Here is a 56345-nt window from a genome sequence, read left to right as displayed (position 1 = left end):
GGTCTGGTCGATCCGAATTCAACCTCCGGCAACAACGTGCCGCGCTTCGAGCTGGACAAGATGGGCATCTCGGATGCCGACACCTATTTCAGCAAGGTCGTATTCACCGGCAGCCACGAAAATGCGCTGCTGGCGCTGTCGCAGGGCACGGTAGATGTCGCCGCCAACCAGTGGACCAACGACAACGACTCGACGTTGCAGCAGATGCTGACCAAGGGCATGCTGAAGAATGCCGACGGCACGCCGATGAAGAAGGAAGATTTCCGCATCATCCACAAGTCGGCCCCGATCATCAACGGCCCCTATGCCTATAGCTCCGACCTGCCGGAAGAGCTGAAGGTCGCCATCGCCAAGGCCTTCGTCGATGCACCGACCAAGGACAAGGCGGCTTTTGATCGCCTGTCGGACGGCCAGAAGAAGGGCTTCCACGCCGCGACCACCAAGGATTGGGACGCGACCATCGACCTGATCAAGTTCGTGGACGCGCTTCGCAAGAAGAAGGCGTCCTGATCGCCAGACGATTGAAGGGAGCCGGATCAGAAATGGTCCGGCTCCTTTTCTGTGTTTGATCCCAGATAGGCCCGCACATCATGTCCGCCGCCGTTTCCATCCTTCCGGCTCCGCAGCTCGCTGCGCTGAACGACGCCTATCGCAAGGCGGTGGCACGCCGGCGGTTGCGCACGCTGTTCGTTGTGGTGGCTTGCTTTGCAGCGCTGTTCGTCGCGGCGCTGGGCGCCGAGGTTAATCTCAGGACCTTCATCGAGAAGATCGGCAACTTCGGCAGCTATTTCGATCGCATCTTCACGCTTGAGGCCGGCACTCGCGTCTGGACCGACGTCAATGAATGGTTCTGGGGTTGGAAGAAGTGGCTGTCGCTGCTCGGCGAGACCGTGCTGATCAGCTATGTCGGTACGCTGATCGGTGCCGTGCTGGCCTTCGGGCTCAATTTTCTCGCGGCCGAGAACACTGCGCCCTCAGTGCCGCTGCGCTTTGCCGTGCGCCGCTTCATGGAATTCTGCCGGACTGTGCCGGATATCGTGTTCGCGCTGATCTTCGTCATCGCCTTTGGCCTCGGCCCGATGGCCGGCGTGTTGGCCATTGCGATCCACTGCGTTGGGGCGCTCGGCAAGCTCTATGGCGAGATCGTCGAGAATATCGACATGAAGCCGGTGGAAGGCATTCGCTCGACCGGAGCGGGCTGGATCGACTGCATGCGCTTTGCGGTGCTGCCGCAGGTCGCGGCCGGATTTGCGAGCTACACGCTGCTGCGCTTCGAGATCAATGTGCGTGGTGCCTCCGTGATGGGCTTCGTCGGCGCCGGCGGCATCGGCCAGGAACTCGTCGTTGCTGTCAGAAAGTTCTATTATTCCGACGTCAGTGCGATCCTGCTGATGATCATCGTCACGGTCTTCATCATCGACATCGGCACGGGCTGGCTGCGCGGCCGTCTGTTCGGCAAGGAAGCCAGATCATGAACAGGCAGCCTGACATCAATACCCCCGCATTGCGCGGGCGCTATCCCGATGTCTTCAACCGCCCGATGGCCTCGCGCGCTGGCGTGCCCGCCATCCTGGTCGCGGCGCTGGCGCTTTTCATCTTCGGGCTCAATGAACTCGATTTCTCGCCGGCGCGGATGTGGACCGGCCTGCGCGAACTCGGCTGGATCACCATGATGATGATCCCGCCGGATCCCGGCTCGTCGCTGCCTGCCTATCTGCAGGCGATGGGCGAGACGCTGTCGATCGCCTTGCTAGGCACGACTTTGGCCGCGGTGTTCGCGCTGCCGGTCAGCCTGCTCGCGGCACGCAATGTCATTCCGTCGGCCTGGCTACGCTTTCCGGTCAGGCGGTTTCTGGATTCGATCCGCGGCGTCGATACGCTGATCTGGGCGCTGGTCTGGATCAATGTCGTCGGTCTCGGCCCGTTTGCCGGCGTGCTGGCGATCGCGATTTCGGATTTCGGCGCGTTCGGAAAATTGTTCTCGGAAGCTATCGAAGCCGCCGACAAGAAGCAGGTCGAGGGCATCCGCGCTTCCGGTGGCAGCGCGCTGCACGAGATTCGTTTCGGCCTGATGCCGCAGGTGCTGCCGGTGATTGCCGGTCAGGTGCTGTATTTCATCGAGTCCAACACCCGCTCCGCCACCATCATCGGCATCGTTGGCGCTGGCGGCATCGGTCTTCAGCTCGCCGAGCAGATCCGCGTGCTGGAATGGCAGAAGGTCTCGTTTCTGATCCTGATGATCCTGGTCGCGGTGGCGGCAATCGACTGGATTTCCAGCCGACTGCGCTTTGCCATCATCGGCCGCCGCGCGGTGGCGTGATCACGCCGCCGCCTTGTGCCGTTCCTGTTCGGCCTTGAACAGTTCGAACTCTTCAGTGACCGCGCGGACAATGCTCGGGCGTTCGCGCAGGCGCTTGTGATAGGCCTTGATCGCCGGCCAATTGTTCAGATCGATCTCCGGCAACACCATCGTCCAGTTCAGCACCGTGACAAGATAGGCGTCGGCGACGCTGAACCTGTCGAGCAGGAAGTCGCGTCCGGTGAGATGGTTTTCGAGATAGGTCAGCCGCGACAACCCGCTTTGTAGTGCATAGGCCTTCATCTCCGGGGGGGCCTTCTTGGCCAGCAGCGGGACGAACAGCCCCTTGTGCAATTCCGTGCCGATGAAGCAGAGCCACTGCTGCAGCCGGCTGCGGTCGATGCCCGAACCCGCGGCGATGGGGGAGTGTGGAAACCAGTCGGCGACATGCTGCAGGATCGCAGCATTCTCGGTGAGGATGACGCCATCGTCGGTGCGCAGCGTCGGCACCAGACCGAGCGGATTCACGTCGCGGAAATCCGAACCGTCGTTGCGCACCTCCTTGTTCAGTGGATCGACCTCGAAGAACCGGGCATCGGCGCCGGCTTCGGCCTCATACAGCGCGATGCGAGTGGCCATCGAACAGGCCATCGGGGAGAAATACAGATCCATGGAAGCCTCCTTGAGATGGCGGACTGTTACGACCTGTCCGCCGGTTGATTTTCGTACCGTCTCGCATAATATAAATCTGGTCAAGGAATTTAATGCGAAATGGTACAAAAAAAGAAAAAGCCCGTCGTCGCGGCGAAGCCGGAGGTGGCCACCGAGCCGAAGCGCCGCGGCCGGCCACGCGCCTATGAGCCCGATGTGGCGATCGGGCAGGCGCTGGCGCTGTTTCGCAAAGGCGGTTATGCGGCGACGTCGCTCGACGATCTCAGCGAAGTGACCGGCATGAACCGGCCGTCGCTCTACGGCGCCTTCGGCGACAAGCGCGCGCTCTATATCAAGAGCTACCAGCGCTATCGCGACGACTACACCGTCCGGGTCATCGAGATATTCAAGGCCGATATCGACATCCGGGAGCGGCTGCGCCGGTTCTTCGATGCGGCACTCGACATCTACACCACAGGCGATACCGCGCCGCGCGGCTGTTTTGCTGTCATGACGGTGGCGTCCGACGCTATCGCCGATCAGGAAATCGGCGCGATGATGCGCGAAAATTTTGTCGAGCTCGATGACGCCTTTGGCTGGTGTTTCAAGACCGCCGTCGCGCGCGGCGAATTGCCGGAGACGATCGATGTTCCCACGCTGTCGCAGATGGCGTCTGCGATACTGAATATGCTCTCGATCCGGTCCCGTGCCGGTGTTCCGCGCGCAGAGCTGGAGGCGTTCCTGCAGAAGGCGGTCGGCCTGTTATGCCGGTCCTCCGCGTGACGTGTTCCACGTCGTCGCGCTCCCAACAATAATTTCCGCTAACCTGTCGGGATCGCACGATGCCGACCGTCTTTCATCCAAGGAGACCCCATGCTTTACGCCATCCTCTGCTACCATGATGAAGCCGTTGTCGGCGGCTGGTCGAAGGACGAAGACGACGCCGTGATGGCGAAGCTTGCCGTTGTGCACGGCAAGCTCGCGCAGCAGGGCCGGCTCGGTCCCGTTGCGCGACTGCTGCCGACCACCGCGGCGACAACGCTGCGCAAGGACGAGCCGCCGGTGGTGCTGGACGGCCCCTTCGCCGAAACCAAGGAACAGTTGCTCGGCTTCTATGTGGTCGAGGCAGAAAATCTCGACGGCGCGCTGGAGATTGCGCAGGACCTCGGCCGCGCCAATCCCGGCGGCGCCTATGAAATTCGCCCGATCGGCGTCTTCCACGGAGCGTTCCAGCCATGACCGATGTCGCCTGGATCGATGCGGCGCTGACCTCGGCGCGTCCCCAGGCGCTCGGTGCGTTGCTGCGCTATTTCCGTAACCTCGACACCGCGGAGGAGGCGTTCCAGAACGCCTGCCTGCGCGCGCTGAAGACCTGGCCGCAAAATGGCCCGCCGCGCGATGCCGCCGCCTGGCTGATCATGGTCGGTCGCAATGTGGCTATCGACGATATCCGCCGCGGCGCGAAGCAGCAGCCGCTGCCGGAGGACGACCACGCGATATCCGATCTGGACGATGCCGAGAGCGAGCTCGCCGAGCGTCTCGATGGATCGCATTATCGCGACGATATCCTGCGGCTGTTGTTCATCTGCTGCCATCCGCAGCTCCCGGCGACGCAGCAGATCGCGCTCGCACTACGCATCGTCTCGGGCCTGACAGTGAAGCAGATCGCCCGCGCGTTCCTCGTCTCGGATGCCGCGATGGAACAGCGCATCACGCGCGCCAAGGCGGCAGTGGCCAAGGCCAATGTGCCGTTCGAGACGCCCGGCGCGCCGGAACGCAGCGAGCGTCTCGCTGCCGTGGCCGCCATGCTCTATCTGATCTTCAACGAGGGTTATTCGGCGTCAGGCGAGAGCATCGATCTGCGCGCGCCATTATGCGAGGAGGCGATCCGCCTGGGACGGCTGCTGCTCAAGCTGTTTCCGGCCGAACCGGAGATCATGGGCCTCGCAGCGCTCATGCTGCTGCAATATGCCCGTTCGGCGGCGCGCTTCGATGCCAATGGCGCGCTCGTGTTGCTCGACGATCAGGACCGTACGCTGTGGAACGGCAAGATGATCGCCGAAGGCCTGGCGTTGATCGACAAGGCGATGCGGCATCGCCGCACCGGCGCCTATCAGATCCAGGCTGCCATTGCCGCGTTGCATGCCCGCGCGGCCAAGCCGGAAGACACCGACTGGGCGCAGATCGAGTTGCTTTATGGCTCGCTGGAAATCCTGCAGCCGTCGCCGGTGATCACGCTCAACCGCTCGGTGGCGGTCTCGAAAGTGCGCGGTCCCGAAGCGGCGTTGGAGATGATCGCGCCGCTGGCCGCGAAACTTTCAAATTACTTCCACTTTTTCGGCGTGCAAGGCGCATATCTGATGCAACTCGGCCGCAACGATGAAGCGCGAGAGAGCTTCAACCGCGCCATCGCTTTGGCTAATACCTCGACGGAGGCGGATCACATCCGGATGCATCTCGACCGGCTGATGCTGGAGAGCAAGCCGCGACCGAAGGTCACGAACAAGGCCAAGAATCAGGCGAAGAACAAGGCGGCTGCTCCAAAATAGTTTTTATGGCGCTGTCGGATGACGCCGATGCCGTTCGTCTTGGAGACAGCGCTCTCTATTCGAACCACAGGACCCATTTCATGCCCGTTTCCCGTACCGCGCTGTGGATCGGCCGCATTCTCAGCGGCCTCGTCATTCTCTTTCTTGTGATGGATGGCGGGATCAAGCTGGTGCCGATCAAGGAGGTTACCGAGACCATGCAGCAGCTCGGCTATAGCGGCAGTATGGCGCAGGCGCGCGGCCTTGGCGTTCTCACGCTGCTCTGCGCATTGTTTTACGCGACCCCGCGCACGTCCGTTTTCGGCGCCATTCTGCTCACCGGGCTGCTCGGTGGCGCGATGGCGACGCATCTGCGCGTCGACAGCCCGCTGTTCACGCATCTGTTGTTTGGCTTTTACATCGGCGTGATGGCATGGGGTGGGCTGTACCTGCGCGATCCCGCCATGCGCGCGATGATCCCGATCCGAAACCAGAGTCTTTAACCGGAGGAAAGAGCGATGCAGGTCAATCCCTATCTTCACTACAACGGCAATTGCGAAGAGGCTCTCAACTTCTATGTGAAGGCAATCGGCGCCAAGATCGACGTCATCATGCATGTGGAAGGCTCGCCTGCGGCGGAACAGATGCCACCGTCGATGGCCAAGAAGGTGCTGCATGGCCAGATCTCGGTCGATGGCGAGGTCATCATGGCTTCCGACGCGCCGCCGGATTATTTCGAGAAGATGCAGGGCATGTCGGTCTGTCTGCAGATCCAGGATCCTGCAGATGGCGCCAAGGTGTTCGCGGCATTGTCCGAGGGCGGCACCATCAAGATGCCGTTCGGCGCCACGTTCTGGTCAAAGGGATTTGGTATGTGTGTCGACAAATTCGGTGCGCCCTGGATGATCAACTGCGCGATGGAGTGATGTGAGGCGTACGCCGCTTTCTTACCTCTCCCCGCACCTGCGCGGGGAGAGGTCGCCGCGTCTTCGCGGCGGGTGAGGGGCGGGACACGATGCCAACCGCTTGATTGGCGTGTAGGGCTCGCTTCCGCTACAAGGCGCCCCGTCAGATCATTGGTGTTGTGAGAGGCTGTGCCTTGCTCCTCATCCCAGCCGGTGTGTCACGATCAGCGATCGAAGATGCGTCGCGGCCACGTTGAACAAGAAAAGAAAATCCCATGTCCGCCTTTACCCGCAACGCCGTCGTGCTCGGCCTGCTCTCCGCTGTCGGTCCCTTCGCCATCGACATGTATCTGCCGGCGCTGCCGGCGATCACCGCCGACCTGCACACCACGACCTCGGCGACGCAGATGACGCTGATTGCGTTCTTCATTGCGTTCGGCCTGTGCCAGATCGCTTATGGCCCGCTGTCCGACGTCTATGGCCGCAAGGCGCCGCTCTATGCGGGTCTGACGCTGTTCATCGCCGGGTCGATTGGTTGCGCGCTGGCGCCGGGTGTGGCGTGGCTGATTGCGTTCCGCTTTATCCAGGGTCTCGGCGCCGCCGCCATGGGCGTGATCCCGCGCGCCATCATTCGCGATCTGCACACCGGCCCTGAGGCGACCAGGCTGATGGCGCTGGTCATGCTGGTATTCTCGGTATCGCCGATCCTCGCGCCGCTCGGCGGCAGCGCGTTGATCGTGCCGTTCGGCTGGCGTGCGGTGTTCGTCGCAACGACCATCGCAGCCGTCATTGCCCTTGTGTTGGTGGCCTCGTTGCTGCCGGAGACGCGCCCCGCGCATGAGCGCATCTCGGGCAGCGTGCGCAATGTGCTCGGCAGCTTCGGCGAGCTTTTGCGCGACTGGCACTTCCTCGGGCTCACCTTCATCGGTGGTCTCGGCATGGCGAGCTTCTTTGCGTTTCTTGCGACATCGTCCTTTGTCTATATCGGGCACTACGGCCTGACGCCGACGCAATACAGCCTGGCTTTCTCGGTCAATGCCATCGGCTTCATTGGCGCCTCGCAATTCGCGGGCTATCTCGGTGGCCGCTTCGGCATGGGCCGCGTGGTGATGGCGGCGGTGTCGGCCTATGCGTTTTTCGCAGTCGTGCTGCTGGCGCTGACACTGGCCGGCTTCACCAGCCTTGCCGTGCTGATTCCGCTGCTGTTCGTCTCCTTCGCCTTCCTCGGTCTAGTGATCCCATCCACCATGGTGCTGTCGCTGGAGAACCACGGCCCCATCGCCGGCATCGCCTCCGCCCTGGGCGGTACGCTGCAGATGGTCAGTGGCGGTGTGATGATCGGCGTGTCCGGGCTGTTCTTCGACGGCACCTCGCTGCCGATGGTCGCGACCATCGCCTGCACGGCGGTTGGTGCGCTTGCCGTCAGTATCGCCACGCTACGCCCGCGCGAACTTTCGCCGCAGCTCGCGGAGTAGTAAAACTGCTAGGCTGCGCGCCGACGGGGTCGAGGTGAGGATGGGACGAATGTCGTTCGGCCTGACATTTGCAGCAGCGATAGGCTCCGGCCTGATGGCCGGGCTGTTCTTCGTATTCTCGGTCACGGTGATGACCGCGCTCGGCAAGTTGCCGGCACCGGCCGGTATTGCCGCGATGCAGTCGATCAACAGCACGATTCTCAGCCCGCCGTTCCTCACCGCTTTCATGGGCACGGTGCTGCTCTGCGTCATCATCGCTGTGATTGCGGTGCTGAACTGGTCGCATCCAGCGTCACCCTATCTCGTCACGGGTGCGCTGCTCTATACCGTCGGTACCTTCCTCGTCACCGTTGTCTTCAACGTGCCGCTGAACGACGCGCTCGCTGCCGCGCCGGCCGACAGCGCCGAGACTGCAAGTCTGTGGACGCGCTATCTGTCGGTCTGGACCGGCTGGAACCACGTGCGCACGGCGGCATCCACCGGCGCGCTGGCCTTTTTTATGCTGGGGCTCCGCGTTCTCTAGTGCAGACCTGCTGCCTCGTCGCCTCAGAACCGATACGTCGCGGTGCTCAGCAGCGTGCGGCCCATGCCGTAGAAGCAGTCGCCGAACGACAGACAGGTGGCGATGTTGCGGGTATCGGCAATGTTGGTGGCGTTGAACTGCAGCCGCCACGGGCCGTTGTCCCAGCGCACCATGGCATCGAACAGCGTGTAGTCCGGCGTGCGCAGCACGTCGATGCCGTCCCAGGATTCGCCGATGTAACGCACGCCGGCGCCGACGGTGACCTCTGGCAGGCCGAGCGAGGCCAGCCGATATTTGCCCCACAGAGACGCCTGCTGCTGCGGCACGCTGGCGACGCGCTTGCCGGCATTGTCGCCGGACTCGATCCGCGCGTCGGTATAGGCATAGGCGCCGATCAGGTCGAGATTGGGTGTGACGCTGGTCAGTACTTCCAGCTCAAGGCCCTTGATCCGCACCTGACCGGTCTGGATCGAGAAGATCGGATTGGACGGGTCGCCGGACAGTCGGTTCTTCTCGGTGGTATCGTAAAATCCGACATTGATCGCCGTGCCGGCGAACGGATTGTACTTGACGCCGACCTCATACTGCTCGCCGCGAACCGGCTTGCAGAACGTGGCGCAGGTGCCGGCGCCGAAAATCGGATTGAACGATTGCGCCCAGGACACATAGGGCGTCACGCCGAACGGCAATTCGTACATCAGCGCGGCGCGGCCGGTGGTGGCCCTGTCGTTCTGGGTGGGCAGTCCCTCGATACTATAGCTGACATAGTCCTGCCGCACGCCGAGCAGTGCGAGCCATGGTCCCAGCCGCATCTGGTCCTGCGCATAGAAGCCGGTCTGGCCCTGCTGTGCCTGCCGATCGTCGGTCAGCGAGGCCGAGAAACTGCTATAGACCGGCGCATACAGGTCGAATGGCCGCGGATCGAGGCCGGTGCCGCTGCGGGTTTTCTCGTGCAGGCCGAGATAGTCGATGCCCACCAGCACCTTGTGCGACACCGCGCCAGTCTGCAGCTTGATTTCGGCATTGCTGTCGGAGGTGAAGGCGTCCTTCGCGGCCTGACGGGCGTAGTAGATCCGCTGCACGGTACGCCGGCCGGCATCCAGGAATGGATTGGTCGGGTTGGAATACAGGTCCGGATACATGATGGCGTAATCGCCGTCGGTGTGGCTGTAGCGGAAGCTCTGCTTGATCTTCAGCACATCGCCGAAGCTCTGCTCGTAGAGGCTGGTGACGCCGCCGGTGGTGATGTTGTAGCGATCGTAATTCGGCTCGCCGGCAAAGCGGTTGACCGGGATGAAGCCGTTCGGGCCAGGCTTCAGCACGCCTTCGATGGGCAGGAAGGCGCTGAACGAGCTGGAACTGTCCTTCTGGTAGTTGCCGAGCACGGTCCAGGAGATGTCGTTGGTCGGACGCCAGGTCAACGACGGCGCCAGCAGGATGCGGTCGTTCGGCACATAGTCGACCTGCGAGTTGGAGTCGCGCAATACGCCGACGAAGCGATACAACCACTCGCCGTCCTTGGTCAGCTTGCCGGTGGAGTCCATCTGCAATTGCTTGCGGTCGAAGGAGCCATACTGCACGCCGATCTCGTTGCGGGATTCGGCCTGCGGGCGCTTCGACACTTCGTTGAGCACGCCGCCGGTGGACGAGCCGCCATACAGCACGGACGATGGTCCGCGCAGCACCTCGATGCGCTCCAGCGCATAGGGATCGCGGCGCCATTCCAGCACCTGGCTGAGCCGCGAGCCCTGCATGCCGTCGAGATAGCGGCTCGGCTCCTGGCCGCGGATCAACGTGTAGTCGCCGCGGGCATCGCCGCCGAACGGATCGGCGGTCACGCCGGGCACATAGCGCAGGGTTTCCTGGACAGATAGGCCGCCCTGGTCGGTGATGCGATCGGCAGTCACGACCGAGATCGACTGCGGCGTCTCGCGCAGTGGCGTGTCGGTCTTGGTGCCGCCCATGCCGCGATTGGCGAGATAGCCCTGCACCGGGCCGGTGGCGGTTTCCGCGCGAACCCAGGGAGCCGCGGTGACGGCCGCAACCGGCGCATTGTTGCGTGCCGCAGCCTGGCGTGTTGCACGCGCGCGAGCGGTCGATGGGCGGGTCGCTCGTGTACGCGCGGCCGGGCGAACGGGTTGATCCACCACCACGGCTGGCAATGCGGTGCTGCCTTGCGGCGATTGAGCCTGCGATGGCGTCGTGATCAGCGCCAGCATCGGCAGCGCCGTCCCGACCAGCCATCCCAGATGTGTGGAAGATTTGAATGTCATTTGCCCGCACCCCATTACCAAGTGATGCAGGCGACTTATCACGCAGCGACGCAGCCGGAAGACGTCCGGGGCGTCATACAATTAGTCTGGAATTAGTATCTCTCTAAGTTGGCAAAGCTGCGCGATCGAATCGGCAGCCGCGCAATCCGGATGATGCTGCACGTCATCCGGGCACGGACCTTCGCTAGCCGTTGATGCCCTCGCGCCGCAGCGTCGGCAGGCCGATGCCGGTGGCGTCGAAACCGCCGTCGACCGCCAGCATCTGGCCGGTGATGTAGCTCGACCGGTCGCTGCACAGGAAGAAGATCGCGTCGGCGAGTTCGTCCTCGCCGCCATAGCGATTGAGCGGGATCGCATCGTGATAATCGGCGCGGATCGCCGGCGTATGCACGGCCTTGGCCATCGCCGTCTCCACCGGGCCTGGCGCCACCGCATTGACGCGGATGCCGAGCAGCGCGAGCTCGACAGCGGACTGCTTGGTGAAGTGAATGATGCCGGCCTTGCTGGTGCCGTAGGCGACGCGCAGCGTGGACGCGCGTAGCGCCGAGATCGAGGCGATGTTGACGATGGCGCCGCCGCCATGCTCGCGCATCAAGGGGGCCGCCGCCTTGGTGCACAGGAACGGGCCGGTGAGGTTCACGGCCATGATGCGTTCCCACTCCTCCAGCGTCGTCTCGAGCAGAGGCTTGAAATTCGCAATGCCGGCATTGTTGACCAGCGCATCGAGCCGGCCGAAGCGGGCCTGCGTGGCGGCAAAGGCCTTGTCGACAGCAGCAGCGTCGGAGACATCCGTATGTAGCGCCAGCGTGTTGTCGGGATCGTTCAGCGCCTTGACGCTGGCATCGAGCAGCTCGCGCTCGATATCCAGCAGCGCGACACGATAGCCCTCGCCAAGAAAGCGCTTGGCCACCGCAAGGCCGATGCCGCGCGCGGCGCCGGTGACGAGTGCAACCTTGCGAATCTGTTCCTTGCCGTCAGCTTTGGTCATGTCCTGCCCTGTCGTCCTTGATCGTTGCAGGGCTGTTTAGAGAACGCAAACGGCCGGGACAAGCCCGGCCGCGAACTGGTTGTGGCAGGTCTGACCACTCAGAACCGGTAGGTCGCTGACCCCAACACTGTGCGCCCGATGCCGTAGAAGCAGTCGCCACGCGCGAGGCAGGTGGCGAGGTGCCGTTTGTCGGTGATGTTGCTGGCGTTGACCTGGAAACGCCAAGGGCCTGTCTCGTATTTGATCATGGCGTCGAACAGCGTGTAGTCCGGCGTGCGGAGCGTATCCGTGCCGTCCCAGGACTGGCCGATATAACGCACGCCGCCGCCGAGGGTGACGTCGCGCAGACCCAGCGACGTCAAGCGATAGGTGCCCCACAGCGATGCCTGGTGATCCGGCACGGTTTCCACATGCTTGCCGACATTGTCGCCGCTTTCAACCTTGGCATCGAGATAGGAGTAGCTGCCAATCAGTCTGAGGTCGGGCGTCACCTGGGTGATGACCTCGAGCTCCACGCCACGGATACGCACCTGTCCGGTCTGGATCGAAGCGATGAAACCATTTGCATCGGGCACGGATCCCGAGGCCAGCCGGTTCTTCTCAACTGTGTCGAAAATAGCGCCATTGATCGCGGTGCCCGGGAATGGATTGTACTTGAAACCGACCTCGTAGATCTCGCCGCGCTGCGCCTTGCAGATCTCGGCGCAGACATTGGCGCCGAAGATCGGATTGAACGACTGCGCGTAGGTGACGTAGGGGTTGAAGCCAACAGGCGTTTCATACATCAGGCCCACGCGGCCCGTTGTGGCCTTGGTGTCTTCGTCGGGGCTGCCTGCGACGCGGTTGCTGACATAGTCCTGTCGAACGCCGACCGTGGCGAGCCAGGGGCCGAGCCGCATCTGGTCCTGCGCGTACAGGCCGAGCTGGCTTTGCCGCACCGCGGGGGTGTCGGACAACACAGGCGCCGTAAGACTGGTGTAGACGGGAGCATAGAGATCGAACGGTGTTGGATCAAAGCCACCGCCTGAACGTGTGCGCTGGTTCAGGTCGCGATAATCGAGGCCGAACAGCATCTTGTGTGAAACAGGTCCGGTCAGCAGCTTGAGCTGGACATTGTTGTCCATGGTCAGGCTGTCCTTGGCCACTTCCTGGCTGGAAATGTAGCGCGCCACCGTTCGGTGCTCGGGATCCAGAAACGGATTCGAGGGATTTGAGTAGGAATCCGGGTAGGCCGTCCGATAGATGCCTTCGACATGCGTGAAGCGCAGGTTCTGGGTGATTTTCACGGCATCGTTGAAGCTGTGTTCGAACAGGCTGCTGAAAGCACCGGTCTCGGTCTGGTATTTGTCGTAGCCGGGATAGCTCGCGAAGCGATTCACCGGAATGAAGCCGTTCGGCCCCGCGAACAGCGTGCCTTCATGCGGCAGGAACGCCGTAGAGCTGCCGCTCGTGTCCTTCTGATAGGTGCCGAGCACAGTCCAGCTGGTGTTGTTGGTCGGCCGCCAGGTCAGCGACGGTGCCAGCACGATGCGGTCGTCCTTGGTGAAGTCGGTCTGCATGTTGCTGTCGCGGAAGACGCCGACGAAGCGATACAACCACTCGCCATCCTTGGTCAGCTTGCCGGTCGTATCGATCTGCACCTGCTTGCGGTTGAAGCTGCCAAATTGAACGCCGATCTCGCTCGCCGCTTCCGCCTGCGGGCGCTTCGAGATCAGGTTGATCAGGCCCGCCGTGGACGTGTCGCCGTACAGTACGGACGCCGGTCCGCGCATCACCTCGATGCGCTCGGCCGTATAGGGATCGGGCCGCCATTCGTTGAACCGATAGGCGTCCGCCGCGCGTGTACCGTCGAGATAGATATTGGGGTCCTGACCGCGGATGCGCGGATAGTCGCCGCGTGAGTCCACACCGTAGGCGTCGGCGAAGACGCCCGGGATATAGCGCAGGGCATCCTGAACACTCGTCGCGCCCTGATCGGCCATGCGATCGGTCGTGACCACCGTGATCGACTGCGGCGTCTCGCGCAGTGGCGTGTCCGTCTTCATGCCAGTGGTGCTCTGCCCGGCGAGGTAGCCCTGGACCGGACCCGTGCCGGATTCGAAAGCTGCAGCAGCCGGAGCGGCGGTCGCGGCCAGCGCCGTCGGGCCCCGCGTTGCAGTTCGACGGCTGGCGGCGGAGCGCGCCGCCTGCGACCGCTGCGGACGTGCCGGCGTGGCGCGCGGTTTGGCCTGCTCGACAACGACGGGCGGAAGCTGGCTCTGCGCCTGCGCCGGAGCTTCGATCGCGAAGGTCATAAGAACTGCGATAGACGCTCCGAAGAGTCGCTGTGAGGTTTGGGAAATGGCCACGCTTACGCTCCTTAGCTAATTTTCAGCTAAGTCGGTAACGCGCGCGTGAAGCGGTGTGAACGGCAAATGGCCATTTCCACAGGTTGCCAGCTTAGTATCGTTCTACTTTTCGATCTCTGAATATGCCCAAGGCCTGTATGGATGGATTTTGGCTCCTCTGTAGCGAAAATGGGCCAGTAGTTGTCGGGATACGCAGAGCCCATTCGTCCTTGGTTGACGTCATTCGCCAGGCTCATGTAGCGGCGATGTATTTCATCCATCCCGACAGGAGGTTCCCTTGTCCCTCACACTGCATTTCCATCCGCTGTCGTCCTATTGCTGGAAGGCGCTGGTCGCGCTGTACGAGAACGACACGCCGTTTACGCCGCATATGGTCAATCTCGGCGACGAAGCTGAGCGCGCGGCGCTGTTGAAACTGTGGCCGATCGGCAAATTCCCCGTGCTGGAAGATGATGAGCGCGGCGCGATCGTGCCGGAGTCCTCCATTGTCATCGAGTTTCTCGACCGGCATTTTCCCGGCCGCACGCGTTTCATCCCCGATGGCGACGCCGGCCTGCAGATGCGGTTACGCGACCGCTTCTATGATCTCTACGTGCACACGCCGACGCAGAAGATCGTCGGCGACCGTCTGGTGCCGGCCGACAAGAAGGATCCGCATGGTGTGGCCATGGCGCGGGCGTTGCTCACCACATCCTACGGCATGATCGACAAGCAGATGGCGACGAACGCGTGGGCGATGGGCGCAGCGTTCACGCTCGCCGACTGCGCCGCGGCTCCGGCGTTGTACTACGCGAACAAGGTGCATCCGTTCGGAGACGCACATCGCAACGTCTCGGCCTATCTTGGCCGGCTGCTGGCGCGTCCATCATTCGCACGGGTGGTGAAGGAGGCGGAGCCCTACGCGCACATGTTTCCGCAGGAGTGATCCATATGAGCGCTGACAAGACCCACGCCATCCGAGACCTGTTTGCAGCCTATCTGCGCAATGACCGCGGGGCCGTCGAAGATGCGTTCACGGACGACTTCACCTTTACGAGCCCGTTCGATGACGGGATCGACAAGGCGACCTATTTCGCCCGCTGCTGGCGTGTTGCCAACTGGATCGCGCAGCATGATCTTGAGCGTATCGCCGTCGATGGCGATACGGCGTTCGTGACCTATCGTTGCGTGGCGAAGGACGGCAAGAGTTTTCGCAACACCGAAGTCTTCGGCTTCGAGGGCGATCTCATCCGGTCGATCGATGTGTATTTCGGCGCGAGTTACAAGAACGGGGTGTTTCAGAAGCAGGTGTCGTAAGGGCGTAATCATACGAGTGCGGACAAGATCCGAACCATCCATTCGGATTCAGCCACTGATAGTCCCTCCACGCGAGAACTTAGCGCTCCGATCAACGAGGAAAACAACAAGATCAGTTTCCTGGACAGCGGTAACATTCATCTCGGCCTGATCCGCGGCAAGCATCAGCGCGGTGTGCGTTCCGACGTCGTGCTGTCCCGCAGATATTCTGCCTTGAAAAACATATAGCCAACGATCAAACCCGGGTTTGGACGGGAGGTCGATGCTTCGACCCGCCGATAGGTGGGTATCGTACAAATAGACGGCCTGACGTACGAAGGTCGGTGCGTCGGATACTTTCGGTCCGGTCAGCAACCGCCATTGATCGTTTCGCTCGATCTCATCGAGTTCGACAAATTGAACGATTGGCTCTTCGTCTGCGGCTTCAGGCCGAACGAAAATCTGCAGCATTTCGATCTGGTCGTCTCCGACAACTCGTTCTTCATGATGAAAACCGCGGCCTGCGTTCATCACCATCAACCGGTCGGGCGATATAAGTTCACTCTTTCCGGCGGAGTCGGTGTGTTGCATGCGGCCTGCGCGCATGTAGCTTATGATCTCGTCATTGCGATGCTCGTGCATCCTCACGACGAGGCCGGGTTGCAGCCGGGCGTGGTCGATAACGCCAAGCCCGCCGAAGCCTGCGTCGTTTGGCTGTCCCAGAGCGATGCCGGGACGGATGCGACGCAACTGGAATGGCCCTTGCGACCGCACCTGATGGCTTTCAGGCGAGACGACACCGATCCCTGCGATAGTTGGTGCTGAGGTCATGTTTTTTCTCCTTATCGCGTTTTCGAGCGAAGTGGATGCCGGTTCGCGTCAAGAAAACGCTTCAAACAAAAAGCTGGAGCTCGGTTCTGCTTCCATCAGAACCAATGAGGCTCCAGCTTCGGCGGGCGCGATGGCGTTACGGATTGATCGGCGGAAGCACTTCGCTGAACAGCAACTGGATGAGTTTTTGCCCATTGGGCGTTCCCCAGTTCTGAGCGAGTTCGGCGATCATCGTGTTGGTCGCTGTTAAAACAACGCCAGCATCCTGCATGCGCCGGCGGGACATATCCTCGGAGAGCTCGAATGGAGACCCCGAAGCGTCCATGACCGCTTGGACGCTGTAGCCTTCGGTCACCGCATCGATCGCCGGGAAGACAAGGCAGACATCGGTCGTGACACCGGCCATGATCAGATTCTTTCGTCCCGTTGCTTCCACCGCCGCCTTGAAGTTGACGTCGGTCCAGGCGTTGACGATGCCTTCGCGCTTGACGCGCGCTTTGAAGGCGTCTGGCAGGATCTCCTGCAGCTCCGGCAACAGCGGCCCCTGCAGGCGATCTTCCTGGCTCGACGTCAGGACGGTCGGAATGTTCAGGATGCTCGCTGTTTTCGCCAGTGCCAGCGACATGCGCTTGGCTCTGGCGACGTCGATGTTCTTGATCAACTGCATCGTGCCGATCTGATGATCGATGAGCAGAAGCGCGGAATTTTCCGGGGTGAAGTAATTGGGCATGATCTGACCTCGTTTGGCTCAAAGAGCGTCATTGCTCGCCCATAAGTGTAGAAATGAAACAAAGCCAGCGGCAGGCTTGAAAAATGACCTCATCATGTTTCATAAATGGAACATGACAGTCTTCGGAGATTTCGACGGCCTTGCGCTGTTCACTCGTATCGTCGAGGCCGGAGGGCTTGCGGCGGCCGAGCGTGCGACGGGCATTCCGAAAGCGACGCTGTCCCGGCGACTGTCGGTGCTGGAAAATACCTTGAACGTCCGACTCGTCCGGCGAACGAAGAAGGGCGTCGTGCTCACAGAGCAGGGGCAGCAACTTTTCGAACGAAGCCGTGCGGCCTTCTCGCTCGCTGAAGAGGCCGTAGCCGAGGTTCAGGACGAGCGCGCAGCCCTGTCGGGCAACATTCGTCTTTCCTTGCCGCCCGATATCGCCACTGCAGTGCTTGCGCCTGCGTTGATCCGGTTCGGGGCCAGACATCCCGATGTCGCGATTGAGATAACCCTTGCCGATCGCAGAGTGTCGCTGATTGAGGAAGGATACGATTTGGTGGTTCGGATGGGGCCGGTCGCGGACTCCGAACTCATCTTCAGGAGAATTGCCACCTTGCCGAGAGTGCTGGTCGCCAGCCCGGACTTTTTATCGGCACACTCCGGTTTGAAAGAGCCGCAGGACCTCAGGGAAATTCCCGCGCTTGCGATCCGTCGCGATCTGGTCGAATGGGATCTGCGAAACGACAAAGGCGTGACCGCGACTATCCATCCCAAAATCAGCTTTGCGGCCAACCGGCAGACGATATTGGTGGACGCCGCAATTGCGGGCCTCGGGATTGCCAACCTGCCATTCTTTTTGGTTGAAGCCGCACTGACATCCGGTGCGCTTATTCGCGTCCTGACAGACTGGGAGCCATCTCCTGTCGAAATGACGGCGCTGTGGCAAAAGGATAGGTTCAGCGGTCGCCTGATAAAGGCAATCGTGACCGAATTCGCAGATGCGCTGAAAGATGATCGGGCGTCGCGCTAGTCGATCATTCGAAATGCTGTTGAGCGATGATTGCGTCCGGGAGAGCCACACGGGCGGCCAGTTGTGATCCGGTAATTGTAGAAGCCTGGACCATGGTTGAAGGAAAAAATCCATTGGTCATGACGTCTGAAATAATTTCACCGGTCATGTCGGACTGGCAAAAGCTGCTTCGTCATCCTTGCAGTCGAACCTTCCAACGGAGAAAGACCGATGCGTTTCATGGTGATTGTGCATGCGAACAAGGACACCGAAGCCGGCGTGATGCCGACGACGGAACTGCTGACCGCGATGGGCAAGTTCAATGAAGAGATGTGCAATGCCGGCGTGATGCAGGCCGGCGAGGGGCTGCACCCGACATCGAAAGGCGCGCGGATCACCTTTACCGGCAGTGAGCCAGTGGTGAAGCAGGGGCCGTTCGATGTGACGCGCGATCTGATAGCGGGTTTCTGGCTGATCGACGTCGCCTCGAAGGACGAGGCGATCGCGTGGATGAAGCGCGCGCCGTTTGCGGCCGGTGACGAGATTGAGATCCGTCAGGTGTTTGCGGCCGAGGATTTCGGCGACGCCCTCACACCCGAATTGCGCGAGAAGGAAGAGCGCCTGCGGGCGCAAGCCGCCAAGAAATAAGCGACGAGATCAACGAGGATAATGACCATGCGATTCATGATGCTGATGATCCCCGGCGGCTATGAGACTGCGGCGCCGGGCACCGTGCCGGAGGACATCGAGCGCGTCGCCGCGATGATGGCCTATAATAAGGCGCTGATGGACGCTGGTGTGCTGATCACCTGCGACGGACTGCACCCGCCATCGATGGGCGCGCGGGTGTCCTTTCCATCCGGCAAGCCGGTGGTGACCGACGGGCCGTTCGCGGAGTCCAAGGAAGTGCTCGGCGGCTACTGGATGATCGACGTCGCCTCGCGCGATGAGGCCATCGCCTGGGCCAGCCGCTGCCCGGCGACGCCCAACGAGGTGATCGAGATCCGCCAGGTGCAGGAAATGGCCGATTATCCGGAGGACGTGCAGGCCGTCGCCTCGGGATTCGAGGAGATGCAGACCACCGCAAAGCGGCTCGGCTGAGGCAAAATCACTGCGACGGGCATGAAACGGTCGTGTCGCAACACGGCCGCATGCCTGCCGCAGGATTTCCGCATGCGGCGGGCGTTGATTTGTTGAGGGAATCTGCGCCGGTCACACCGTTTTGGTGTGACCTTTTGGCCCGGCTCATGTTAAAGCCCTTCACATGAGCTGGCGCAAAGACAGCCGCGGCGAGCGCGGTTATCACCACGGAAATCTGAAAGAGGCCCTGCTGCAGGCGGCACTGGGGCTGATTGCGGAGAAGGGGCCTGCGGGCTTCACCTTCGCCGATGCCGCGCGCACGGCCGGCGTCAGCGCGGCCGCGCCCTATCGCCATTTCCGCGATCGCGACGACCTCCTCGCCAGCATCGCGCAGCGTGGCTTCGAGCAGTTCGAGCAGGTGCTGACGGCGGCGTGGGATGATGGCCGTCCGAATACGGTCACGGCCTTCGAGCGGATCGGCAAGGCGTATTTGAACTTCGCCCGCACTGAACCGGCCTTCTATTCGGCGATGTTCGAATCCGGAATCCCCGTAGATTCCAGTCCTGAACTGGCCGCGGCGGGAGAACGTGCCTTCGGTGTGATCCGTGCGGCGGCAGAACGTTTGGCCGCCTTGACGCCGCCCGGTGTGACGCGTCCGCCGGCGATGATGATGGCGCTGCATATCTGGTCGCTGGCGCACGGCGTGGCCTCGCTGTTTGGCCGCGGCGATGCCGCGCGGCGCAAGCTGCCGATGTCGCCGGACGACCTGCTGGAAGCCGGCGCGCTGATTTATTTGCGCGGACTGGGCTTTCCAACCGACCAAAACGTCCACAAGTCCGACACAACTACAGCGCCCAAATCGGGTCCTTGGGGAACCGCCCCAAAATAATTCGCGGCGCTCCCCTAGCGGTCGCCTTGACAAAATCCGGCCGTGAGCTACGTATGTAAATGTTATTTACATTCACAAGCGGCATGGTGCCGCTGATGGAGAGGAAAATGGCCAACGCTGCAGATTACAATCGATGGGGTCCACCCGCCGATGATCGGGTGTCCTACCAGATGCGCTCACCATGGCACATCGTATTGATCGTGCTCGGTTTTATCATCTGGTGGCCGGTTGGCCTCGCACTTCTCTTCTTCACACTCGGGAGCAGAAAAATGGGTTGCTGGGATCGTAACGGCCGTTTCGAGAACAAGATGGAGCGGATGCAGTACAAGATGGAGCGCATGCGCAGCCGCATGGAGCGCTCAGGCTTCGGATCGGGCTTCGGCTTCGGCCCGCCGACCTCGGGCAACCGCGCCTTCGACGAATATCGCGTCGAAACCCTGCGCCGCCTTGAGGAAGAACAGCACGAGTTCAAGAACTTCCTCGATCGTCTGCGTCACGCCAAGGACAAGGAAGAGTTCGACCAGTTCATGGCGCAGCACCGCCCAAAGCCGACCCCGCCATCGGATAACAATCAGCCGCAGGGCTAACAGCCCGAAACTGATAGGCGTCAGGCGTAGCGCCCCCTTCGCCCGATGCCGACATCGCCGCCCGTCTGATCATTCAGGCGGGCGGTTTTGCTTTGTCACGGGCCCTTCACGAACAAGCGAATACCGCTTCATTTCTCGGCCAAAACACGCTTTGGTAACTCCGCATTAACCATGACTGGCGTCTGGTAAAAGCCGCAGAAACGCGTGCAAGCCCTTGTTTTGACATGTTGGCAGGGAATTTAGGGCTCGGCTTCGGACAAGCCCTCCATGCGACACAACAAGAACATTGCACTGGCGTTCCGCGCCGCGCGCGATGCGTGGCCGCGGCACCAGCGATGAGCAAGTCGCTGGCAAATTGAGGATTTTTGCGTTGAGAGGATACCGTTCATGAATCCGGCCGATGTGGCGCAGTCAGCCCTGCCGCTGGCTTCATCCGACGTTTCGCTGATCGCGCTGTTCCTGCAGGCTCACTGGATCGTGAAAGCGGTCATGCTGGGACTGCTGGGCTGTTCGGTGTGGGTCTGGGCGATCGCGATCGACAAGATGTTCCTGTATGCGCGCACACGCCGCGCCATGGACCGGTTCGAGCAGGCCTTCTGGTCCGGCGAGTCCATCGAGGATCTGTACCGCGCGCTCTCTGCCAAGCCGACGCAGTCGATGGCGGCGTGTTTCGTCGCGGCGATGCGCGAGTGGAAGCGGTCTTTTGAAAGCCAGGCGCGCTCCTTCACCGGTCTGCAGATGCGCATCGACAAGGTGATGAACGTCTCCATCGCCCGCGAGGTTGAGCGGCTCGAGCGCCGCCTTCTGGTGCTGGCGACGGTCGGTTCGGCCGGCCCCTTCGTCGGCCTGTTCGGCACCGTCTGGGGCATCATGTCGAGCTTCCAGGCGATTGCCGCCTCGAAGAACACGTCGCTCGCCGTGGTCGCACCTGGTATCGCCGAAGCGCTGTTCGCCACGGCCATCGGCCTTATCGCCGCCATCCCGGCGACTATTTTCTACAACAAATTCACGTCAGAAGTGAACAAACAGGCCCAGCGCCTGGAGGGGTTTGCCGACGAATTTTCAGCGATCCTGTCGCGCCAGATCGACGAGCGCGTCTGATGGGTGACGAATTGAACCTTGAAGTGAGCACCCTGTCATGGGGATGAATATGGGCTCGGGCGGTGGTGGCGGAGGTCGGCGCGGGCGCCGGCGTGCTGCCGTCATGGCCGAGATCAACGTCACCCCGATGGTCGACGTCATGCTCGTGTTGATGATCATCTTCATGGTGTCGGCGCCGCTGATGACCTCGACCATCGATATCGACCTGCCGATCGCGAGCGGCGGCAAGTCGATATCGCAGAATGCTCCGCCGCTCACCGTGTCGGTGAAGCGCACCGGCGGCGGCTGTAATTCGGCGGTCGAAATGTATGTCGGCGACGCCCTCGTGCCGGTGAGTGAGCTCGACGCCAAGATCAAGGCGATCCGGGCGACGCGTTCGGAAACAGACAACACCGTGTTTCTCCGTGGTGACAAGGACGTCTGTTACACGGACATGATGAAATTGCTCGGCACTGTTCGCTCTGCCGGATTCAAGGCCAATATCGTGATCCTGCCGGAGCAGGGGACGTAAGCTCGTGGAACAGCCGGTTGATCTGGGCAGGAGCAGGATTGGAAATCTGATCGTGAAGGTCGACAAGACACTCATCGCATCGGTAGCCCTGCACGTCATCGTGATCGGGTGGGGACTTCTCACGTTCTCTTCCAAGGCATTGGAAGTGATGCCGGAGGATTCCGTCGGGGTCGACATCAGCGTCGAAAGCCAGTCCATGGTCGGTCAAAAGACCGGCAAGAAGGAAAATCCGAAGCCGAAAGTGGAGAAGGTCGCCGAGGCCAAGCCGCCGGTCGAGGATACTGTCGGCAAGATCGACGACAAGAAGCCGCCGGTGATCACCGAGACGGCGCCGAAGGAACAGCCCAAGACCGACGAAAAGGCCGCTGCCGAAGCAGCAAAGGCGGAGGCAGCCGCAAAAGCCGAAGCCGCAGCCAAAGCCGCGGCCGATGCCAAGGCCAAGGCGGAGGCGAAAGCCGCGGCAGTCGCCGACGCCAAGGCAGAGGCCGAAGCGAAGGCAGAGGCTGACGCCAAGGCTCAGGCAGAAGCCAAGGCAAAAGCCGAAGCGCAGGCCAAGGCGAAAGCCGAAGCCAAAGCGAAGGCTGAGGCCAAAGCCAAGGCCGAAGAGACCAAGAAGGCTGAGCGTGTGTTTGACCAGTCGAAAATCGCAGCACTGATCGACAAGCGCGATCCGACCCGCAATTCGGTGACGGGCTCGGACCTTAATCCGAACGAGGCGCTCGGCACGTCAAAAGGCAAAGCCGGCAGCAACGTCGCCACCTGGGGCGCCATGTTCAAGCAGCAGGTGGATCGCTGCTGGAAGAAGCCGTATGGCGGCATCGAAGCCCAGCAGGTCGAAGCGGAGTTCAGCATCGCACTGAAGAAGGACGGCACGCTGGAGGCGACTCCGGTGGCGATCGGACGGCCGACCACGCCTTATCAACGGGTCTATCAGGAGAGCGGTCTGCGTGCGATCATCGATTGCCAGCCCTACAAGCTGCCGCCGCAGATGTTCGACGAATGGAAGTCGTTCAATCCTTATTTCACTGAAAAAATAACGTGACTTCGCGCTGCAACGAAGACCGCAACATGAAAAGCCCGGTACAAATGATTTTTAAAAATGAACTCGAAGGGTCGCTGCTGCGGCCCAGCCGCCGCCAGTTCATTGCCGGCGCCGCGTCGGCCGGTTTGATCATCGGCGGTCAACGCGCCGCTTTCGGTCAAGCCCGCGTGACGATCACCGGCGGTGACGTTGCGCCCATGCAGATCGCGATTCCGAATTTCAATGCCGGCACCGGCGCTGACAACGAAGTCAGCGTCGGCGTTTCGCAGGTGATCACTAACAATCTCAAGCGCAGCGGCCTGTTCGCGCCGATCGATCCGGCCGCCTTCGTCGAGAAGGCCGTCAACATCGACGCGCCGCCGAACTTCGTGAACTGGAAGACCGTGAATGCACAGGCGCTGGTCACCGGCCGCATGACCCGTCAGGGCGATGGTCGCCTGAAAGCCGAATTTCGTCTGTGGGACATCGCCACCGGTCAGCAATTGGCAGGCCAGCAATATTTCACCTCGCCGGAATACTGGCGTCGTATCGCCCATATCATTTCCGACCAGATCTACGAGCGCCTGACCGGCGAGAAGGGCTATTTCGATAGCCGCGTGGTCTTCGTTGACGAAACGGGCTCCAAGGAGCGCCGCGTCAAGCGACTGGCGCTGATGGATCAGGACGGTGCCAATGTGCGTTACCTGACGCGTGGTGCCGATCTGGTGCTGACGCCGCGGTTCTCGCCGTCGACGCAAGAGATCACCTATATGGAATTCGGCCAGGGTGATCCCAAGGTCTATCTCTTCAATATCGAGACAGGCCAGCGTGAGGTTGTCGGCAACTTCCCGGGCATGTCGTTCTCGCCGCGTTTCTCGCCGGATGGCCAGCGCGTCATCATGAGCCTGCAGCAGGGCGGCAATTCCAACCTGTTCGTCATGGACCTGCGGTCGAAATCGACGACGCGACTCACCGACACGCCGGCAATCGACACCTCGCCGTCATATTCTCCGGATGGCTCGAAGATCTGCTTCGAATCGGATCGCGGCGGCAAGCCGCAGATCTATACGATGGCGGCAACCGGCGGCGGTGCCCAGCGCATCTCGTTCGGCGAAGGCAGCTATTCGACCCCGGTCTGGTCGCCGCGCGGCGACTATATCGCCTTTACCAAGCAGGGTGGTGGTCAGTTCTCGATCGGCATCATGAAGCCCGATGGCTCCGGTGAGCGGCTGCTGACGTCGGGCTATCATAATGAGGGTCCGACCTTCGCGCCCAATGGCCGCGTGATCATGTTCTTCCGCGATACGGGCGGGGGCCCGTCCCTGTTTACGGTCGACGTGTCCGGCCGCAACGAGCTCAAGGTCCCGACGCCTGGCTTCGCGTCCGACCCGGCCTGGTCGCCATTACTATCGTAAACAAACGATTGGCAGCGACCGGCGGATTACCGGCTATTCCCGGCAAACTTTGCCCACCGCGCTGAAATCACGAGCAGATTTGCTGTTTATGCGAATGCGTAAACAGTTCGCTAACGATGTTCCCTCAGAAAGACTTCATCAGGACCCGGTACCAATGTGCGCCTGAACAGGACGCATTTACGCCCGATGCAGCTCGCCGACCACAACCGGACGAACAGCAAATCGATGTCGCCGTCGATCTACACGGCGCTCGTCGATTCCTTGTTCGAAAACCCGATTCCGATGCTGGCCGGTGCGGTCTGCGCCGGAACCGGCGCAGTCATGACTGCGGTGAAGACCGGCAACCCTTTGCTGTGGCCATGCGCCGCCCTGATCATCGTCATTGGCGCTTTGCGGGCCCTTCAGCTTAGCCGCTATGAAAAGCGCGAGACCGCGCTGACGCCCGACGAGGCGATCCGCTGGGAATTCAATTACATGGTTGGCGGCTCGCTCTATGCAGCCGCGTTGGGCCTGTGGTGTTGGGTCGTTCTGCTCGGCAGCGATGATCCGGTCGCGCATATGCTGGGTACGGCAGTGACCGTCGCTTATATCGCGGCCGGTGCCGGCCGAACCTATGGCCGTCCGAAGATCGCGCAGTTGCAGGTGCTCCTGGCGTGCGGTCCGATGGCGCTGGCGCTGATTATCCACGGTGACTTCTACTATATCGGCTTTGCGTTTCTGAACGTTCTGTTCTTTGTCGGCCTGCGCCGGATCACGCTTCGTCTGCATGACGTCTACGTCAAGGCGCTGCTGGCCACCGAGCGGGTCGGCTCCATCGCTGGCCAGTTCGATACGGCGCTGAACAACATGCCCAACGGCCTGTGCATGTTCGGCGCTGATGGTCGGTTGGCGGTGCTCAACAATCGCTTCACTGCGATGATGGAGATTTCAGAGGATCTCGTGCAGCGCGGCGTGACTGCTCGCGAAGTCGTCTCGCTCTGCGTCAATGCGGGGACGGTGTCGTCGGCCAGCGCGATGACCATCATCACCGAGATTGAAAGCTCGAAGGCGGCCGAAATCACGACCCTTGATCATGCCCACGAGAGCGAACGCGCATTGTCGTGGAAGTTTCAGCCGATGGTCGGCGGCGGCACGGTCGTTCTGCTTGAAGACATTACCGAGCGCCGCAATTCCGAAGCGCGTATCAGCCACATGGCGCGTTTCGACGAATTGACGGGGCTGCCGAACCGGGTCAGTTTCCGGAACGAAATCGGCCGCATGCTGAAGAGCTCGGACCAATCCACGCTGTCGGCCCTGCTGTTCGTCGATCTCGATCAGTTCAAGCAGGTCAACGATACGCTTGGTCATCCATGCGGTGATCAGCTGTTGTGCATGGTCGCCGATCGGCTGCGCGAAATGTTGCGCGCGGATGACTTCGTGGCTCGTTTTGGCGGCGACGAATTTGTCGTGTTCCAACGTGCCATCAAGACAAATCATGATGCAGCCGATCTGGCGCGTCGCATCGTCGAACGGCTCAGTGAGCGCTACGAGGTCGACAATCATCAGGTCGAGATCGGCGCCAGCGTCGGCATCGCCTTGACGGAACCCGATGTCAGCGCTGACAACCTTTTGAAGAACGCCGATATGGCGTTGTATCGTGCGAAGGCCTCAGGCCGTGGCACCTTCTGCTTCTTCCGCGACGAGATGGCCCAGACGGTCGAGGCGCGCCGCGTGCTCGAACTGGATCTGCGCCAGGCGCTCGCCAATGAAGAATTCGAGATTTACTACCAGCCGCTGGTCAATCTGAAGTCGGGACGCATCTCGACCTGCGAAGCGCTGCTGCGCTGGAATCATCCTGTCCGCGGCACTGTTTCGCCGGTCGATATCATTCCCGTCGCAGAAGACATGGGCCTGATCGTCGATCTTGGCCGGTGGATTCTGCGCAAGGCCTGTATCGAATGCATGAAGTGGCCGGACGCGGTCAGCGTCGCCGTCAACTTCTCGTCGCAGCAGTTTCATCAGCGCGATGTGTTGAGCGAGGTACGCTACGCCCTCGATGTGTCCGGGCTGCCGGCGCGTCGTCTCGAGATCGAGATCACCGAATCGTCGCTGCTGCGTAATACGCAGTGGACCCACGATGCCCTCGCGCAGCTTCACGCAGCAGGTTGTCGGATTTCGCTCGACGATTTCGGTACCGGCTATTCGAGCCTGAGCTATCTGCACAATTTCCCGCTGCAGAAGGTGAAGATCGATCGCTCATTCCTCGAAGGGATCGATACGGACCGTCCGTTGACGCTGCTGCGCGGCGTTGCGCGCCTCAGTGCCGATCTGGGAATGACGGTTGTCGTCGAAGGCATCGAGACCAACGAGCAACTCGAGCTGATCAGTGCCGACGGCACGATCAGCGAGGCGCAGGGCTATCTGTTCAGCCGCCCGGTGCCTGCGACCCGGATCAGGCAGCTCCTGGACGCGTCCCACGGACGTCGCGTGATCGAGCCCGGCGCCAATGTCGAGGCCACGCGCGCACCGGCCTGACCAGCCGCGGGCCACACTCTCGAATTTCCATTTCCATTCGTTTCGCGCGCCGAATAGGCCAAAAGGGTTAACCACATTGTGGCAGAACCTTTGACAACTTTTAAGAAAGCTTTAACCTTTCCTTACTCGCGTAGTCATGGCGTTGGTGCGTAGGAGACGGAATGATGGCTTCGGCCGATCAAGCGACTGAAGCTTCGAAGCGCAGCGATATTCTCGACCGGGTTGACTACCGTCTTGCCGAAACCGAAGCTGAGAAAGAGGCGATCTATAGCCTGCGCTATAGAGCCTATCTCCATGAGGGGGCTATCGAGCCTCGCGCGGATCGCCGTCTCGCCGACCGTTTCGATGATTTGCCGAATTCATGGACTTTCGGGATATTCGTTGATGGCGAGCTCGCCAGTTCGCTGCGCGTCAGCGTAGCGACGCCGGACAATCCGGAAACGCCCGCCGTCGATGCATTCGGGGACTTGCTGCGTCCCGAGCTAGAGAAAGGGAAGATCATCGTCGACCCGAACCGCTTCGTGGCCGACCCGAACAACCGCACCAAGTTTCCTGAACTGCCCTATATGACGGTTCGGCTGGGCTATGTCGCCTGCGGCTATTTCAAAGCCGATATCGGGACGGCGACCGTGCGCGCCGAGCATCGCGCGTTCTATCGCAAGGTTTTCCTGCAGACGCCGATGTGCGAGCCGCGGCCTTATCCGACGCTGACAAAGCCGCTATGCCTGATGGCGGCCGACTACGCCGCGGTGCGCGAACGCATTTTCATGCGCTACCCACATTTCCGCTCCAGTCTCTTCGAGCAGCGGGCTCTGTTCGAGCGCAAGAGCGAGCCCCTGGCGCCGGATCTTCATTCATCTGAGTTCCATATCGCCCAGGCCGCGGTGTTGCCCCGCACCTGAGGGTGAAGGGGGGCGACAGTCCGGTCGCCGGTCATTGCTGGCTATCCCAGCAGTCCCGCAGCGGGATTCTGCCTAAAACCAGCTGCTTTCTCAGAACCTTCACCGTCGCGCCACATTTGCCAACCATTAACCACGTCGTTGCTTTTTCGCGGCCTGTGGCTTTTGATCGGTTTTGGCAACACCTCATCAAGGTTGACGGAACGTTCGCTTAACCAACGCCCTGTAGACCGAATGACAGTTGGGTAAAGCGTGAGCGTGGAGGCTCCGGGAATGAAGCATCAGATGCGTATCCTCCAGGGATTAAAACTGGCTGCAGTGCTGGCCGTGGCGCTGTCGATGGGCGCCTGCGCCAACAAGAACGGTTTGGGTGCCGATGGTGCGATGGCCAATGCCGCCACGCCGGGCAGCCAGCAGGACTTCGTCGTCAATGTCGGCGATCGCGTGTTCTTCGAGAGCGATCAGACCGAACTGTCGCCGCAGGCGATCGCGACCCTGGACAAGCAGGCGCAGTGGCTGCAGCAGTACAACCGCTATTCCTTCACCATCGAAGGTCATGCGGACGAGCGCGGCACCCGCGAATACAATATTGCGCTCGGCGCCCGCCGTGCCCAGTCGGTTCGCACCTTCCTGGCCTCGCGCGGGATCGATGCCAGCCGGATGCGCACCATCTCCTACGGCAAGGAACGTCCGGTCGCGGTGTGTAACGACATCTCGTGCTGGTCGCAGAACCGCCGTGCAGTTACCGTGCTGAACGCCGGCGCGTAAGCGACGTCTGATATCAAACAGAACGGCGTCTGCCCCCGGGGCAGGCGCCGTTTTTGTTTTCAACGGGCGCCTTTGTCGCTGTCGAAAGTCACATTTTTGGCGTAGTGAAATCCTCATCGTGATGCGCGCCGATGGGGCGCGAAACCGGTCATTTTCAGGCTCAAATGTCATCCAGATCTCATTCGCTCGCCGGCGCTGCACTCGTCTCCATGCTGCTCGTCACGGCTTCGCCGGTTTGGGCGCAGTTGTTTGGTCAACCGGCTCCCCGTCAGCAGGGCTACGGCCAGCAGTCGGGCGACGACGATGCCGATCAGGGCTTGCAGATCGAGCGGTTGCAGAACCAGCTGCGGCAGCTCACCGGCCAGAACGAGGAGCTGCAATTCCGGAACCGCCAGCTCGAAGATCAGCTGCGGCAGCTGCAGGCCGGTGGCGCCCCGGCCGGTGCGCCTCCCGGTGCTGCCGGTGGCCGGCCCAATATCGCTGCCGCCCCGGTGCAGCAGGCGCCGCAGCCCGGTTACAATCAGCAACAGCCGCAGATCGCGGCACCTGCACCAATTGCTCAGGATCCCGCGCCGGCTCCTCGCGTTGGCCGTCGTAACGATGCGTTCGATCCCAATGCGAACCCCAATGCGCCGGGGGTGCCGCGCGCGCTGGGTGGCGGGCAGCAGCCCATGCCCGCAAACGCACCGGTCGGTGCACAGGGCGGTCGTGGGGCCGGCGAGCCGCTCCCGCTGGGTAATGCCGCCCCGGCCGGAGCAGCGCCAGCACTGACGACCTTGCCGCCGGGCGCGACCCCGAAGGACGAGTTCGATCTCGGCATTGGCTATATGCAGCGTCGTGATTATGCGCTGGCCGAAGAGACTATGCGCAACTTCGCCCAGAAATATCCTGGCGATCCAATGATTGCGGATTCGCAGTATTGGCTCGGCGAGAGCTTCTTCCAGCGTCAGAAATATCGCGATGCCGCCGAAGTATTCCTCGGCGTGACCACGAAATACGACACCTCCGCCAAGGCGCCCGATGCGTTGCTGCGGCTTGGCCAGTCGCTGGCCGCGCTGAAGGAAAAGGAAGCGGCCTGTGCCGCCTTCGGTGAAGTGACACGGAAATATCCCCGTGCCTCGGCCGGCGTGAAACAGGGCGTGGACCGCGAGCAAAAACGCGTTAAGTGCTAGGTGATCGACCCGGACGATGAGCCGGGTCGCAACCGGTTCTGACGCGCATGTCCGACGACGACCAGTCGCCGATTTCGGTCCAGATGGCGAAGCAGCTATTCGCTGACTGGGCGTCCGCGCCAGCATTGGTCCTTGCCGTGTCGGGCGGTCCTGATTCCGTCGCCCTGATGTGGCTCGCCGCGCGTTGGCGGCGTGCGCTCAAGCGCGGCCCCGACCTTATTGCCGTGACCATCGACCATGGTTTGCGACCTGAAGCGGCCCGCGAGGCCCGCGACGTGAAGCGGCTCGCGGCATCTCTCGATATTCCTCACCGCACTCTCCGCTGGACTGGCGCCAAGCCGAAAACCGGACTGCCTGCCGCGGCCCGCGAAGCGCGCTATCTGTTGCTCGCCAAGGCCGCGCGTAGTGCCGGCGCCTCCCATGTACTCACGGCGCACACCCGTGACGACCAGGCTGAGACCCTCCTCATGCGGATGGCGCGCGGCAGCGGCATTGCCGGCCTCGCGGGCATGGCGCGGCTGACCGAGCGTGACGGTATCCAGCTCGCGCGTCCCTTTTTGCACATCGCGAAGGCGCAGCTTGTTACTACGCTGACCAAAGCGAAAATCGACTTCGCGACCGATCCCAGTAATTCCGACCCAAGCTACACCCGCCCGCGGCTGCGGGCGCTGATGCCGGCGCTGGCGTCCGAGGGCTTCGATTCGCGTAACCTCGGCCGGCTCGCTACCCGGCTGCGGCGTGCCGATGCGGCGCTGGAACTGATGGTCGACGGGGCAGAGCGGTTTCTGGCGCTGCACAGTCCGGGCAAGATGCCTGAAGCCATCGATGCGGGAGCATTTGCGGGGCTGGCGGAGGAAATTCGCGTTCGGTTGTTGCTGCGGATGATCGATCAGGTCGGGCACGAAGGGCCGGCCGAGCTCGGCAAGGTCGAAACGCTTGTATTCGCCATCGTTCAGGCCACGCGATCGGGCGGGAAAGGTACTCTGCTGAAGCAGACGCTCGCCGGTGCCATGATCACGCTGACGCAGGACCGCCTGAGAATCGTTCCGGCGCCGCCCAGGCGTCGCCGCGCCGATTGAGTGCAAAGACCTACCTGTGGCCCCACAGTACCTTAACCACCGTGGGAAAACCCTGTCAGCACTGCCATTATTTGAACCGGAAATGCGCGTAGATGCGTTAAATAGTCCATCCCAGTTCCCTTGGCAGCGCCCTCGGTCGCACCTAGATTGTATCCGACCGACCCAGGGTGAACCCTTGTGGCGACCCACAAGGGAATAAGGCCGCGATTTCGCGCGGCGACGAAGGAAGATCGATGAACGCGAACCTGCGCAATTTTGCCCTCTGGGTCATTATCGTTTTGTTGCTGCTGGCGCTGTTCACGCTTTTCCAGAATCCTGGTCAGCGCACCGCCTCGCAGGACATTTCGTTCTCGCAGCTCCTCACCGAAGTTGATCAAAATCACGTCCGCGATGTCGTAATCCAGGGTCCCGAGATTCACGGCACCTTCACCAACGGCTCCAGCTTCCAGACCTATGCCCCGAGCGACCCGACCCTGATCAAGCGTCTGTATGACGCCAAGGTCTCGATCACCGCGAAGGCTCCGGGCGACAACGTGCCGTGGTTCGTGTCGCTGCTCGTCTCATGGCTGCCGTTCATCGCGCTGATCGGCGTGTGGATCTTCCTGTCGCGCCAGATGCAGGGCGGCGCCGGCAAGGCGATGGGCTTCGGCAAGTCGCGCGCCAAGATGCTGACGGAAGCGCATGGCCGCGTCACCTTCGAGGACGTCGCCGGTGTCGATGAGGCCAAACAGGATCTGCAGGAAATCGTCGAATTCCTGCGCGACCCCGGCAAGTATCAGCGCCTCGGCGGACGTATCCCGCGCGGCGTGCTGCTGGTTGGCCCTCCCGGCACCGGTAAGACGCTGATCGCGCGTGCGGTCGCGGGCGAAGCTAACGTGCCGTTCTTCACCATTTCGGGTTCGGACTTCGTCGAAATGTTTGTCGGCGTCGGCGCATCCCGTGTGCGTGACATGTTCGAGCAGGCCAAGAAGAACGCGCCCTGCATCATCTTCATCGACGAAATCGACGCCGTCGGTCGTCATCGTGGCGCCGGTCTCGGCGGCGGCAATGACGAGCGCGAACAGACCCTCAACCAGTTGCTGGTTGAGATGGACGGCTTCGAAGCCAACGAAGGCGTGATCCTGATCGCCGCCACCAACCGTCCTGACGTGCTGGATCCCGCGCTGCTGCGTCCCGGCCGTTTCGACCGTCAGGTCGTGGTACCAAATCCGGACGTCGTCGGCCGCGAGCAGATCCTCAAGGTCCATGTCCGCAAGGTGCCGCTGGCGCCGGATATCAACCTCAAGACCATCGCTCGCGGCACGCCCGGTTTCTCCGGCGCGGACCTGATGAACCTCGTCAACGAAGCCGCCCTGACCGCCGCGCGCCGTAACAAGCGTATGGTGACGCAGAGCGAGTTCGAAGAGGCCAAGGACAAGGTGATGATGGGCGCCGAGCGCAAGTCGCTGGTGATGTCCGAGGAAGAGAAGATGTTGACGGCCTATCACGAAGGCGGTCACGCCATCGTCGGCCTCAACGTCATCGCCACCGACCCGATCCACAAGGCGACTATCATTCCGCGCGGCCGTGCGCTCGGCATGGTCATGCAGCTGCCGGAACGCGACAAGATGTCGATGTCCCTGGAGCAGATGACCTCGCGCCTCGCCATCATGATGGGCGGCCGCGTTGCTGAAGAATTGATCTTCGGCCGCAACAAGGTCACCTCGGGTGCGTCCTCCGACATCGAGCAGGCCACGCGCTTGGCTCGCATGATGGTGACGCGCTGGGGCCTGTCGGAAGAACTCGGTACGGTGTCGTATGGCGAGAACAACGACGAAGTCTTCCTCGGCATGCAGATGAACCGCACCCAGGCGGTCTCGGAATCCACGGCGCAGAAGATCGACTCCGAAGTGAAGCGTCTGGTCGCCGAAGGCTATGACGAAGCGACCAAGATCCTCACCGAGAAGCGCGATGACCTCGAAACGCTGGCCAAGGGCTTGCTCGAATTCGAAACCCTCTCGGGCGACGAGATCACGGATTTGCTGAATGGCAAGAAGCCGAACCGCGAGTCGGTGCTGGAGCCGTCGGGCCCGCGCACCTCGGCTGTGCCGCCCGCTGGCAAGCCGCGCCCGCGTCCGGACGGTGGCCTGGAGCCGCAGCCGCAGGCGTAAAGTCGTTCACACGCAAATATGCAAAACGCGGCCGAAAGGCCGCGTTTTTTGTTATCTGTAGCTCAAATGGAGCGAGGCCCGATCTGGGGACCACGTCCCACTTAAACCTTCCTCAAACTTCCCTCGGCACTGTCGCCCGGCGCCCTCGATGCGCATTGGGGACCCTATGCCAGCGCCGCTCATCATGACTTCGATACCTGAGCGTGGGCCTGTTCCGCCGGCGCTGCTGATCGTCTGCACGATCCTGACGATGCTGCATCTCGCCTTCTTTCCGACCTTCTACGGTCGCGGCTGGATCTATGAAGACGGCCTCGGCTCGCCCACCGACTTCGTCAATGTGTGGTCTGCCGGGAGATTGGTGCTCGATGGTCATCCGGCCTGGGCCTATGACTGGGACATCCAGAAAAAGGTCCAGATAGCGGTTCTCGGTCAGAGCTATTCCGGCAATTTCGCCTGGCATTATCCGCCACCGTTCCTGTTCATCGCGGCACTGCTCGCAAAGCTGCCTTATGCCGTGGCCTTTGCTGGCTGGGCTGCCGTCAGCTTCGTGCCGTATCTGGCGGCGATGCGTGCGATCGTCGGTCGTCCCTTCGGCCTTTTACTGGCTGCGGCTTTTCCGGTGGTGATGACCAACGGCCTTGTCGGGCAGAATGGATTTCTGACAGCGGCGCTGATCGGCGGCATGCTGGTGCTGCTGCCGACGCGGCCGATCCTGTCGGGGATCTGTCTGGGCCTGCTCAGCTACAAGCCGCAATATGGTTTCCTGTTTCCGCTGATGCTGATCGCAGCGTCACAATGGAAGGCCTTCGTCAGCGCGGGCATCACAACCGTGCTGCTGGCCGCGGTGTCGTGGCTCGCTTTTGGCACCGAGAGCTGGCAGGCCTTCATTCACTGGATGCCGATGTTCTCGCAGGCCTTCCTCACCGAAGGCCGCGCGCCATGGGGCAAGATGCAGAGCGTCTTCGCACTGGTGCGCTATTTCGACGGCAGCGAGCCGCTGGCCTGGACGTTCCAGTGGATCATGATTGGTGCCGTCGTAGCGGTGCTGGTGCCGTTGTGGCGCAGCAGCGCGCGCTATGAACTGAAAGCCGCTGCGCTGGCAGTCGGCGCCTTGCTCACGACGCCCTACCTTTTCCTGTACGACGTGATGGTGCTTGCGATTGCCATCGGCTTCATCGCCCGTATCGGTCTCGCCGAAGGCTTTCGCCGTCACGAACTGCCGGTGCTTGGCCTCGCAGCTGTGCTGCTGATCGCCTATCCATTCTTCGGTGCACCCACGGGCTTTGGCGCAACGCTGCTGGTGGCAGCGTTGATCGCCATGCGCGTGCGGGAGTCTACTCGCTCCACGCCGAGTTCAGGATGATGCTGCAGAAATTCCCGCGCTTGTAAGTGGGGTCGCGGAGGTCGAGCACGTCGGCCTTGACGTTGCCGAAGGTGGTCTCCGGCTTGTGGATCGTCCCTGCAGCGAACGCATCGATGATCCCGTTCTTGAAGTCATGGCCGCGCGGATGGCAGGCACACACTTCGTGGCGCTGATGTGCGGTGAAGGCATCATACTCCAGACCCAATACATCCATCTCAACACCCGCAGTGACGAGCGCCACCACGGGCCGTTTGTGCTTGGGAATGCCCGGTGTCGTGTGAAGCGCGATGGCGTCCCAGACATCGTCGATGTCGCGCTCATCGATACTGTGGCTGCGCAGAAAGTCCGCGGCAGCATTCGCGCCATCGACCTCGAAGCGCTCCTCCTCACTCGCATAGGGCGCCTGCAGACCCATGTCGTGAAACATCGCGCCGACATAAAGTAACTCGGAATCGACCTTGAGACCCTTGCGCTGCCCGGCGAGCGCGCCGAACAGGAAAACCCGATTGGAATGATGATACAGAAGATCGCTTTCGGTGTCGCGCACAAGCTGATCGACCTGGCGGGCGAGGGCGCTGTCGGGCACTTTGATGCCGGCAATCGTTTTGCTCATGAGATGCTCCTTGCAGGGTTGTTGTGATGCGTCCGTTGTCGCCGGCGGGCGGTGTCCTCGCAATCACGCCGCGCCCTGCAAAGCTGCCATTCGCCCGTGATTTCCTGCCGGAAGGCGACTATCTGTTCCGTAACGCTTGGGTTCACTGCCATCGATGGAATGAAGCATCACCATGAAGACTGTTGCTCTTGCGATCTTTCCGAGCGTCCAGTCGCTGGACGTAGCCGGTCCGCTCGATGTGTTCATGGAGGCCAATGGCTTCGTCGCGCCGGGCGACGGCTACGACATCACACTTGTCGCTGCAGACTGCGCGCCGCTACGTGCATCGAACGGTTTGCGGATATCCGCCGATCTGGCGTTCAGTGATGCGAACAAACCCTGGGATCTGGTTCTGGTGGCCGGCGGGCCTGGGCTGCCGACGGCAGAGGCGGATCCGCAGCTTACAGAGTGGCTGGCCAATGCGGCGCTCCATGCGGAGCGTTATGGCTCGGTCTGCACCGGGGCATTCGCGCTCGGCCATGCAGGCTTGCTTGACGACAAGACGGTGACGACGCACTGGCAGAACGCGCCGCTATTGGCGCTGCGTTTTCCCAAAGCGCATGTGGAGTTCGATCGCATCTACAGTCGTGACGGTGCGCTGGTGACGTCAGCCGGCGTCACCGCAGGCATCGATCTGGGTCTCGCGCTGGTCCAGGAAGATCATGGCGCGGACGTTGCGTTGGCTGTGGCCAAGCGTCTGGTCGTGGTGGCGCAGCGCCAGGGTGGCCAGTCGCAATTCAGTCCGTATCTGGTACCGCCGGCCGAGCCGGACTCGCCGATCGCGCGAGTCCATGCCCATGTGATGGCGCATCTGCGTGACGCACACAGCGTGGATGAACTGGCCGATGTGGCGGGCATGAGCGCGCGCACCTTCGCGCGGACATTCAAGCAGGAAACAAAGATGACGCCGGCAGATTTTGTCGAGGGCGCCCGGATCGACACGGCGCGTAATCGTCTCGAAGGCAGCGATCTGCCGCTCAAGGTGGTGGCTTATGAATCCGGTTTCACCACCGCCGAACATATGCGTCAGGTCTTCGTGCGACGCCTGGGCCTGACGCCCAGCCACTATCGGGCCAGCTTTCGCGCGGTCTGATTCTGCTCAGGCGAGCTGCAGCGAAGAAATCGGATCACTCGCAGGAAAGCTGTCCATCAGCGCTTCGTTCAGCATCTCGTCGAGGCGGCGCCGGGCGATCTGATCCGTCGTCTCGAACGCCGTGACCGCGCCTGCGTGCCCCACGAAAGCGTTGAAGTTGATCCTTTCAGTGGTCGTCATCAGGTCGCGCATCGCATCCTCCATCGGTTGATCACGATGTTCTGCGCTTCGCGGTGCTCGGCGGCAACGAATCGCATCGTGCAGAAACCGCCAACGACCCCGCGGTTTCCGCCACGCAAGCGGTTGTCCACTGAACCAACAGCCCTACCGAATTTGTTGCGTTCGGCTCCAATGCCCGCTTGACACTACACCGCGGGTCACACCAAATGTAGATGTCACGGTCCGCCCTGTCGCAAGACTTGGTGGCTAAGAGGGAAGCCGGTAAAGACGTTGTTTTTCGTCATATTCCGGCGCTGCCCCCGCAACTGTAAGCAGTGAGTCTGTTTCGATTGAAGTCACTGATGCGCAAGCATCGGGAAGGCTGAAACAGACATTGACCTGCGAGCCAGGAGACCTGCCGCGACACCAGAACGTCCATGGGCGGGGTGTCCCAGCGGTCGCTTGCAGGCAATGCCGGCGGATCTCCGCCGTGTATTTTGCAGCGTCCTTTCGGCCCCAGCCCCCATTGCTTGATGCATCACACGGGGTCTTGCCGATGCCTACTTCATCTTCTGTTTTGTCCAACGGACGCGATGCGGCTCATGCGCCGCTGATTCAACTGTCGCCGGAAACGCTCGCTGCGCCTGCGCGCGAACCCTCGATGCAGATCATCCGGCGCAACGGCACCGTATCTCCCTTCGACGGCAGCAAGATTTCCGTCGCGATGACCAAGGCCTTTCTGGCCGTCGAGGGCCACACGGCAGCGGCCTCGCGCCGCGTCCATGAGGCGGTGGAACAGCTGACCGGCGAAGTCGTGGCGGCGCTGACTCGCCGCGTCGGTGAAGGCCGCACCTTCCATATCGAGGACGTCCAGGATCAGGTCGAACTGGCGCTGATGCGCAGCGAGCACCACAAGGTGGCCCGCGCCTATGTGCTGTACCGCGAGGAGCGCGCTCGCACCCGCGCGGAGGAACTGGCCGCCAGGCCGGCGCTCGTCTCCACCGCACCGGTGCTGCATGTCACGCTCACCAACGGCACCCGCGCCCCGCTCGATTCGGCGCGTCTCGCGCTGATCGTCAACGAGGCCTGCGCCGGCCTTGATGGCGTCGATGCCGCCCCGGTGCTGGAGGAAACCCGCCGCAATCTCTATGACGGCATCACGCTGGATGAGCTGGCACTGGCCGGCATCATGGCCGCGCGCACGCTGGTGGAGCAGGAGCCGAACTACACCTTTGTCAGCGCCCGCCTGCTGCTCGACAAACTGCGCACCGAAGTCCTGTCCTTTGTGCACGGCTCTCCGACCAACGCGTCGCAGGCCGACATGACCACGCGCTACGCCGAATATTTCGGCGCCTGTATCAAGACCGGCATTGCGGCCGAGCTGCTCGATCCCGAACTCGCGCGCTTCGATCTCAAGCGCATAGCCGCCGCGCTAAAGCCGGAAGGGGACCTTCAGTTCCAGTTCCTGGGATTGCAGACGCTCTATGACCGCTACTTCCTGCATGTGCAGGGCAATCGCATCGAACTGCCGCAGGCCTTCTTCATGCGCGTTGCCATGGGCCTCGCGCTGCGCGAGATCGACCGCGAAGCCCGCGCCATCGAATTTTACAATCTGTTGTCGTCGTTCGACTTCATGGCCTCGACGCCGACGTTGTTCAATTCGGGTACGCAGCGGCCGCAGCTGTCGTCCTGCTTCCTCACCACGGTGGCGGACGATCTCGACGGCATCTTCAAGTCGGTGAAGGACAATGCACTGCTGGCGAAATATTCCGGCGGTCTCGGCAATGACTGGACGCGCGTGCGCGGTCTCGGCGCGCATATCAAGGGCACCAATGGCGAGAGCCAGGGCGTGGTGCCGTTCCTGAAGGTCGCCAACGATACGGCCATTGCCGTCAACCAGGGCGGCAAGCGCAAGGGTGCGGTCTGCGCCTACTTGGAAACCTGGCACATCGACATCGAGGAGTTTCTCGATCTCCGCAAGAACACCGGCGATGACCGCCGTCGCACCCACGACATGAACACCGCTAACTGGGTGCCGGATCTGTTCATGCAGCGCGTCGAAGCCGACGGTGAATGGACGCTGTTCTCGCCGGACGAAACGCCTGAGCTGCACGATCTCTATGGCAAGCCGTTTGCCGAACGATACGCGGCCTATGAGGAAAAGGCCGCGCGCGGCGAGATCCGCGTGTTCAAGAAGGTGCGGGCCACTGATCTGTGGCGTCGCATGCTGACCATGGTGTTCGAGACCGGCCATCCCTGGATCACCTTCAAGGATCCCTGCAACCTGCGCTCGCCGCAGCAGCATGCCGGCGTGATTCACTCATCGAATCTTTGTACCGAGATCACGCTGAACACCTCGGACGACGAAGTGGCCGTCTGCAATCTCGGCTCGGTCAACCTGCTCAATCATATCGGCAAGGATGGTCTCGATCGCATCAGGCTCAAGCGCACCGTGACCACGGCGATGCGGATGCTCGACAATGTCATCGACATCAATTTCTACACCATCCCGGAAGCGCGCCGCTCCAACCTCAAGCATCGTCCGGTGGGTCTGGGTCTGATGGGCTTTCAGGATGCACTGCAGGCGCAGGGTATCGCGATGGCGTCGGATGCGGCCGTGGCGTTTGCCGACACCAGCATGGAAGCGATTGCCTTCCATTCCATCTCGGCATCGGTGGATCTCGCCGCCGAGCGCGGCCGCTATCCGTCCTTTGAGGGATCGCTGTGGAGCCGCGGCATCCTGCCGATCGACTCCATCGAGATACTCGCGGAGGCACGCGGCAGCGTGCAGATGGATCGCTCGACCAAGCTCGACTGGAACGGCCTGCGTGACCGCGTGAAGTCCACCGGCATGCGCAATTCCAACGTGATGGCGATTGCGCCGACAGCGACGATCTCCAATATCTGCGGCGTCGCGCAGTCGATCGAGCCGGCCTATCAGAACCTCTATGTCAAATCGAACATGTCAGGCGATTTCACGGTGGTGAACGCCTTCCTTGTGCGCGATCTGAAAAAGAGGGGCCTGTGGGACGAGGTGATGGTCTCCGACCTCAAATATTTCGACGGCAGTGTCGGATCGATCGATCGCGTGCCTGACGATCTCAAGGCGCTCTACGCGACCTCGTTCGAGATCGACAGCGCGTGGCTGATCGAGGCTGCCTCGCGCCGTCAGAAGTGGATCGATCAGGCGCAGTCGCTCAATCTCTACATCGCCAATCCATCCGGCAAGAAGCTCGATCAGCTTTACCGTCTGGCCTGGACGCTGGGATTGAAGACCACCTACTACCTGCGCTCGCGCAGCGCCACGCATGTGGAGAAGTCGACGCTGAAGGGTACCGACGGGAAGCTCAACGCGGTGTCGGCAACAGGCGCAGCAGCGAAGACAGCAGGTGCGCCGATCCTCGTTCAGTCTTCCGTCACGGCGCCGGAGCTGAATGTCGCGATGGCATGCTCGATCGACAACCCCGAATGCGAGGCGTGCCAGTAAGGGTGCGCCAAACACACTGACCTCATCCTGAGGAGCGGCTTCTTGGCCGCGTCTCGAAGGATGGCCCCACGCTCATGGTTCGAGACGCCCGCTGAAGAAGCGGGCTCCTCACCATGAGGGCCGAACAAATACGCAAGGAACACCCATGCTCGACTGGTCCGATACCTCATCCGCTCCCAAAACCCCCGCCTTCATCCCGATCCCGCAATCTCCCACCGACGCCACGGGTCTCGGCACCATCGACCGCTCCGGCGGCCGCGTCTCGGTGGACGAGAAGCGGATGATCAACTGCCGCGCGGACGTCAATCAGCTGCTGCCGCTGAAATACAAATGGGCGTGGGAAAAGTATCTCGCCGGCTGCAACAATCACTGGATGCCGACCGAAGTCTCCATGCAGGCTGACATCGCGCTGTGGAAGTCGCGCGATGGCCTCACCGAAGACGAACGCCGCGCGATCAAGCGAAATCTCGGCTTCTTCGCCGCGTCGGAGTCGCTCGTCGCCAACAATATCGTGCTGGCAATCTATCGCCACCTCACCAACCCGGAATGTCGGCAATATTTGTTGCGGCAGTCGTTCGAGGAGGCGGTGCATACGCACACCTTCCAGTACATCGTCGAGAGTCTCGGCCTCGATGAGGGCGAGCTGTTCAACATGTATCGTGAGGTGCCGTCGATCACCGAGAAGGCCGCCTGGGCGCTCAAGCACACCCAGCATCTCGACGATCCCGACTTCAAGACCGGCACGCCGGAGACCGATCAGGCCTTCATGCGCGATCTCGTGGCGTTCTATGTGATCTTCGAAGGCATGTGGTTTTATACGGGCTTTGCGCAGATCCTGTCGCTCGGCCGCCGCAACAAGATGGTCGGGATCGCCGAACAGTATCAATACATCCTGCGCGATGAATCGATCCACCTGAATTTCGGCATCGACGTCATCAACCAGATCAAGATCGAGAATCCGCACCTCTGGACCAAGGCGTTCCAGGAGGAAATCCGCGACATGATCCGCACCGCGGCCGAGCTCGAGGCGGCCTATGGGCGAGACACCATGCCGCGCGGCTTCCTCGGACTGAATGCGGCGCTGTGCGAGACCTATATGCATTTCATCGCCAACCGTCGCTGCGCCCAGATAGGCCTGGCGCCGGTGTTCGTTGAGACGGAAAACCCGTTCCCGTGGATGTCGGAAGCCATGGACCTCAAGAAGGAGAAGAACTTCTTTGAGACCCGGGTGATCGAATACCAGAATGGCGGCGCGCTGAACTGGGAGTAGTCTTTGGTCTCATATCCGCCGCTGCATGGCGCATATGAATCCGCATCGCTTGACCTGATCGCGTGATGCCCGCAGGCATGATCTCGCCTTTCGGCATCACGCGGATCAGTCGATGCACGCCACCCACATCCCTAAAGCACCAGCCTATTGGTCGAAGGCCGCCATCGTGCCCGGCATCATTGCCATCGGACCGATGCTACCCGGCACGCTGGCCTTCGGCATGGCGTTCGGTGCGCTGTGTGCGCAGAAGAACCTCACGCTTGCCGAAGTCGAAGTGATGATGGCGACGGTCTATGGCGGCTTGTCACAGTTTGTTGCGGTGCAGTCGTGGCCGGATGTTTTGACGCGGGGCGCGATCGCGACGCTGGCGCTGCTCACACTCACCGTAAACATCCGCTTCTTCCTGATGAGCGCGACACTGCGCCCGTGGTTCGGCACGTTGCCCGCATGGCAGGCCTATCCGTCGATGCTGCTCGTGACCGACGGCGGCTGGCTCGCCGCGATGCGCTATCGCGATCATGGCGGGGCCGATGCGTCGTTCTATCTCGGCGGTGGCATCGTGCTGTATTTCACCTGGCTGCTCTCGGCCATCCCGGGCTTCCTGCTGGCCGAACAACTCACTGACCCGAGAAAGTATGGTGTCGATCTGGTGATGCCGGCCTTCTATGCCGCGATGCTGGTGCCTGCCTGGAAGGGCTCCCGCCGTGCCATCCCTTGGGTCGTGTCGGGCGTCGTTGCCCTCGCGGTGCATTGGTTGGTGCCGGGCTGGTGGTTCATCATCGCCGGCGCGCTATCGGGAGCGATCAGTGCCGGGCTCATGGACGAACCCGAACCGCAGCATCCGACGGGTGTGTCCGCATGACGGAATTTTTGCGCAGCGACGTGATGATCGCCTTCGCGGTCATGACCGCGGTCACGGTGGCCTCGCGCCTCGGAGACTACTGGCTGATGGGCTACGTCAACGTCACGCCGCGGGTGCGCCGGATGCTCGACGCATTGCCGGGCTCGATCATCGTTGCCGCCGCGCTGCCCGTGGCCGTCAATGGCGGGCCGGTCGTGGTTTTCGCGATCCTCGCCGCGATGGCGGTGACCATCATCCACCGCAACGACTTCATTGCCGTCGTCACCGGCATGGCGGTAGCCGCGGCCGCGCGGGCGCTCGGTTTTGGCGGCTAGATCTACCCGAAAAGTTGAATCCCGCTATGCGCAAAACACCTTGTCAACGAGTCTGAACTAGTGTTCAGTTCTTATCGCGGGCACCCTCAAGCTCGCTCAAAACCTTGAAGTTACGCGCCTTATTTGTGACAGCCGTCAGGTTGGCCAAGGGGTGCGGGGGATGAGACGCTCATGGTTTACCGACGGACCCATCAAGTCGTGAAGCGGCTTGCGGCGCGGCGCAGCGCCATTCTGGCGGCGGCACGCGAAACCTGTGCCGAAGGTGGCATGGCAGCGGTTCAGATTGCGCCGGTTGCGGTTCGCGCCAATGTCGCGGCGGGCACGGTTTATCGGTATTTCCCGTCCAAGGCCGACCTGATTTCCGAACTCATCGCCGACGTCTCGCGCGACGAACTCGCCGCGATTCGCCGGGCTGCGGATGCTGCGCCGGGTCCGTCATCGGCGCTCGCCGCTGCGGTGACCACGGTCGCCGTGCATGTCGTTTCTCACCGCAAATTGTCGTGGGGCATCCTGGCCGAACCGGTCGAAGTCGATGTGACGGAGTCGCGACTGGCCAGCCGCCGCGAGATCGCCGGCGAGATCGAATCCCGCATCGCGGCAGCCATTCGCGCCGGTCATTTGCCGGCGCAGGACACGGCGCTCGCAGCCGCCGCACTGCTCGGCGCGTTGCATGAAGCGCTGGTCGGGCCGATGGCGCCTGACAATCTCGAAGATCAGGCCAAGCTGCGCGACGCGGTGCAGACCGTCACGCTGCTGGCGCTGCGCGCCGTCGGCGTGATGGATGCTCGCGCCCGCGGGCTTGTGGTGCAGGCCGTGCTGCCGACCAAGATGGCGGCCGGCGCCTAGCGCGTTTTCAAGCGCAGTGGGCACCGGTTCGCATCAAGAAAACGCGCCAAACCAAAAGGCTTCAGCGCTTACGGCTTGATTTTGCCGTCCTTGTCGAACTGCGCGAGGAAGGCCCAGAGGTCGTTGACCTCGGATTCCTTCTTGATGCCGGCAAAGGCCATCTTGGTGCCCGGGATCTTGGCCTTCGGGTCCTTGATGTATTCCTTGAATGTCGCTTCATCCCAGGTGATGCCGGAATTCTTGTTGGCGTCCGAATAGGAATAGCCCTCGGCGGTTCCGGATTTGCGGCCGTTCAACCCGTTGAGTTCCGGACCGACCTTGTTCTTGGCGTTGTCGCCGACAGCGTGGCAGGCGAGGCACTTGTTAAAGGAGGATTTCCCGGCGGCGACGTCCTGTGCAAGTGCGAAGGAGGAGGCGGTCGAGGCGGCAAGAACGATCAGGGCGCCGAAAGTGACAGACTTCATGGATGGCTCTTTTTGTTGGTTGGCTTTCCAGCTTAGTTTGTTGCACACGCTCCGAGTAGTCCACAAGTGCGATGGTGGCTGCCGCGCGTTCCGGCACCATGCGACGCGTCATGCTTTGGTAAGCTACCCAAAGCCACACGGACGTGGTTGATTCATGGCAAAGCAGCCGAGTGATCGCTGCGATCTTCGGGAGTGCGCGTTCAATGACCATCATGATGCCTGCGGCGGATCAGGCTGTCCTCGCAAAACGCGAGGCCATTGTCGCTGCATTGCGAAAGCTGGTGCCGGGCGAGGGGGTGATTTCCAGTGCTGCGGAAATGCTGCCCTATGAGTCGGATGGGCTGATGGCCTATCGCCAGCCGCCGATGGTCGTCGTGTTGCCCGATACGACTGAGCAAGTCTCAAAAGTTCTGAAATATTGTCACGAGAACGGCATCAAGGTGGTGCCGCGCGGTTCGGGCACGTCATTATCCGGTGGCGCGCTGCCGCTGGCCGACGCGGTGCTGCTTGGTCTCGGCAAGTTCAAGCGCGTGCGCGAGATCGATTTCGACAACCGCGCCGTCGTCGTCGAGCCCGGCGTCACCAATCTCGCCATCAGCCAGGCGGTGGCGCATGCGGGCTTTTACTACGCGCCGGATCCGTCGTCCCAGATCGCCTGTTCGATCGGTGGCAATGTCGCGGAGAATTCCGGCGGCGTGCACAGCCTCAAATACGGCATGACCACCAATAATCTGCTCGGCTGCGAGATTGTATTGATGTCCGGCGAAGTCATTCGCGTTGGCGGCAAGACCGCGGAGACATCGGGCTACGACCTGATGGGGATTATCACCGGCTCCGAAGGTTTGCTGGGTGTCATCACCGAAATCACCGTGCGCATCCTGCAGAAGCCGGAAACGGCGCGTGCGCTGATGATCGGTTTTGCCGAGGTCGAGCAGGCCGGCCAATGCGTTGCCGATGTCATCAGCGCCGGCATCATCCCCGGCGGCATGGAGATGATGGACAAGCCTGCCATTCACGCAGCGGAAGCATTTGTGCATGCAGGCTATCCGCTCGATGTCGAAGCACTGCTGATCATCGAACTCGATGGGCCCGGCGTCGAGGTCGACGAACTCATCAAGCGCGTCGAGAAGATAGCGCTCGGCTGCGGCTCGACCACCTGCCAGATCTCGACCTCCGAACAGGAACGCCTGCTGTTCTGGTCCGGCCGCAAAGCGGCATTCCCTGCCGTTGGGCGCATCTCGCCGGATTATCTCTGCATGGACGGCACCATTCCGCGTGCGGCCTTGCCACTCGTCCTGCGTCGCATGAAGGAGATGTCTGCCAAATACGGCCTCGGCGTCGCCAATGTGTTTCATGCCGGCGATGGCAATCTGCATCCGTTGATCCTGTACGATGCGAACAAGCCCGGCGAGTTGCAGCTCGCGGAAGACTTCGGCGCAGATATTCTGAGGCTGTGCGTCGAGGTCGGCGGCGTGCTGACCGGCGAGCACGGCGTCGGCATCGAGAAACGCGACCTGATGCCGGAGATGTTCAGCGAGGTCGATCTCAATCAGCAACAGCGCATCAAATGTGCCTTCGACGCACAGGGTCTGCTCAATCCCGGCAAGGTGTTCCCGACATTGCACCGCTGCGCCGAACTTGGCCGCGTACATGTGCATGGCGGCAAGCTGGCGTTTCCCGATCTGCCGCGGTTTTAATGATGAGAACTGTGAAGTTAGTAGTGCCATCTGCTTTTGCAGCACGCGCGGACAAAGTGCTCCCTCCCCCCTCCGCGCGAAGCAAAGCTTCGCTAGGGGGGAGGGTTAGGGAGGGGGGTAGCCACACGCTCCGGAGATTGGGGTTACCCCCCTCCCTAACCCTCCCCCGCAAGGGGGGAGGGAATCTACAGCGTGTAGGGCATCTATCGTGGACATTTTGAAAGTACGCGACGCTCAGGACGTCGAGCAGGCGGTGCGCGAGGCAATTGCAAGCGAGCAGCCGCTGGAGATCATCGGTCATGGCAGCAAGCGCATGATCGGCCAGCCCGTTGCGACCAATGCGGTGCTCGATCTGTCGGCGCTGAATGCGGTGACGTCCTATGAGCCGAACGAATTGATCCTCACCGTGCAGGCCGGCGCGCCGATGGCCGACGTGCTGTCGCTGATCGATTCCAAGAATCAGCAGTTTTCGTTCGAGCCGATGAACACGTCACAGCTCCTGGGCACGCCGGATATCGGCACCATCGGCGGCATGATTTCGGCCGGGCTCGCCGGGCCACGCCGCATTCAGGCCGGCGGTGCGCGCGATCATCTGCTTGGCGTGCATGCAGTGTCAGGCTTCGGCGACAGCTACAAGGCTGGCGGCCGGGTGGTGAAGAATGTCACCGGCTACGATGTCTGCAAGCTGCTCGCCGGCGCGTGGGGCACGCTGTCCGTGATGACGGAGGTGACGCTCAAGGTGATGCCGCGCGCGGAGAGCGAGCGCACCCTGGTGCTGCGCGGGCTCGATGATATCGCAGCCAACAAGGCGATGACCGCAGCGCTGGGGTCGCCCTTCGATGTCTCAGGTGCCGTGCATCTGCCGGGCTCGGCGTTACGCACCACGCAGGGGGCGCTTGGCGAAATCGCGTCGCCCGACCAGTCGGTCACGCTGATCCGCCTTGAAGGCATCACCGCGTCCGCGTCGCAGCGCGCGGTGTCACTGAGCACGACGCTGAAGTCATTCGGCGTGGCCGAGATACTTGAAGACGCTCAGTCCGCTGCACTGTGGGCGGGTGTCCGAGATGTGACGCCATTCGCGGCCAGCGGTCCGCGTGCGATGTGGCCGGTGTGGCGCATCGTGACGCCGCCGGCATCGGGCGGTGCGCTGGGCCAGGCCATCGCCAAGGGCTCGCAGGGCGAGGTTATCTATGACTGGGGCGGCGGGTTGATCTGGGCGGCACTACCGCCATCGGCCGATGCGCAGGCAGCGCAACTCCGCAAGCTGGTCAACGCAGCCGGTGGCCATGCGACGCTGATCCGCGCGCCGGAAGATGTGCGCCGTGCCGTTGATGTGTTTCATCCGCAGCCCAAAGGCATCGCGGCGCTCGGCGAGCGTGTGCGTCACAGTTTCGATCCGAAGACCATTCTCAATCGCGGCCGGATGTCGCGTGGCCTTGGTACTTGAAGGACTTGCGACATGAAAACCGAATTCACCCCGACCCAGCTGGCCGATCCGGATATTGCCGAGGCCGACAAGATCCTGCGCAAATGCGTGCATTGCGGATTCTGCACGGCGACCTGTCCGACCTATGTGCTGCTCGGCGACGAACTCGATAGTCCGCGCGGCCGCATCTACCTGATCAAGGAGATGCTGGAGAAAGATCAGAAGCCGACGCAGGAGGTGGTCAAGCATGTCGATCGTTGCCTCTCTTGCCTCGCCTGCATGACGACCTGCCCGTCCGGCGTGAACTACATGCATCTGGTCGATCAGGCGCGGGTCAAGATCGAGAAGGACTACACCCGGCCGCTCTCCGAGCGGTTGCTGCGGGACGTGCTGGCCTGGGTGTTGCCGCGTCCCGGTCTGTTTCGCCTGAGCATGTCCATGGCCCGGCTGGCGCGGCCGCTGGCGGCACTGCTGCCCTCGACCAGCAAGCAATCCAACCCGAACCTGCTTAGCCGCGTGAAGGCGATGCTGACGATGGCGCCGAGGCAGTTACCCGCCGCTGGCCCGTCCGGTGGCAGCGTTTTTCCCGCGATCGGCGCTCGCCGTGGCCGGGTCGCACTCCTGCAGGGCTGCGCCCAGCAGGTGCTGGCGCCGCGGATCAACCAGGCCGCCATCAGTCTTTTGACCCGACATGGCGTCGAGGTCGTGCTGGTCCGGGACGAACAGTGCTGCGGTGCGCTGACCCATCATCTCGGCCGCGACGGGGATGCGCTGGCGCGGGCCAGGGCCAATATCGGCGTCTGGCTCGGGGAGGCGGATCGGGGCGGTCTCGACGCCATCCTGGTCACGGCGTCCGGCTGTGGAACCGTCATCAAGGACTATGGCTACATGCTGCGCGAGGACCCGGAGTTCGCCGCGCCGGCCGCCAAGGTCTCTGCGCTGGCGAAGGATATCAGCGAGTATGTCAGCGCCATGGATCTGCCGAAGCCTGACAAACAAAGCGACCTTGTCGTCGCCTATCACTCGGCGTGTTCGCTGCAGCATGGGCAGAAAATCACACAGGCTCCCAAAGAATTGCTTTCCAAGAATGGATTCGTGGTGAAAGATATCCCAGAGAGCCATTTGTGTTGCGGTTCGGCGGGGACGTACAACATTCTCCAGCCTGATATTGCGAGCCGGTTGCGCGATCGAAAGGTCGCCAACATCGCGATGGTCAAGCCGGATATCATCGCTGCCGGCAACATCGGCTGCATGGTTCAGATCGCCGGAGGGACGTCAGTCCCGGTCGTACATACGATTGAGCTACTCGATTGGGCGACAGGCGGTCCCAGGCCAGGATTGAACTGATCTAATTGTGACAACGGCCCCGCGTTAAACTGGCCCCGCGCTGGCGCGGAAGACTTGAAACGCCGGTCCCTTTTGGATCGGCGCCAACAGGAGGACCACGATGGCTAAAGGCAAGAAGTCGAAGAAGGACAAGAAAAAGCAGAAGAAGCTTTTGACGGCGGCGAAACCCGCGAAGAAGTCCTCCAAGAAGTCAGTCAAGAAATCCGCGAAGAAGGCTGTGAAGAAAGCGGCCAAGAAGGCTGCGAAGAAATCAGCCAAGAAGACGGTGAAGAAGGCGGCCAAGAAAGCCACCAAGAAGACTGTCAAGAAAGCCGCGAAGAAGTCTGCCAAGAAGGCGCCGAAGAAAGCTCCCGCCAAGAAGGCAGTGAAGAAGGCTGCGCCGAAAAAGGCCGCCAAGAAGGCAACACCGAAGAAAGCTGCCAAGAAGTCCGTGAAGGTTCCTTCTACGCTGTTGTCGAGCACGGCGCCCGCGCCCGCCGTGACAGAAGCTCCAGCGCCGGTTGCGCTGCCGCCGAAGCCGCCGCGCAAGCCGCGTGCTCCCAAGCCCAAGCCGGTCGCACCGGCAATCGCTGAGACACCGAGCTGGGCGACGCCGGAGCCTGATCCGTCACCGGTCGAAGGGCATTCTTCAGGCGAGACGACGGCAATCGAATCTCCTGGCGATACGTCGCCCGATCACGACGAAATCAGATAGTCGAACCGGATCAAGTCCGCGTTCCTGACTCGCCAATAAACTCCGGAAAACCGCAGCGCTCGCCGCTGCGGTTTTTGCTTGGTCAGGCTCTGTCGCGCCTGCGTATTTCAACCGATGCCGGGTGTCCTGAATTTGCAGGCGATTCGAGTGATCGTCGGCCCGGAGGCTCTGACGGGCAGCTGTTAACCGCTCCACGGACGGCAATCCACAATTCCCACTTAGTGGTAATTCCCCGTGGTGGTATTTTCGGGCTGGAATCCCTCCAAAAACGTTGTGCTTTTGCAACACCGCGCCACAACCTCTCACGGAAACGTCAGAACGCCTATTTAGGCGGCACTTGCTCGTTTTTTTTCCTTCACCACTGCGGCTTTGCGCCTCAAAGTTGCGTTCAGTCGATGAATTTCGCGGTCTCGCCGTCTTTCAGACACGGAACTGCCTCTGGTTTCAAAAGTGATGGGGAATGTCATGAAGAAAATTGTTGTCGCCTCTGCTGCGGTGCTCGCCATGGGGATGAGCTCGGCTTCCGCAGCCGATCTGGGCGCGAAGATGTACAAGAAGGCGCCGCCGATCGTGGCGGCCTACGATCCTTGGGACATCGCTTTCGGCGCTGCCGTCATGAGCAACTACGTGTTCCGCGGTATCACCCAGTCGAACGGCAACAAGGGTTCGGTCGCAGCTTATTTCGAGCCGCGCTACAACATCACCAAGGACGTCCAGATCTACGCTGGTGTCTCCGGTGAGAGCATCGCCTTCCCGAACCGCGCGTCGATGGAACTCGATGGCTACTTCGGTATCCGCCCGACTTGGGGCGCAGCAGCGTTCGACTTCGGCTTCTTCTATTACGGCTATCCGGGCGGCCAGTGCTTCAACACCCCCGCCTTCTGCGGTGGCGATCTCTCCGCTGTCGCGCTGCCCAACGGCAGCGTCGCCAAGAAGAACGCAAGCTTCTACGAAGGCTATGCCAAGCTCAACTACACCTTCAACGACTACTTCTCGCTGGGCGGCAACGCGTTCTACTCGCCGAACTTCTTGAACACCGGCGCCGAAGGTACCTATGCTTCGATCACCGGTAAGGTGATCGCGCCGTCGACCTGGTTCGGTTCGACCGGCATCGGCTCCTACGTTTCGGGCGAGTTCGGTCGCCAGTGGCTCGGCACTTCGGATTCCTTCTACGGTACCGTCGCCTTCCCGAACGGCATCAAGTACGCCGACTACAACACCTGGAACATCGGCATCGGCTTCACCTACAAGGTCTTCACGCTTGACCTGCGCTACTCGGACACCAACCTGTCCAAGGGTGATTGCAACGCCTTCACTTCGGACTTCACGGCTCCTGCCGCCGGCACCAACTTCACCGCGATCAACCCGTCGGGCGCTGGCTCGAGCTGGTGCGGTGCCACCGGCATCGTCAAGCTGTCGGCTGACCTGACCGCGATGACCAACCTGAAGTAATCGACTTCGACTGAGATCGAAGGGGCGGCAGAGCAATCTGCCGCCCCTTTTCTTTTGGGATAGGGCTTCATGAATCGGGACTGGTTGCGGCGCGCAGCGAAGACGATCCGTCGCAACAATCATCGCAATGCGCTGGCCGGCGCCGTTGCCGGGCTGGGGGCGGGGATTGCCATCGGTGTGATGGAGTTCTTCTCGGCGGTTGCGCATTATCCGCTGGTCATCATCCCCTTTGCGACCTCGATCGTCCTCGTGATCGGCTCACCCGAAGCCGAGCCGGCGCAGCCGCGCGCGTTGGTCGGCGGACACATCGTCGCGACGCTGGTAGGGCTCGCGGTGCTCAAGCTGACCGGCCCCCATGCCTGGGCCGCCGCCATGGCAGTCGGCCTCGCTGTGCTGGCGATGTATGTCACCGGCACATTCCACCCGCCCGCCGGGATCAACCCGCTGCTGGTGGTGTCTCACGCACTACCGTGGACGTTCCTGCTCGCGCCGGTGCTGGTCGGCGCGCTGATGCTCGCGAGCTTCACGTTTGTCTGGCATCGCTATGCGGCAGGCCGCGACTGGCCGCGGCACTGGCTTTAGCGGGGCGTGTCACGCCTCAGGCGGTTTCCGTCCTGGCCTTTGCATCTCCCAGCGCGAAGTGATCGCCGGACCGCGTTAGCGACACCTTGCGCTGATGCAAGTCATCGAGCGTGTTGCGGTGGCCGATCGACACGATGGTCGTGCCAGGCAGCTTGTCTTCGAGCAGCCGATAAAGTGCTTCTTCCGAGGGCTCGTCGAGCGACGCAGTAGCCTCGTCAAGGAAGAGGTATTGCGGCTTTTGCAGCAGTGCGCGGGCGACGCCGAGACGCTGTTGTTCACCGAGCGACAGCATGCGATTCCAGTGACCATCTTCGTCAAGCCGGGTCGCCAGCGCAGGCAGACCCACGGACCTGACGGCATCGGCGACCTCCTGTGGGCTGAACGCGTCGGTCCCGGCAGGATAAGCCACCGCATCCAGCAATGTACCGACCGGGAAGTACGGCCGCTGCGGCAGCATCATGATCGCCAAATCCGCGGGGATGGAGATCTTGCCCTTGCCGAATGGCCAGATGCCGGCGATGGCGCGAAACAGCGTGGATTTTCCGGAGCCCGATGGGCCCGTAAACAGCGTGCGTTCCCCGCGGCGGAAGCTGAAGCCCGGCGTCTGCACCATGGGAGCGCCATTGGGGAGGGTGAGCGTCAGATCGCTCAGTGCGATGTCACTGGTGCCGGTCTCAGTGGCGTGAACGATATCGGCCTTGGTCGTCAGCGCCTGTACGTTGGCAATGGCTGTCTCGAAGCCATCAAGGCGCATCACGCCGGACTGCCATTCCGCCAGTGTGCGATAGGCCGTGACGAAGAATGAAAGCGCACCCTGCACGGTGCCGAACGCATCCGCGGTCTGCATCACGGCGCCGAGCTGAACCTTCTCCGCAAAATAGGCTGGTGCGACCAGAACATAGGGCAGGATGATCGCGATCTGCTGATAGCTGACCGTGAAGGATGTCAGCTTCTTGGTGCGGCGCATGATGTCGATCCAGTTGCCGACGACCAGCTGGAAGCGGGTCGAGAGTCGCTGGCGCTCGACCGGTTCGCCGCGCAGCAGAGCGATTTGCTCGGCATTTTCGCGCGCACGCACCAGATTGAAGCGGAAGTCCGCTTCATAGCGCTGCTGCTGGAAATTCAGCGCCATCAACGGCGCGCCGATATAGTGCGTCAGCGCGGTGCCGATCACGGCGTAAACAAGCGCGCCCCAGACGAGATAGCCGGGAATCGGGATATCCCGACCGAACACATGCAGCGGCGCCGCGTCGGACAGGCCCCACAGGATGATCACGAAGGAGAACAGCGTGACGACCGAACTCAGCAGGCCGATGCCGATGTCGAGCGTCTTCTCCACGAACAGCTTCACGTCTTCGGCGATGCGCTGATCCGGGTTGTCGGCAGCGTCGCCCTGCAGCTGCATGCGATAGTGGTTGGCGTCGGCGAGCCAGTTGCCGAGATAGCGCTCGGTCATCCAGCGCCGCCAGCGGATCTGGAGCCACTGGTTGAGGTAGAGCTGATAGACCTTGAGTGCGATGTTGATCGCCGCAAGCACGCTGAAGTAAGCGAGCTGATAGGTGAAGACGTCGAGGTTTCTGTCCTGCAGTGCGTTGTAGAAGGTGTTGTTCCAGCGATTGAACAAGACGCTAAGACCGACCACCGCCAGCTCGATGGCGATCACCGCCGTGAGGAGGCCGAGTCCCGCCCATTTGTCCTCGGAACGAAAATAAGGAACTGCGATCCGCCAAACGGTCGCGAGCGTGGAGCGGATGTTATTCACAGGTCGTCTCCGGGAGGAGGGCCCTAAGCCCTTAAGATCAGAAATGAATTCCAGCGTTTAGACTAAAGTAGCTGGTTTGATGGCCTGCGGCACCTTGTCGCGAAACTGTGATTCACCCTAGCATGACCAAAAGTGAGGCATGGGGGCCTCGCCTTCGCGTAGCCTATGGGCGCTATCGGCTTTGACCGATCGTGGATGCCCTCGCAAGTGAACAATCAGCAATTTGCCGATCGATAACGATCGAGCCGCTGCAATAATATAAAGGGGGAAAACGGCCATGTGGAATCAGGTCTACAATCCATTCAATAGCTCGACGATCTCGACGCTTGTGGCCGCGATACCGGTGGTCGTCCTGCTGGTGCTGATCGCCACCAACAAGGTCAAGGCGCATATCGCAGCGATCATTGCGCTGGTGCTCGCCAATCTTGTGGCGATCTACGCATTCACGATGCCCGCCAATATGTCGCTTCGCGCATCGGCGCTCGGCGTCGTCACCGGCTTCTTCCCGATTGGCTGGATCGTCCTCAACGTCATCTTCATGTATCGCCTCACGGTGGATAGCGGCCGCTTCGAGGTGCTGCAGCGTGCCATCGGTGGCGTCACCAATGATCGGCGTCTGCAGATCCTGCTGATCGCGTTTTCGTTCGGCGCATTCTTCGAGGGCGCGTCGGGCTTCGGTACGCCAGTGGCCGTCACCGGCGCCGTGCTGATCGGCCTCGGCTTCTCGCCGCTGGCAGCATCCGGCCTGTCGCTGATCGCCAATACTGCGCCCGTCGCTTATGGCGCACTCGGCACGCCGATCCAGGGCCTCGCCACCGTCACCGGCTTCGACCCCTTCATCCTGGGTGCGATGGTCGGTCGCCAACTTCCGATCTTCTCCATGATCGTCCCGTTCTGGGTGGTCTGGGCCTTTGCCGGCTGGAAGGGTATGAAGGAAGTCTGGCCTGCTATTCTCGTTACCGCGCTCTCCTTCGCGATCCCGCAATTCGTGATCTCGAACTTCATCAATCCGTGGATCGTCGACATCGGCGCCTCGCTGATCTCGATGGGCGCGCTGATCCTGTTCCTGAAGGTCTGGCAGCCCAAGACGATCTGGACCTCGGCCGCGCTGCGCCAGCACGACGATTCCGCGTCCACCGTGCCGCCGGTGAGACCGATGAGCACGGAGAAGCTGACCTCGGCTCAGGTCTGGAGCGCGCTGACGCCATGGATCATCCTCTGCGTCATCCTGCTGGTCTGGGGCACCAACTGGTTCAAGGGGATCGTCAATCCGATCTTCTCCTGGAATTTTCCAGTGCCTGAGCTGCACAACATGATCAACAAGGTGCCGCCGGTGGCCGCCAAGCCGACGCCGGAAGGCGCGGTGTTCGCGTTCACTTACGTTTCCTATACCGGCAGCGGCATGTTGCTGGCTGCGATCATCTCCGGCTTCATCATGGGCTTCTCGCCTGCGAAGATGATTGTGGAATATGGCCGCACCATCAAGATCTGCGCCTACTCGCTGATCACCATCTCGGCGATGTTGGCCATCGGCACGCTCACGCGTCTGTCGGGTGTCGACGCGACGCTCGGTCTGGCCTTCGCTGCCACCGGCGTGCTGTACCCGTTCTTCGGCACACTGCTTGGCTGGCTCGGCGTGGCGCTCACCGGTTCGGATACCGCATCGAACGTGCTGTTTGGCAACCTACAGAGGATCACGTCCGAACAGCTCGGTCTGTCGCCGATCCTGATGAGCGCGGCGAACTCGTCCGGTGGCGTGATGGGCAAAATGATCGACGCGCAATCGATCGTTGTGGCGTCCACCGCAACCAACTGGTTCGGGCATGAGGGCACGATCCTGCGCTTCGTGTTCTGGCACTCGATCGTGCTGGCCTGCATGGTCGGCCTGTTCGTGATGCTGCAGGCCTATGTCTATCCGTTCACGCTGATGGTCCTGGCGCCGTAGGGCGCACGCAAGGAATCAATGACGAATCCCCGCGGCTGCAAGGCCGCGGGGATTTTTCGTTGTCGCGCCATATTGTTTCCCGACGGTTCTGGTCAACCGTCGCGGCCGCGCGTAGAACCGCGGCCATTGTCGCCGATCCCATCACGCCGAGAATTCATATGACTGCCATGACCACTTTGCTGCGGGCCGCTCTTGCCGGCGCTGCGTTTCTGATTGCCGTCCCTGCGCATGCCGCCGAAGAGTTTCCATTCGGCATGGAAATGACTCTGGATGCACAGCGTCAGCCCGGCTCGAAGCGGATTCCCAATCTGGAAATCGGCGAGGCCGGCGAGGCGCGGGTGGAGTTGTGGTGCAAGGGCGGCAAGGGGCAGTTCTCGGTCGCTGGCAACACCGTCGTCTTCGTCGCCGGCGCAATGGAGAACCGCAGTTGCTCGGACGCACAGGCCGCGATGGACGATCAGTTGATCGCCGATCTCGGCGCGGCCACCAACTGGCAGCGGCGCGGTGATGCAGTGACGTTCGTCGGGCCGAAGTCGCTGCGGTTTCGGCTGAATACGAACTAGAGCGGCTCGCGTAGGATGGGTAGAGCGCAGCGAAACCCATCGCTTTCGACGATTTTGGTTGATGGGTTTCGCGAAGGCGCTCTACCCATCCTACGCTTCGGCATTGCTAACGACGGCTGAGCAGAATGCTGTCACTCACTTCCAGTTCGAATTATCTGCATCCCAACGCTGTGCCTTGAACTCCGCCGCGACAGCTGCAACCGCGCCGTTGTCGTCGCGCGGATCGCTCTCTTCATCGGCCGTCGGCGAATCCGCAAGAGCCAGCTTCGCACCCGAAGTCTCATCCGCGGTTGTTACTGACGGCGTGCTGACCCACAGGATCAGCTTATCCGTCGTGCCGGGCTTGTCGGGAGCGATGATCGCGTTGACCTCGACCGTCTCCGTCAATTCGAGCGCGGGCAGTACCTGACTCGGGCGCTTGAAGGTCAGCTTGAGCTTTCCGGTCTCGTCGTCCCATGACGCGGCGGCAGGTTTGCCCGACATGGTCCTGGCGAGCACATTCGCCAGCGTGGTCGCAACCTTGTCGCGATTGATCTTGTCGCCATCGCGCCAGTCGGCGGCTGCAAAGCGCACGGTACGATCCATGTCGATAGCGCCCGTGGTCCAGCCGACATTGACGACGCCGGGATAGGTCTTGGTTTTGGCGACGAACGCCGCAGCGCGTTCCGGATCGATGGCGAGGCTGATGACCTGCTCGCCGGCGCGCAGTGCATCGCACGATACGGCCAGGCTGTTCAACGCGATTTCGACATTCTGCCCGCGCAGCGTGCGGACGAAATCGAGTGCGGCTTCGAGCTTGATCTTGACCGCGATGGCTTCGGGCGACACTTCAGTGAAGTCCTTCGGTGCGGGCGCGATATTGTCGTCGGTGGACTGATTGTCCTGGAATTCCTTCTCGCTCTGATCGGAATTGTCCGAAGACGTCACGTTGTTGTTGGTCTGACCGACCGAGATCTGTCCCTTGAATTCGAACGTGTCGCCGGTCGGCCGGCGGTTCAGCTTGATGGTCACCGGCAGTTTGTCGACCTGGGTCTGCGTTGCGCCGGTCAGCGTCGAACCACTGACCGTGAGATTGGCGACGAAGCGATCCTTGCGGTCGCTGCCCTTCTCGGCGGGATAGCAGACATCAAGCGTCGCGGCCGTGACGGCCTTGCCCTGCCGTGTCTCGCGCAGGATGACGTCGGCGTTGCCGTTCATGACGCCGTCGATCGAGGTGAAATAGCGCGTCTCGGGGCCTGCGGGCTGGCTCTTCGGCGCGGCTTTCACCTGCGCGAAGGCGTGGTGGACGGTCCCAACCGAGGCGGTGACCGTAAGGCCGAGCAGACAAAGATGAAGCGCGCGCATTTCAAAAGTCCCTG

At 61.8% G+C, this 56345-nt stretch carries 54 protein-coding genes and 1 riboswitch (1 of these 55 only partly in view); of the genes, 42 read left to right on the top strand and 12 right to left on the bottom strand.

Translation table 11 applies throughout. From position 1 onward, the window contains the following. From phnD to phnE (LPB73_RS20575), 3 genes are all read left to right on the top strand, one after another. Positions 1-510 carry the 3' portion of a phosphonate ABC transporter substrate-binding protein gene (gene phnD / locus LPB73_RS20585; RefSeq protein ID WP_231077997.1) on the top strand. The gene continues 429 nt to the left of window position 1, outside the view, so the window shows 510 of its 939 coding nt (coding positions 430-939); its start codon lies off the left edge, out of view; it ends in the stop codon at positions 508-510. 80 nt (positions 511-590) lie between these two features. Then, the gene (gene phnE / locus LPB73_RS20580) at positions 591-1475 is read left to right on the top strand and encodes a phosphonate ABC transporter, permease protein PhnE (protein WP_093759421.1); all 885 of its coding nucleotides are present in this window, start codon (positions 591-593) and stop codon (positions 1473-1475) included. Further along, complete coding sequence (phnE, locus tag LPB73_RS20575; RefSeq protein WP_231077996.1) at positions 1472-2320, top strand: phosphonate ABC transporter, permease protein PhnE; 849 nt, start codon at positions 1472-1474, stop codon at positions 2318-2320. The genes phnE (LPB73_RS20580) and phnE (LPB73_RS20575) overlap by 4 nt, the downstream gene beginning before the upstream one ends. Here the strand turns inward: phnE (LPB73_RS20575) and LPB73_RS20570 are convergent, their stop codons facing one another. After that, the gene (locus tag LPB73_RS20570; protein WP_231077995.1) at positions 2321-2971 is read right to left on the bottom strand and encodes a glutathione binding-like protein; all 651 of its coding nucleotides are present in this window, start codon (positions 2969-2971) and stop codon (positions 2321-2323) included. Positions 2972-3070: 99 nt separating this feature from the next. On the opposite strand from LPB73_RS20570, the gene LPB73_RS20565 reads away from it, so the two are divergent. The 7 genes from LPB73_RS20565 (at position 3071) to LPB73_RS20535 (ending at position 8381) form a co-directional block, all read left to right on the top strand. Then, positions 3071-3733, top strand: coding sequence for a TetR/AcrR family transcriptional regulator (locus LPB73_RS20565; RefSeq protein ID WP_231077994.1), 663 nt, complete (start codon positions 3071-3073; stop codon positions 3731-3733). 90 nt (positions 3734-3823) lie between these two features. After that, entirely contained in the window at positions 3824-4189 is a 366-nt protein-coding gene (locus tag LPB73_RS20560; RefSeq protein WP_092139199.1) for a YciI family protein, read from the top strand. Beyond that, entirely contained in the window at positions 4186-5499 is a 1314-nt protein-coding gene (locus LPB73_RS20555; RefSeq protein WP_231077993.1) for an RNA polymerase sigma factor, read from the top strand. Before LPB73_RS20560 ends, LPB73_RS20555 begins: the two co-directional genes overlap by 4 nt. Before the next feature lie 80 nt (positions 5500-5579). Next, the gene (locus LPB73_RS20550; protein WP_231077992.1) at positions 5580-5981 is read left to right on the top strand and encodes a DoxX family protein; all 402 of its coding nucleotides are present in this window, start codon (positions 5580-5582) and stop codon (positions 5979-5981) included. A gap of 15 nt (positions 5982-5996) precedes the next feature. Next, a complete protein-coding gene (locus LPB73_RS20545; RefSeq protein ID WP_068733526.1) occupies positions 5997-6404 on the top strand; it encodes a VOC family protein in 408 nt (135 codons plus the stop codon). Between the two features lie 254 nt (positions 6405-6658). Continuing rightward, positions 6659-7858, top strand: a complete 1200-nt coding sequence (locus LPB73_RS20540; protein WP_231077991.1) for a multidrug effflux MFS transporter — start codon at positions 6659-6661, stop codon at positions 7856-7858. Between the two features lie 40 nt (positions 7859-7898). Next, a complete protein-coding gene (locus LPB73_RS20535; protein WP_231077990.1) occupies positions 7899-8381 on the top strand; it encodes a DUF1772 domain-containing protein in 483 nt (160 codons plus the stop codon). 23 nt (positions 8382-8404) lie between these two features. Here the strand turns inward: LPB73_RS20535 and LPB73_RS20530 are convergent, their stop codons facing one another. The 3 genes from LPB73_RS20530 to LPB73_RS20520 form a co-directional block, all read right to left on the bottom strand. Continuing rightward, complete coding sequence (locus LPB73_RS20530; RefSeq protein WP_231077989.1) at positions 8405-10654, bottom strand: TonB-dependent siderophore receptor; 2250 nt, start codon at positions 10652-10654, stop codon at positions 8405-8407. A gap of 184 nt (positions 10655-10838) precedes the next feature. Further along, positions 10839-11642 carry an SDR family NAD(P)-dependent oxidoreductase gene (locus tag LPB73_RS20525; RefSeq protein ID WP_092139189.1) on the bottom strand — a complete coding sequence of 268 codons (804 nt, stop codon included), beginning with the start codon at positions 11640-11642 and terminating at the stop codon, positions 10839-10841. A 98-nt stretch (positions 11643-11740) separates the two neighbouring features. Further along, complete coding sequence (locus LPB73_RS20520) at positions 11741-13936, bottom strand: TonB-dependent siderophore receptor (RefSeq protein ID WP_231077988.1); 2196 nt, start codon at positions 13934-13936, stop codon at positions 11741-11743. Positions 13937-14267: 331 nt separating this feature from the next. Here LPB73_RS20520 and LPB73_RS20515 point away from each other — a divergent pair, with 331 nt between their 5' ends. Both LPB73_RS20515 and LPB73_RS20510 read left to right on the top strand, forming a co-directional pair. After that, on the top strand, positions 14268-14915 hold the full coding sequence (locus tag LPB73_RS20515) for a glutathione S-transferase family protein (RefSeq protein WP_231077987.1): 648 nt from the start codon (positions 14268-14270) through the stop codon (positions 14913-14915). 5 nt (positions 14916-14920) lie between these two features. Continuing rightward, complete coding sequence (locus LPB73_RS20510) at positions 14921-15286, top strand: nuclear transport factor 2 family protein (RefSeq protein ID WP_231077986.1); 366 nt, start codon at positions 14921-14923, stop codon at positions 15284-15286. 48 nt (positions 15287-15334) lie between these two features. Here LPB73_RS20510 and LPB73_RS20505 read toward each other — a convergent pair whose 3' ends face one another. Together LPB73_RS20505 and LPB73_RS20500 are read right to left on the bottom strand one after the other, a co-directional pair. Further along, the gene (locus LPB73_RS20505; RefSeq protein ID WP_231077985.1) at positions 15335-16096 is read right to left on the bottom strand and encodes a pirin family protein; all 762 of its coding nucleotides are present in this window, start codon (positions 16094-16096) and stop codon (positions 15335-15337) included. A gap of 136 nt (positions 16097-16232) precedes the next feature. Continuing rightward, entirely contained in the window at positions 16233-16826 is a 594-nt protein-coding gene (locus tag LPB73_RS20500; RefSeq protein WP_231077984.1) for an isochorismatase family protein, read from the bottom strand. A gap of 76 nt (positions 16827-16902) precedes the next feature. On the opposite strand from LPB73_RS20500, the gene LPB73_RS20495 reads away from it, so the two are divergent. Next, positions 16903-17844, top strand: a complete 942-nt coding sequence (locus LPB73_RS20495) for a LysR family transcriptional regulator (RefSeq protein ID WP_231077983.1) — start codon at positions 16903-16905, stop codon at positions 17842-17844. Between the two features lie 4 nt (positions 17845-17848). On the opposite strand, the gene LPB73_RS20490 is transcribed toward LPB73_RS20495, so the two are convergent. Next, entirely contained in the window at positions 17849-17992 is a 144-nt protein-coding gene (locus tag LPB73_RS20490) for a hypothetical protein (protein WP_231077982.1), read from the bottom strand. A gap of 62 nt (positions 17993-18054) precedes the next feature. Between LPB73_RS20490 and LPB73_RS20485 the strand changes: the two genes are divergently transcribed. The 15 genes from LPB73_RS20485 (at position 18055) to LPB73_RS20415 (ending at position 34372) form a co-directional block, all read left to right on the top strand. Continuing rightward, entirely contained in the window at positions 18055-18471 is a 417-nt protein-coding gene (locus LPB73_RS20485) for a YciI family protein (protein ID WP_093759407.1), read from the top strand. A gap of 27 nt (positions 18472-18498) precedes the next feature. Beyond that, the gene (locus LPB73_RS20480; protein WP_231077981.1) at positions 18499-18924 is read left to right on the top strand and encodes a YciI family protein; all 426 of its coding nucleotides are present in this window, start codon (positions 18499-18501) and stop codon (positions 18922-18924) included. A 163-nt stretch (positions 18925-19087) separates the two neighbouring features. Beyond that, positions 19088-19792, top strand: coding sequence for a TetR/AcrR family transcriptional regulator (locus LPB73_RS20475; RefSeq protein ID WP_231077980.1), 705 nt, complete (start codon positions 19088-19090; stop codon positions 19790-19792). Positions 19793-19899: 107 nt separating this feature from the next. Next, positions 19900-20379, top strand: a complete 480-nt coding sequence (locus tag LPB73_RS20470; RefSeq protein ID WP_231077979.1) for a DUF2852 domain-containing protein — start codon at positions 19900-19902, stop codon at positions 20377-20379. Positions 20380-20766: 387 nt separating this feature from the next. Beyond that, on the top strand, positions 20767-21480 hold the full coding sequence (gene tolQ, locus LPB73_RS20465) for a protein TolQ (protein WP_089261977.1): 714 nt from the start codon (positions 20767-20769) through the stop codon (positions 21478-21480). 37 nt (positions 21481-21517) lie between these two features. Then, the gene (locus LPB73_RS20460; RefSeq protein ID WP_093759405.1) at positions 21518-21991 is read left to right on the top strand and encodes a biopolymer transporter ExbD; all 474 of its coding nucleotides are present in this window, start codon (positions 21518-21520) and stop codon (positions 21989-21991) included. Positions 21992-22043: 52 nt separating this feature from the next. Continuing rightward, positions 22044-23033: a cell envelope integrity protein TolA gene (tolA, locus tag LPB73_RS20455; RefSeq protein WP_414716812.1), complete on the top strand. Its 990-nt coding sequence runs from the start codon at positions 22044-22046 to the stop codon at positions 23031-23033. A gap of 44 nt (positions 23034-23077) precedes the next feature. Beyond that, positions 23078-24427 (top strand): Tol-Pal system beta propeller repeat protein TolB, encoded by a 1350-nt coding sequence (tolB, locus tag LPB73_RS20450; protein ID WP_231077978.1) that lies wholly within the window; start codon positions 23078-23080, stop codon positions 24425-24427. A gap of 186 nt (positions 24428-24613) precedes the next feature. Then, entirely contained in the window at positions 24614-26941 is a 2328-nt protein-coding gene (locus tag LPB73_RS20445) for a putative bifunctional diguanylate cyclase/phosphodiesterase (RefSeq protein WP_089261975.1), read from the top strand. Positions 26942-27102: 161 nt separating this feature from the next. Then, positions 27103-27843 carry an N-acyl amino acid synthase FeeM domain-containing protein gene (locus LPB73_RS20440; RefSeq protein WP_414716811.1) on the top strand — a complete coding sequence of 247 codons (741 nt, stop codon included), beginning with the start codon at positions 27103-27105 and terminating at the stop codon, positions 27841-27843. A gap of 270 nt (positions 27844-28113) precedes the next feature. Next, positions 28114-28608, top strand: a complete 495-nt coding sequence (pal, locus tag LPB73_RS20435) for a peptidoglycan-associated lipoprotein Pal (protein WP_068733555.1) — start codon at positions 28114-28116, stop codon at positions 28606-28608. Positions 28609-28772: 164 nt separating this feature from the next. Next, positions 28773-29780, top strand: a complete 1008-nt coding sequence (gene ybgF / locus LPB73_RS20430) for a tol-pal system protein YbgF (RefSeq protein ID WP_175366427.1) — start codon at positions 28773-28775, stop codon at positions 29778-29780. Between the two features lie 47 nt (positions 29781-29827). Beyond that, positions 29828-30859 (top strand): tRNA lysidine(34) synthetase TilS, encoded by a 1032-nt coding sequence (tilS, locus tag LPB73_RS20425; protein WP_231077977.1) that lies wholly within the window; start codon positions 29828-29830, stop codon positions 30857-30859. Positions 30860-31092: 233 nt separating this feature from the next. After that, positions 31093-33009, top strand: coding sequence for an ATP-dependent zinc metalloprotease FtsH (gene ftsH, locus LPB73_RS20420; protein ID WP_089261969.1), 1917 nt, complete (start codon positions 31093-31095; stop codon positions 33007-33009). Between the two features lie 184 nt (positions 33010-33193). Beyond that, a complete protein-coding gene (locus tag LPB73_RS20415) occupies positions 33194-34372 on the top strand; it encodes a glycosyltransferase family 87 protein (protein WP_231077976.1) in 1179 nt (392 codons plus the stop codon). Here LPB73_RS20415 and LPB73_RS20410 read toward each other — a convergent pair. Further along, positions 34344-34985 (bottom strand): HD domain-containing protein, encoded by a 642-nt coding sequence (locus LPB73_RS20410; RefSeq protein WP_231077975.1) that lies wholly within the window; start codon positions 34983-34985, stop codon positions 34344-34346. The two genes, LPB73_RS20415 and LPB73_RS20410, sit on opposite strands and share 29 nt — an antisense overlap. A 172-nt stretch (positions 34986-35157) precedes the next feature. Here LPB73_RS20410 and LPB73_RS20405 point away from each other — a divergent pair, with 172 nt between their 5' ends. Further along, entirely contained in the window at positions 35158-36117 is a 960-nt protein-coding gene (locus tag LPB73_RS20405; protein ID WP_349768791.1) for a GlxA family transcriptional regulator, read from the top strand. Positions 36118-36123: 6 nt separating this feature from the next. Here the strand turns inward: LPB73_RS20405 and LPB73_RS20400 are convergent, their stop codons facing one another. Next, positions 36124-36309 carry a hypothetical protein gene (locus tag LPB73_RS20400; protein WP_231077974.1) on the bottom strand — a complete coding sequence of 62 codons (186 nt, stop codon included), beginning with the start codon at positions 36307-36309 and terminating at the stop codon, positions 36124-36126. Between the two features lie 189 nt (positions 36310-36498). Further along, a riboswitch (cobalamin riboswitch) is annotated at positions 36499-36713 on the top strand. Positions 36714-36832: 119 nt separating this feature from the next. Between LPB73_RS20400 and LPB73_RS20395 the strand changes: the two genes are divergently transcribed. From LPB73_RS20395 to LPB73_RS20375, 5 genes are all read left to right on the top strand, one after another. Next, positions 36833-39763 (top strand): ribonucleoside-diphosphate reductase subunit alpha, encoded by a 2931-nt coding sequence (locus LPB73_RS20395; RefSeq protein WP_231077973.1) that lies wholly within the window; start codon positions 36833-36835, stop codon positions 39761-39763. 145 nt (positions 39764-39908) lie between these two features. Further along, positions 39909-41033, top strand: coding sequence for a ribonucleotide-diphosphate reductase subunit beta (locus LPB73_RS20390; protein WP_120288541.1), 1125 nt, complete (start codon positions 39909-39911; stop codon positions 41031-41033). 112 nt (positions 41034-41145) lie between these two features. Then, positions 41146-41895 (top strand): AzlC family ABC transporter permease, encoded by a 750-nt coding sequence (locus LPB73_RS20385; protein WP_231077972.1) that lies wholly within the window; start codon positions 41146-41148, stop codon positions 41893-41895. After that, positions 41892-42209 carry an AzlD family protein gene (locus LPB73_RS20380; protein WP_231077971.1) on the top strand — a complete coding sequence of 106 codons (318 nt, stop codon included), beginning with the start codon at positions 41892-41894 and terminating at the stop codon, positions 42207-42209. Before LPB73_RS20385 ends, LPB73_RS20380 begins: the two co-directional genes overlap by 4 nt. A 171-nt stretch (positions 42210-42380) precedes the next feature. Continuing rightward, positions 42381-43055: a TetR/AcrR family transcriptional regulator gene (locus LPB73_RS20375; protein ID WP_092139147.1), complete on the top strand. Its 675-nt coding sequence runs from the start codon at positions 42381-42383 to the stop codon at positions 43053-43055. Positions 43056-43123: 68 nt separating this feature from the next. Here LPB73_RS20375 and cycA read toward each other — a convergent pair whose 3' ends face one another. Beyond that, positions 43124-43519 (bottom strand): cytochrome c-550 CycA, encoded by a 396-nt coding sequence (gene cycA, locus LPB73_RS20370; protein ID WP_089261949.1) that lies wholly within the window; start codon positions 43517-43519, stop codon positions 43124-43126. Between the two features lie 203 nt (positions 43520-43722). Between cycA and LPB73_RS20365 the strand changes: the two genes are divergently transcribed. From LPB73_RS20365 to LPB73_RS20340, 6 genes are all read left to right on the top strand, one after another. Further along, on the top strand, positions 43723-45216 hold the full coding sequence (locus LPB73_RS20365; RefSeq protein WP_231077970.1) for an FAD-linked oxidase C-terminal domain-containing protein: 1494 nt from the start codon (positions 43723-43725) through the stop codon (positions 45214-45216). Between the two features lie 208 nt (positions 45217-45424). After that, positions 45425-46663: an FAD-binding protein gene (locus LPB73_RS20360; RefSeq protein ID WP_231077969.1), complete on the top strand. Its 1239-nt coding sequence runs from the start codon at positions 45425-45427 to the stop codon at positions 46661-46663. Positions 46664-46675: 12 nt separating this feature from the next. Next, positions 46676-47989 carry a glycolate oxidase subunit GlcF gene (gene glcF, locus LPB73_RS20355; protein WP_120288544.1) on the top strand — a complete coding sequence of 438 codons (1314 nt, stop codon included), beginning with the start codon at positions 46676-46678 and terminating at the stop codon, positions 47987-47989. 100 nt (positions 47990-48089) lie between these two features. Beyond that, entirely contained in the window at positions 48090-48683 is a 594-nt protein-coding gene (locus tag LPB73_RS20350) for a hypothetical protein (protein ID WP_231077968.1), read from the top strand. A 465-nt stretch (positions 48684-49148) separates the two neighbouring features. Beyond that, positions 49149-50135, top strand: coding sequence for a TorF family putative porin (locus LPB73_RS20345; RefSeq protein WP_089261939.1), 987 nt, complete (start codon positions 49149-49151; stop codon positions 50133-50135). 69 nt (positions 50136-50204) lie between these two features. Beyond that, complete coding sequence (locus tag LPB73_RS20340) at positions 50205-50717, top strand: HPP family protein (RefSeq protein ID WP_231077967.1); 513 nt, start codon at positions 50205-50207, stop codon at positions 50715-50717. Between the two features lie 16 nt (positions 50718-50733). On the opposite strand, the gene LPB73_RS20335 is transcribed toward LPB73_RS20340, so the two are convergent. Next, positions 50734-52479 (bottom strand): ABC transporter ATP-binding protein/permease, encoded by a 1746-nt coding sequence (locus LPB73_RS20335; protein ID WP_231077966.1) that lies wholly within the window; start codon positions 52477-52479, stop codon positions 50734-50736. Positions 52480-52756: 277 nt separating this feature from the next. Between LPB73_RS20335 and LPB73_RS20330 the strand changes: the two genes are divergently transcribed. Both LPB73_RS20330 and LPB73_RS20325 read left to right on the top strand, forming a co-directional pair. Further along, positions 52757-54424, top strand: a complete 1668-nt coding sequence (locus LPB73_RS20330) for an L-lactate permease (protein ID WP_231077965.1) — start codon at positions 52757-52759, stop codon at positions 54422-54424. 167 nt (positions 54425-54591) lie between these two features. Then, on the top strand, positions 54592-54987 hold the full coding sequence (locus LPB73_RS20325) for an META domain-containing protein (protein ID WP_374725702.1): 396 nt from the start codon (positions 54592-54594) through the stop codon (positions 54985-54987). A 135-nt stretch (positions 54988-55122) separates the two neighbouring features. Here the strand turns inward: LPB73_RS20325 and LPB73_RS20320 are convergent, their stop codons facing one another. Further along, positions 55123-56331: a hypothetical protein gene (locus tag LPB73_RS20320; RefSeq protein WP_231077964.1), complete on the bottom strand. Its 1209-nt coding sequence runs from the start codon at positions 56329-56331 to the stop codon at positions 55123-55125. Positions 56332-56345 lie beyond the last annotated feature (14 nt).

This window comes from Tardiphaga sp. 37S4 (assembly GCF_021044645.1).
Taxonomy (GTDB): Bacteria; Pseudomonadota; Alphaproteobacteria; order Rhizobiales; family Xanthobacteraceae; genus Tardiphaga; species Tardiphaga robiniae.
This window is presented reverse-complemented; position numbering and strand designations above follow the sequence as displayed.

What these genes read in the sequence shown, in the direction of transcription:
- LPB73_RS20490 (WP_231077982.1), bottom strand. Translation starts at nt 17,992, where the DNA reads ATGACCGGTGAAATTATTTCAGACGTCATGACCAATGGATTTTTTCCT.
- LPB73_RS20415 (WP_231077976.1), top strand. Translation starts at nt 33,194, where the DNA reads ATGACTTCGATACCTGAGCGTGGGCCTGTTCCGCCGGCGCTGCTGATC.
- LPB73_RS20535 (WP_231077990.1), top strand. Translation starts at nt 7,899, where the DNA reads ATGGGACGAATGTCGTTCGGCCTGACATTTGCAGCAGCGATAGGCTCC.
- phnE (WP_093759421.1), top strand. Translation starts at nt 591, where the DNA reads ATGTCCGCCGCCGTTTCCATCCTTCCGGCTCCGCAGCTCGCTGCGCTG.
- LPB73_RS20565 (WP_231077994.1), top strand. Translation starts at nt 3,071, where the DNA reads ATGGTACAAAAAAAGAAAAAGCCCGTCGTCGCGGCGAAGCCGGAGGTG.
- LPB73_RS20470 (WP_231077979.1), top strand. Translation starts at nt 19,900, where the DNA reads ATGGCCAACGCTGCAGATTACAATCGATGGGGTCCACCCGCCGATGAT.
- ybgF (WP_175366427.1), top strand. Translation starts at nt 28,773, where the DNA reads ATGTCATCCAGATCTCATTCGCTCGCCGGCGCTGCACTCGTCTCCATG.
- tilS (WP_231077977.1), top strand. Translation starts at nt 29,828, where the DNA reads ATGTCCGACGACGACCAGTCGCCGATTTCGGTCCAGATGGCGAAGCAG.
- LPB73_RS20570 (WP_231077995.1), bottom strand. Translation starts at nt 2,971, where the DNA reads ATGGATCTGTATTTCTCCCCGATGGCCTGTTCGATGGCCACTCGCATC.
- LPB73_RS20540 (WP_231077991.1), top strand. Translation starts at nt 6,659, where the DNA reads ATGTCCGCCTTTACCCGCAACGCCGTCGTGCTCGGCCTGCTCTCCGCT.
- LPB73_RS20485 (WP_093759407.1), top strand. Translation starts at nt 18,055, where the DNA reads ATGCGTTTCATGGTGATTGTGCATGCGAACAAGGACACCGAAGCCGGC.
- LPB73_RS20410 (WP_231077975.1), bottom strand. Translation starts at nt 34,985, where the DNA reads ATGAGCAAAACGATTGCCGGCATCAAAGTGCCCGACAGCGCCCTCGCC.
- LPB73_RS20445 (WP_089261975.1), top strand. Translation starts at nt 24,614, where the DNA reads ATGCAGCTCGCCGACCACAACCGGACGAACAGCAAATCGATGTCGCCG.
- tolB (WP_231077978.1), top strand. Translation starts at nt 23,078, where the DNA reads ATGATTTTTAAAAATGAACTCGAAGGGTCGCTGCTGCGGCCCAGCCGC.
- LPB73_RS20510 (WP_231077986.1), top strand. Translation starts at nt 14,921, where the DNA reads ATGAGCGCTGACAAGACCCACGCCATCCGAGACCTGTTTGCAGCCTAT.
- LPB73_RS20405 (WP_349768791.1), top strand. Translation starts at nt 35,158, where the DNA reads ATGAAGACTGTTGCTCTTGCGATCTTTCCGAGCGTCCAGTCGCTGGAC.
- LPB73_RS20320 (WP_231077964.1), bottom strand. Translation starts at nt 56,331, where the DNA reads ATGCGCGCGCTTCATCTTTGTCTGCTCGGCCTTACGGTCACCGCCTCG.
- LPB73_RS20460 (WP_093759405.1), top strand. Translation starts at nt 21,518, where the DNA reads ATGGGGATGAATATGGGCTCGGGCGGTGGTGGCGGAGGTCGGCGCGGG.
- LPB73_RS20560 (WP_092139199.1), top strand. Translation starts at nt 3,824, where the DNA reads ATGCTTTACGCCATCCTCTGCTACCATGATGAAGCCGTTGTCGGCGGC.
- LPB73_RS20385 (WP_231077972.1), top strand. Translation starts at nt 41,146, where the DNA reads ATGCACGCCACCCACATCCCTAAAGCACCAGCCTATTGGTCGAAGGCC.
- pal (WP_068733555.1), top strand. Translation starts at nt 28,114, where the DNA reads ATGAAGCATCAGATGCGTATCCTCCAGGGATTAAAACTGGCTGCAGTG.
- LPB73_RS20390 (WP_120288541.1), top strand. Translation starts at nt 39,909, where the DNA reads ATGCTCGACTGGTCCGATACCTCATCCGCTCCCAAAACCCCCGCCTTC.
- LPB73_RS20375 (WP_092139147.1), top strand. Translation starts at nt 42,381, where the DNA reads ATGGTTTACCGACGGACCCATCAAGTCGTGAAGCGGCTTGCGGCGCGG.
- LPB73_RS20545 (WP_068733526.1), top strand. Translation starts at nt 5,997, where the DNA reads ATGCAGGTCAATCCCTATCTTCACTACAACGGCAATTGCGAAGAGGCT.
- LPB73_RS20505 (WP_231077985.1), bottom strand. Translation starts at nt 16,096, where the DNA reads ATGACCTCAGCACCAACTATCGCAGGGATCGGTGTCGTCTCGCCTGAA.
- phnE (WP_231077996.1), top strand. Translation starts at nt 1,472, where the DNA reads ATGAACAGGCAGCCTGACATCAATACCCCCGCATTGCGCGGGCGCTAT.
- glcF (WP_120288544.1), top strand. Translation starts at nt 46,676, where the DNA reads ATGAAAACCGAATTCACCCCGACCCAGCTGGCCGATCCGGATATTGCC.
- LPB73_RS20500 (WP_231077984.1), bottom strand. Translation starts at nt 16,826, where the DNA reads ATGCCCAATTACTTCACCCCGGAAAATTCCGCGCTTCTGCTCATCGAT.
- ftsH (WP_089261969.1), top strand. Translation starts at nt 31,093, where the DNA reads ATGAACGCGAACCTGCGCAATTTTGCCCTCTGGGTCATTATCGTTTTG.
- LPB73_RS20380 (WP_231077971.1), top strand. Translation starts at nt 41,892, where the DNA reads ATGACGGAATTTTTGCGCAGCGACGTGATGATCGCCTTCGCGGTCATG.
- cycA (WP_089261949.1), bottom strand. Translation starts at nt 43,519, where the DNA reads ATGAAGTCTGTCACTTTCGGCGCCCTGATCGTTCTTGCCGCCTCGACC.
- LPB73_RS20440 (WP_414716811.1), top strand. Translation starts at nt 27,103, where the DNA reads ATGATGGCTTCGGCCGATCAAGCGACTGAAGCTTCGAAGCGCAGCGAT.
- LPB73_RS20345 (WP_089261939.1), top strand. Translation starts at nt 49,149, where the DNA reads ATGAAGAAAATTGTTGTCGCCTCTGCTGCGGTGCTCGCCATGGGGATG.
- LPB73_RS20350 (WP_231077968.1), top strand. Translation starts at nt 48,090, where the DNA reads ATGGCTAAAGGCAAGAAGTCGAAGAAGGACAAGAAAAAGCAGAAGAAG.
- LPB73_RS20555 (WP_231077993.1), top strand. Translation starts at nt 4,186, where the DNA reads ATGACCGATGTCGCCTGGATCGATGCGGCGCTGACCTCGGCGCGTCCC.
- LPB73_RS20395 (WP_231077973.1), top strand. Translation starts at nt 36,833, where the DNA reads ATGCCTACTTCATCTTCTGTTTTGTCCAACGGACGCGATGCGGCTCAT.
- LPB73_RS20480 (WP_231077981.1), top strand. Translation starts at nt 18,499, where the DNA reads ATGCGATTCATGATGCTGATGATCCCCGGCGGCTATGAGACTGCGGCG.
- LPB73_RS20325 (WP_374725702.1), top strand. Translation starts at nt 54,592, where the DNA reads ATGACCACTTTGCTGCGGGCCGCTCTTGCCGGCGCTGCGTTTCTGATT.
- LPB73_RS20365 (WP_231077970.1), top strand. Translation starts at nt 43,723, where the DNA reads ATGACCATCATGATGCCTGCGGCGGATCAGGCTGTCCTCGCAAAACGC.
- LPB73_RS20400 (WP_231077974.1), bottom strand. Translation starts at nt 36,309, where the DNA reads ATGCGCGACCTGATGACGACCACTGAAAGGATCAACTTCAACGCTTTC.
- LPB73_RS20330 (WP_231077965.1), top strand. Translation starts at nt 52,757, where the DNA reads ATGTGGAATCAGGTCTACAATCCATTCAATAGCTCGACGATCTCGACG.
- tolQ (WP_089261977.1), top strand. Translation starts at nt 20,767, where the DNA reads ATGAATCCGGCCGATGTGGCGCAGTCAGCCCTGCCGCTGGCTTCATCC.
- LPB73_RS20520 (WP_231077988.1), bottom strand. Translation starts at nt 13,936, where the DNA reads ATGACCTTCGCGATCGAAGCTCCGGCGCAGGCGCAGAGCCAGCTTCCG.
- LPB73_RS20530 (WP_231077989.1), bottom strand. Translation starts at nt 10,654, where the DNA reads ATGACATTCAAATCTTCCACACATCTGGGATGGCTGGTCGGGACGGCG.
- LPB73_RS20525 (WP_092139189.1), bottom strand. Translation starts at nt 11,642, where the DNA reads ATGACCAAAGCTGACGGCAAGGAACAGATTCGCAAGGTTGCACTCGTC.
- LPB73_RS20475 (WP_231077980.1), top strand. Translation starts at nt 19,088, where the DNA reads ATGAGCTGGCGCAAAGACAGCCGCGGCGAGCGCGGTTATCACCACGGA.
- LPB73_RS20340 (WP_231077967.1), top strand. Translation starts at nt 50,205, where the DNA reads ATGAATCGGGACTGGTTGCGGCGCGCAGCGAAGACGATCCGTCGCAAC.
- LPB73_RS20550 (WP_231077992.1), top strand. Translation starts at nt 5,580, where the DNA reads ATGCCCGTTTCCCGTACCGCGCTGTGGATCGGCCGCATTCTCAGCGGC.